This is a genomic window from Rhizobium grahamii (genome assembly GCF_009498215.1).
Classification (GTDB): domain Bacteria; phylum Pseudomonadota; class Alphaproteobacteria; order Rhizobiales; family Rhizobiaceae; genus Rhizobium; species Rhizobium grahamii_A.
This window is the reverse complement of record NZ_CP043498.1, coordinates 3,504,852-3,562,522: the sequence shown is the minus strand read 5'-3', so window position 1 is coordinate 3,562,522 and position 57,671 is coordinate 3,504,852. Positions and strand designations below refer to the sequence as shown.

The following is a 57,671-nucleotide window of genomic DNA, read 5'->3' as shown; positions in this document are numbered from 1 at the left end:
CGATCGACGCCACGCGACGCAACGCCGCCATCAAGGAATATCGCGAAACGACCACGACGATCGAGGATGTCGCTGCCTCCGGCTCGAGCACCTTTTGATCGGTAAGGATTGACGATGAGCACGGTCGAATACGAGATCAAGAATACCGCGGAGCTCCGGCACGCAGAGGACGCGCTGCGCATGGCGGAGCTCGAAGGCATGCGACCGCTGCCGCGCATCTCCATTCACGCCTTCTGCGAAAGCGAAGAGCTGCAGCGCACGATGGAACGCTGCGGTAACGATCGTCGCATGGCAAAGGTCAGCCTGCGGGTGACGAGCGGTGGTATCGCCGCCGCCGCAAACATGTTCGCCGGTGCGCCGACGCCGAACCTGATCATCCTCGAAACACGCGCAACGAGCGCCAGCCTGCTCAGCGAACTGGCGCCACTCGCTTCGGTCTGCGACCCTTCGACGAAAGTCATTATCGTCGGCTATCACAACGATATCTCGCTCTACCGCGAGCTCATCCGCAACGGCATCTCCGAATACATGGTGCAGCCGGTCGGTATGGCCGACCTGATGACGGCGCTGGCGGCGATCTTCATCGATCCCGATGCGGAGCCGCTTGGCAGAAGCATCGCCTTCATCGGCGCAAAGGGTGGGGTCGGCTCCTCGACTATCGCTCACAATTGCGCTTTCGGCATCTCGCGCCTGTTTTCGACCGAAACCATCCTTGCCGACCTCGACCTGCCCTACGGCACGGCGAACATCGACTTCGACCAGGATCCGACGCAGGGGATCGCCGAAGCGGTCTACGCGCCGGAGCGCCTCGACGAAGTCTTTCTCGACCGTCTGCTGACGAAATGCTCCGAGCATCTTTCGCTGCTCGCGGCACCGTCCATCCTCGACCGCTCTTATGACTTCGAGGGACAGGCTTTCCAGCCCGTTCTGGATGTCCTGCAGCGCAGCGCGCCCGTAACCGTTCTCGATGTGCCACACGCATGGTCGGAATGGACACGCTCGGTCCTCGGCAGCGTCGACGAAGTCGTCATCTGCGCATCCCCGGATCTCGCAAACCTGCGAAACACCAAGAACATGATGGATGCGCTGCGCAAGATGCGGCCGAACGACAAGCCGCCTCACCTCATCCTGAACCAGGTGGGCATGCCGAAGCGTCCGGAGATCACGCCATCCGACTTCTGCGAGCCGCTGGAGACGGATCCGATTGCGATCATACCCTTCGACATCAACCTATTCGGCACGGCTGCCAACAGCGGCCGGATGATATCGGAGATGGATGCAAAGTCGCCGACTGCGGAAACCTTCTCACAACTGGCGCACATCGTGACCGGCCGTATCGCTGTCAAGAAGGCAAAGAAGGGCGGTCTTCTTGGTCTGCTGAAGCGCAAATGAGATCAGCCGAGAGCGGATTGGAATAGTTCATGTTCGGAAAACGCGGAAACGAGGGTTTTGGCAAGGCAGGGGGCACAGTCGCGCCCCCCGCGCCTGTTGCGGCGCCGTCGTCCTCGGGGCCGGCAGTGCTTGCAGAGCCGCAGCGTGAGCCCACACGCCAGCAGGTCGCGCCTCCGCCGATGCAGACGCCGCAGCGCAAGCGCCCTGCCCGCACCGACGAATATTACGATACGAAGGCGCAGGTCTTCTCGGCGCTGATCGACACGATCGATCTTTCCCAGCTCGCCAAGCTCGACGGAGAAAGCGCGCGCGAGGAAATTCGCGACATCGTCAACGACATCATCACGATCAAGAACTTCGCGATGTCGATCTCCGAGCAGGAAGAGCTGCTCGAAGACATCTGCAACGACGTTCTCGGCTACGGCCCGCTGGAACCGCTTCTTGCGCGCGACGATATCGCCGACATCATGGTCAACGGCGCCGGCCAGACCTTCATCGAAGTCGGCGGCAAGACCATCGAGTCCGAGATCCGGTTCCGCGACAATTCGCAGCTGCTCTCGATCTGCCAGCGCATCGTCAGCCAGGTCGGCCGACGCGTCGATGAATCGAGCCCGATCTGCGACGCGCGTCTCCCGGATGGCTCGCGTGTCAACGTCATCGCGCCACCGCTCGCGATCGATGGCCCTGCTCTCACGATCCGTAAGTTCAAGAAGGACAAGCTGACGCTCGAGCAGCTGGTACGTTTCGGTGCGATCACCACGGAAGGCGCGACGCTGCTGCAGATCATCGGCCGCGTCCGCTGCAATGTCGTCATTTCAGGCGGTACAGGTTCCGGCAAGACGACGCTTCTCAACTGCCTGACCCGATATATCGATACCGACGAACGCGTCATCACCTGCGAAGACACGGCCGAACTGCAGCTGCAGCAGCCGCATGTCGTCCGCCTCGAAACCCGCCCGCCGAATATCGAAGGCGAAGGCGAGATCACGATGCGCGATCTCGTTAAGAACTGCCTGCGTATGCGCCCGGAACGGATCATCGTCGGCGAAGTGCGCGGACCCGAGGTCTTCGACCTGCTGCAGGCGATGAACACCGGTCACGACGGCTCGATGGGAACGATTCACTCGAACTCACCGCGCGAATGCCTCAGCCGTATCGAATCGATGATCGCGATGGGCGGTTTCACCCTGCCCGCCAAGACGGTGCGCGAAATCATCTCCGGATCGGTCGACGTGATCATTCAGGCCGCTCGTCTTCGCGACGGCTCCCGCCGTATCACGCAGATCACCGAGGTGATCGGCATGGAAGGCGACGTGATCATCACGCAGGATCTCATGCGCTACGAGATCGAAGGCGAAGATGCCGGCGGACGCCTGATCGGCCGGCACAAATCGACCGGTATCGGCAAGCCGCATTTCTGGGATCGTGCCCGCTATTTCAACGAGGAAAAGCGCCTTGCGGCGGCCCTCGACGAAATGGAAGAAAAGTCGAAGGATTAGTGAAATGTTCGGTCTCGATCCGACAGTGCTTGCAATCATCCTTCTTGCCGCCGTCGCGGCGGGAGGTGTCTGCTATGCCTTTCTGTTTTCGAGAATGGAGACCGAAAAGAAGGCAGCCAACCGCGTCAGCCGCGTAGCCTCTGCGGATGCCGATCGCGCCAACGTCAAGGCGGCTCGCGATCGCGTGCAGGAAATGTCGAAGCGGCGCAAGTCGGTTCAGGACAACCTCAAGGAGCTTGAGAAGCGCCAGCAGGAAAACGCCAAGAAGAAACTGACTCTGAAGTCCAGGCTGACCCAGGCCGGCCTCACGGTCACGCCCGGCCGTTTCTACATGTTCAGCGCGATCTTCGGCCTTGTGCTGATGTTCGTCGCCTTCCTCGCCGACGCGCCGGTCATGGTCGTGCTCGGCATCCCTGTTGTTGCCGGCCTCGGCCTGCCGCGCTGGATACTCGGCTTCCTCATCAAACGTCGCCAGAACAAGTTTCTCGACGAATTTCCAAACGCGCTCGACGTCATCGTGCGCTCCATCAAGTCCGGCCTTCCGCTCAACGATGCCATCCGGCTGGTCGCCAGCGAAGGCAAGGAACCGGTGCGCGGCGAATTTCGGCGGGTCGTCGAATCGCAGCAGGTCGGGCTCAGCGTACCGGATGCCTGCGGCCGCATGGCCAATCACATGCCGCTTCAGGAAGTCAGCTTCTTCGCCATCGTGATCGCCATCCAGTCGCAGGCGGGCGGCAATCTCTCCGAAGCAATCGGGAACCTTGCGAAGGTTCTGCGTGAACGCAAGAAGATGAAGGCGAAAGTCAAGGCACTGTCGATGGAAGCCAAGGCCTCTGCCGTGATCATCGGCGCATTGCCGTTCATCGTGGCGCTGCTCGTTTACATGACGTCGCCGGCATACATGATGATCCTTTTCACGGATCCACGTGGACACCTGATCATGGGCGTTTCGGGCGTGTGGATGTCGATCGGCATCTTCGTCATGCGCAACATGGTCAATTTCGATATCTAGCCGAGGAAGCGCGATGTCATCGGATCTCGCCAGCAGTTTGACCGACCCCTCCATGCTGATCGCCGTGCTCGTCGCGGTCGCAGTGTTCGTCAGCCTCTACACGCTTGCCATTCCCTTCTTCGAGCGCGGCGACCTTGCCAAGCGCATGAAGGAGGTCTCGACCGAGCGCGAGCAGATCCGCGCCCGCGAACGCGCCCGTATGAACGCCGAGCAAGGCAGCAAGGCATCGCTGCGTACACAGAACAACCGTTCCGTTCGCCAGATCGTCGAACGCTTCAACCTGCGTGAAGCGCTGGTCGATGAAAACACCATGAACAAGCTTCGCGCAGCCGGGTATCGCTCGGAGAATGCGCTGAACACCTTCCTGGTCGCGCGCTTCCTGCTGCCTTTCCTGTTTTTCGGGGTTGCGGTCTTTTGGATCTTCGGTCTCGATCACCTGGCCGACAAGCCGACCCCTCTGCGCTTCCTCGCGACGCTCTGCTTCGCCTATCTCGGCTTCTATGCGCCGAATATCTTCATCTCCAACAAGATGAAGAAGCGCCAGCACTCCATCAAGCGTGCATGGCCCGATGCGCTCGACCTCATGCTGATCTGCGTCGAATCCGGTATTTCGATCGAGGCCGCCATGCGGCGCGTCTCGGAAGAGCTCGGCGAGGCATCCCCGCCGCTCGCCGAGGAAATGGTGCTGACCACCGCTGAACTGTCATTCCTGCCGGACCGACGTCAAGCGCTGGAAAACCTTGCCACCCGCACGCAGATCCCGATCGTACAGTCGGTTGTTCAGGCGCTGATCCAGGCCGACCGCTACGGTACGCCCGTCTCGCAGGCCCTGCGGGTGCTGGCGCAGGAAGGTCGCGACGAACGGATGAACGAGGCGGAAAAGAAGGCCGCTGCCCTGCCGCCGAAGCTTACGGTGCCGATGATCCTGTTCTTCCTGCCCGTTCTCGTCGCGGTTATTCTCGGACCGGCCGGTATTCAGGTCTCGGACAAGTTCTAGTCGGGAGCTCACGGACGGGCATCGACAAGGGGCGTGAAGTGTGAGACGCACTGATGCTGTCTCTCGCACGGTCCCGGAGCTGCCGATGTCTTCCGCAAGCATTTTCATCAGCATCATTGCCGCCTTGTCGATCGGCGCCATGAGCCCTGGTCCGAGCTTTGTCATGGTGTCGCGGATCGCTGTATCACGCTCGCGCGCGGACGGCCTTGCCGCTGCCTTGGGGATGGGGATCGGTGGCGCTTTCTTCAGTATTCTTGCCCTGGCGGGCCTGACGGCGCTGCTCTCGCAGTTCGAATGGCTCTATATCGGGCTGAAGATCGCCGGCGGAACCTATCTTGCGTGGATCGCGATCAATATCTGGCGCGGTGCGAGCAAGCCGCTCGACATCGGCGAGACCGCGACCATGAAACCCGCACCCGGCCGGAGCTTCATAACGGCGCTGCTGACGCAGATCAGCAACCCGAAGACCATCGTGGTTTACGCCGGCATTTTCGCCGCGCTGCTTCCGAAGACCGTGCCTCTCGGGCTGATGCTTGCCCTTCCCGTCGGTGTATTTGCAGTCGAAGCCGGATGGTATTCTATCGTCGCGCTTGCCTTTTCCGCGCACCATCCACGGCAGATCTACCTCGCCGCGAAGGCGTGGATCGACCGTACGGCCGGCGCGGTCATGGCGGGCCTGGGATTGGAACTCGTCGTTTCAGGCGTCAGTGGCCGTTGAGGCTTCAGTTGGTGCCGGTGCTTTCGCTGGCATCTTTCGACGCAAGTTTCTGCCAGGAATTGCGCTGCGAAAGCATGCCCCTGAGGTAAGCGACATTGGCTTCGGCCTGCTGCTGCGTGAGTTCGCGCCGTGCTATCTGTTCGGCTTCCGGGAAGCGTCCCTGCAAACCGACGGCAAGCGCGAGGTTCTGGCGGACGCGGCTGTCTGCCGATGGCTGCGCCGCAGCCTGGCGAAGATAGGTTTCGGCCGTGCGCAGGTCACCCGTCAGGACGTAGGACATGCCAAGGTTGGAGAGAATGGATGGTTCGTTCGGCTGGATGTCGAGAGCATCGCGATAGCGCTGCCGCGCTTCGGTCGAGCGGCCGAGCTGGTCGAGGATCGCGCCTTCCGCTGATATCAGCTTCCAGTCTGGGCGATCAGGCGTCTGTGCCCGTCCGATCGTATCGAGCGCCTGCTGCAGCTGGCCGGCGGCCGCCTGTGCCTTGCCATAGGCCGCCAGAACATTACGGTCGGCGGGGTTGGAGATGGCAACCTGCTGCATGACCGCCAGCGCCTGGGCATCCCTGCCCTGCATGCGCAAGAGGTTGGCATAGTTGACGCCGTTTACCGGATCGCGCGGGTTTTTCTCGTAGGCCTGTCCGACCCGATCCGTTGCGGAGCGAACCTCCTGGTCGTTCATCGTCTCGACGGGTTTGCTCAGCTGCGGCACCGAACCGGTCGTCATGCGGTCCTTGGTGGTGTTGCAGCCGCTCAAGGCGAGTACGGCGAGCACCGCGGCGGTACCCTGGAAAATGCGGGATTTCAAATGGGTGTTGGCCAAGGCAGGCATCGCGTTTTCCTGAAATCGGATATCGGCGCCGGACCTCAAAGCGGAACAGGGAAAGGCTTTGACGCAATCTTCACTCCAGCAATAGTCTGTTAACCCTAACAGACCGTTAAAAAGCGATTCCCGGACGCCCCCGAAGGATAATCATGGCCCCCTATCAGTTCATCGAGAGACCCACCCCCTTCAACACCAAGGGTGGCTCGACCTTGCCGATCTTCGCGGTCACCCCTGCCCATATCGAGACCGGAACGATCGATCCAATCGCACTCGATTGGGCAAAGAAGGCCGGCTACAAGGCAGAAAGCGGCTCGCTGCTCTTGATCCCCACCGCCGAAGGTCACCTCGGCGGCGCCCTCTTCGGCCTTGGCACCAATCCGTCAGAGCAGCCTTACATCACCGGCAAGCTGGCGCGTGCGCTGCCTGCTGGAGACTGGCACATAGAAACCGCCCCCCTGACCGCCAATCGCCTGTCGCTCGGCTTCGGTCTCGGCAGCTATCGATTCGATCGCTACAAATCCGAGAAGTCTCCCGCCGCCACGCTGATGATCCCGCGCGACGCCGACGGCGCCGATATCAAGCGGCAGCTGGCCGGCGTGTTCCTCGCGCGCGACCTGATCAACATCCCGACCAACGACATGGGCCCGAACGAGCTCGAGGCCGCGTTCCGTGGTCTCGCCGCGCACTACAAGGCCGAGATCAACGTGGTTAGCGGCGACGACCTGCGACAGAATTTTCCGCTCGTCCACACCGTCGGCCGTGCCAGCGCCGATGCGCCGCGGCTGCTCGAACTGCGCTGGGGCAAGAAAGGGCATCGCAAGATTACCCTTGTCGGCAAGGGTGTCTGCTTCGATACCGGTGGCCTCGACATCAAGCCTGCCGCCTCCATGGCGCTGATGAAGAAGGATATGGGCGGCGCGGCAAACGTCATGGGCCTCGCACTGATGATCATGGACGCGAAGCTGAAAGTCGATCTGCGCGTGATCGTTCCTGTCGTCGAGAACTCGATCTCGTCGAACGCCTTCCGCCCCGGCGATATCTATCGTAGTCGCAAGGGTCTGACGGTCCAGATCGACAACACCGATGCAGAAGGCCGGCTGATCCTCGCCGACGCCCTGTCCTATGCCGACGAAGAATCGCCTGACCTCCTGATCGACATGGCAACCTTGACCGGCGCAGCGCGCGTGGCTCTCGGCCCGGACCTGCCGCCATTCTTCACCGACGATGCCGATCTCGCCCAGGACCTGATGGAAGCAAGCTTCGAAACCGATGATCCGCTGTGGCGGCTACCGCTCTATGCGGGTTATGAAAAGGATATCCGCAGCAAGTTCGCGGACATAACGAACGCACCGCCCGGCGGCATGGCCGGCGCGATCACCGCCGCGCTTTTCCTGAAGCGCTTTGTCAGCAACACCAAGAGCTGGGCGCACTTCGACATCTACGGATGGGCTCCTTCCGAGCGGCCGCACTCGCCCGGCGGCGGCGAGGCGCAGGCGATCCGGGCGCTCTACCACCACATTCGTCAGAGCGTCCGCTAAGTGCATCGTTAAAATTTTATTCACCTTGCGGAGCGGCGGCGACGCCGCTCCCATTGCACTTGCGCCCCCTCTCTCCGAAAATGAAACGCATGCGTAACGTTTTTCGGGGGGATCGTGCCGATCGAACTCACAGCTTCCCAGGCACTCGGACTTTGGTACGGCGTATCGCTTGATCAGGTGCGGATGGACGGGCGCGATTTGACATTGCGCCAGATGGCCATCCTGCTGCATATCTATCTGGTGCCGCCGCCGCATACGGTGCGTGGGCTGGCGGCAGAGCTCAACGTTACCAAGCCCGTCATCACCAGAGCGCTGGACACGATGGGGGAACTCGGGCTTGTGGATCGCATCCGCGACGAGCGGGACCGACGGAATGTCGTGATCAAACGAACCGTCGGCGGCGCGCTCTATCTGGAAAAGCTCGGCGACCGGGTGCGTGAACAGGGTCGGCGCCTTTCGCCGTAAGAGGAAAGACATGACTATTCTTGATCGCCGCCTGCATGCCTACCGCCCCGATCTCGCGGAGAGCGCTCTTCGCGGCCAGGTGGACGCCACCCGTTTCGTGGACGGCACGCCGGCACGCATCGCCGTTCCGGTAGTCGGACTGCGCCCGCGCCCCGACGATGCTATCGGCATCGATACGGAACTGCTGATGGGAGAGGATGTCACCGTCTTCGACCGTGCGGACGGCTGGTGCTGGATCAAGGCATCGTCGGATGGTTACGTCGGCTATCTGCCCGAAAGTGCGCTGTCCGAACAGAGCGATGCCCCGACGCACATCGTCACCGTGCAGCGGACGTTTCTCTATCGTGAACCAGAGCTGCGAAAGCCCTACGCGTCGATTCTATCGATGGGCAGCCGCGTCCGTATCGTCGGCGAGGCCGAAGCACGCGGCAATCACTATGTTGTGCTCGAGGACGGCAAGGCGATCTTTGCCAAGCATGTGACACCCATCGGCACCGGCCATGGCGAGGATTACGTCGATGTCGCTGCCCGTTTCCTCGAAACGCCCTACCTCTGGGGCGGACGCTCCGGCCTTGGTATCGATTGTTCCGGCCTTGTCCAGCTGTCGATGCTGATGACCGGGCGCGCGGCGCCGCGTGATACCGACATGCAGGCAGTGGAGTTGGGCGAACCAATCGACCGGGCCGAACTGCGACGCGGCGATCTCGTCTTCTGGAAGGGGCATGTCGGGGCCATGGAAGATCCCGAGACGATCATCCATGCCAATGGCCACACCATGACCGTTGCCCGCGAGAACTTCGAAGCGGCCATCAAACGGATCGGCTGGCTCTACGAACAGCCTACCGGATACCGTCGGCCGATCAGCTGATCGGCGGCTGCGGCCAGGAGGTAACGCCTCCCGTCCAAGTCTCGAATGCCTTCGAAAGGCCGAGAACGCTCAGGTCGTCAAAACGCGGCCCGACGATCTGCAGCCCGATCGGCATGCCGGATTTCGAAAAGCCGCAATTAATGGAAGCGGCCGGCTGCTCGGACATGTTCCAGGGGACCGTGAAGCAGATATGCTCGAAGGGCCTGGCCGGATCGTTTGTCGGCGAAGCCCAGTCCGCCGGATAGGACACGATCGGGTTGGTCGGCGAGAGAACCGCATCCACTTCCGAGAACAGTCGTCCGCATGACTTGCGCATCTCGATCGTCTGGTTGAATCCCCTTACCGCCTCGACGCCGCTGATCCCGGCTGCTCCGAGCGCCCAGCTGTAAATATAGGGAAGGATGCTCTTCCTGCGCTCCTCATCGAGCGTTTCGATGTCGCCCCAGAAGCGGGATCGCCAAAATGCATCCAAACCATCCAGCATCGACCGGCTGAGCACCGGCTGGACGGGAACGATCTTTGCGCCCGCCTGCTCGAAGCGAAACGCTGCCTGCTCGACGGCCGCAAGGATTTCATCCTCGACCGCAAGGCCGCAGCCGGCGTCCAGCATGAGGCCGATCGTCAAGCCCTCGACACCAACAGGCAGCGATGTCCAATCCAGATCGTTCGGCGGCAGGCTGGTGCCGTCGCGCCAGTCAGGGCGCGAGAGCGTGGCCATCGCCAGCGCCGCATCGTCAACCGTGCGCGTCATCGGCCCGGCACAGCGCCCAACATAGTAGGGATCCACAGGTATGCGCCCGTGGCTGGGCTTGAAGCCGAAAATTCCGGTCCAACCTGCGGGAAGACGAACGGAGCCGCCGATATCAGTCCCTATGTGCAGCGGACCATAACCGGCTGCGGCCGCGGCTGATGCGCCCGCGCTTGATCCGCCGGGGTTCTGTGTAACGTCCCACGGGTTGCGGGTCAGGTGATGAAAACTCGACAGCCCTGACGACAGCATGCCGTAGTCGGGGCATGTGGTCTTGGCGAAGATGACGGCACCGTCCTCGCGAAGGCGGGCTGCGACAGGGGCATCCTCCGTCGCCGGCTTCAATTCCGTCGCTCTCGTTCCGAGCGGGACAGGCTGCCCCTTTGTGGCAATAAGCTCCTTCAAGGTCACCGGTATGCCGTCGAGTAACCCCAGGGTCTCACCACGCCACCAGCGATCGGTCGAGGCCTTAGCCTGACGGCGGGCGGCATCGCGATCGAAGGCGTAAAGCGCACAGATCGTCGGCTCCCAGCGATCGATATGCTTTTCAAGCGCAAGCCAGTATTCGAGGGGAGACAGGCTCTTTTCGGCGAAACGGCGCCTCAATTCGCTGATCGTCAGATCCGTTTCGCTCATCACTCACCCTTCCTCTCGTCGCCCGGCGTCATCGGCTTGCTTCCCTCGGATCAAGCAGATCCCGCAACCCGTCACCGAGCAGGTTGAACCCCAGGACCGTCAGGGCGATCGCCAGGCCCGGCAGAATTGCAAGCCAAGGCGCCAGCGCGAGATAGGTCTGTGCATCCGCGAGCATGCGCCCCCACGTCGGTGCCGGAGGCGCAAGACCCAAACCGAGGAAACTGAGACCGGCTTCGGTCAGGACCGCAAGCCCGAGCTGGATTGTCGTCTGGACAATGATCTGGCCGGCAACGTTCGGCAATACATGGCGGACGGAGATCGCCAGACGCGTATTGCCGATGGCACGGGCAGCAAGCACGTAGTCCCGGCTCCAGGCCTGCAGCGCGCTAGCCAGCGTGACGCGGGCGAAGACGGGAATCAGGAACGTAGCGATGGCGGCGATGGCGGTGAAGCGTCCCGGCCCGAGAAAGGCGCCGAGAATCATTGCGGACAGGATCGGCGGCAGCGCGAAAATCACATCGCATATCCGCATCAGGATGCTCTCGAACGCACCGCGGAAAGCTGCTGCGGAAATGCCGGCAATCGAACCGATCGTGCCGCCAATGGCGACCGCCAGAACGGCAATCGACAGGGAGTTCCAGCAGCCGACCATCAGCATCGAAAGAACATCGCGGCCGAACTGATCGGTGCCGAGCAGGCCGAAGGAGAGCGGCGGCTGGAGCTTGTGGATGATCTGCATCTTGGCGGGGGGACCGGTGTCCACAGAAGCGAAACGATCGCGACCAGCACAAGAAAGGCCACGATCATGGCACCGGCCACGAGGTTGGTTCGCCGGCTCAATCTGCGTCGGCGACGGCTGACGGACACTTCGGTCAAGACGATCGGCGCCATCTCAGAGCTCCTTTCTGAGCCGCGGATCGATCGCCAGGTAGGAGAGATCGACAAGGAAATTCATGATGATGACCAGTGCCGCGAAGAACAGGATGACATCCTGCATGACGACAATGTCGCGCTGCGACAGGGCCTGATAGGCGAGACGACCGAGGCCGGGCAGGTTGAAGACATTTTCGACCAGCACCGCGCCGGCAACGAGAAAGGTGAACTGTAGCCCGAGGATCGTGAAGATTGGCACGAGGGCATTCGGCACGGAATGCCGCCACAGGACCTTTCGGGCCGACAGCCCCTTTGCGAGTGCCGTGCGCGTGAAATCCTCGTGGAGTGTTTCCAGCACGGCCGAACGTGTCACCCGCGTCAGCACGGCCGCCTGCGGCAAGGCCAGCGCCACCGCCGGCATCAACAGCGCACGCAATGCCGGCCAAAAACCGTTGCTCCACCCGGGAAAACCGCCGGCCGGCATGAGGCCAAGCGTGGTCGAAAACAGGACGATCAGCAACAGGGCCATCCAGAAGGCAGGTACAGCGATACCAATCTGGGAAAAGACCGAAGCAACCACGTCGGCAACACCACCGCGCCGGGATGCCGCGAGAACGCCGAGCGGAATGGCAATCAGCATCGACAGGGCGATTGCCAGCAGCGCCAGCGGCAGAGTGACGGCCAGCCGCTCGACGACCAATCCGGCGACCGGCACGCCGTAAGTGTACGACTGCCCGAGGTTGCCCATGAGGACCCCCGCCAGCCAGCGGCCGTATCGCAGGATCAACGGCTGATCCAAACCGAGGTCGTGCCGAAGCGCAGCCAGTGTCTCCGGGGATGCCGAGGTACCAAGCATGATCGAGGCGGGATCACCCGGAAGAAGATCCATGACCGCGAAAATCAGCAGCGAGACAATGAGGAGCGTCACGAGAAGCCCCGTCAGACGACGCGAAACCAGCGCTAACATGCAAGGCTCCCTGCCGCTTCTCGCCTCATCCTTCCTCCGCGATCACTCTTCCCAGGAAACGCCGCTCAGCACGTTGGACGGAATCGGCTCGTTTTCCCACAAGCCCTTCAGCTTCCGATCCCAGACGCCAAGCTTGGGCATCACGAAAAGATAGAGGGCCGGAACATCCTCAGCCAGAATGGTCTGGGCTTCGCCATAAATCTTCGCCTGCGCAGCCGGATCGGTTGTTTCCTGAACCTTCTTCATCAGGGCATTGAAAGCCGGATTCTTGTAGTTGAAGTAGTAGGGATCACGCGCATAGATGTCGATGTCCATCGGCTCGGCATGGGCGACGATCGTCATCTCGTAATTGCGGTCCTTCATCACGTCCTGGACCCACTTGGCGGGGAATTCAGTCGGCTCGATGTTCATCGTCACGCCGATCTCTGCGAGCATCGCCTGCATCACCTGAGCGCTGCGGGGTGCATAAGCCATCTGCGGAGACTTGATCGTAAAGGTAAAGCCATCTGGATAGCCGGCTTCGGCGAGCAACGCCTTCGCCTTCTCAGGGTCATAGGGCAGCTTGTCGGTGAGATCGATATAACCGGGGTCATTCGGCGTATAGTGGCTGCCGATCGGTGTTCCAAGGCCCGACCAGGCGCCATCAACGACCGTCTTGCGGTCGATCGCCATCATCAGCGCCTGCCGCACACGCTTGTCGCTGAACGGCTTCGCTGCATTGTTCATGCCCGCAACGACCTTCAACTCGGTGTTGCCGATCTTCGTGACCAACTTGGCGTCGTCGGTGAAGGAACTCATCAGCTCCGGCGCACCGAATTCAGGAATCGCATCGACATCGCCTGATTTCAGCGCGGCAGCCTGAGCCTGAGGATCGGCGATGAAGCGGAACGTCACCTTGTCGAGCTTCGGCGATACCGCCTTGTTCCAATAGGTAGCGTTCTTCTCGAATTCGACCTTGTCGCCCTTGGCCCAGTTCACGAACTTGAACGGCCCGGTGCCGACGGGTTTTGTCTTGTCGTCAGCCGCCGAATTCGGCGCAACCATCACCGATGCCGGCCAGCCGAGCCAATAGAGAAGGCTGCCCGTTGGCTCCGAGAGATGCAGGATCAGTGTTTCTGGATCGGGCGTGTCGATCGATGCGATGGACGCGAAGAAGCGTTTTTGCGGATTGACCGAGTCTGCCCCGCGTGCGCGGTCGAGGGCGAACTTCGCCGCGGCCGAATCAAAGGCTTCGCCGTCGTGAAACGATACGCCGGTCTGAAGCTTGAATGTGTAGGTCAGGCCATCGGGTGAGATCTGCCAGCTCTTGGCGAGCTGCGGCTGTACCTTGCCGCTTTCATCGATGCGGACCAAACCCTCGAAGACGTTCTGCCAGGTCACCTGACCGATCGCCACAGGCGCGGCGATCGTTGGATCAAGACCTGTCGGTTCCACCGTCATGCCAAGGCTCAGCGTCGTCTTTGCGGCTTCGGCGGGTGTGAGGCCGAGAAAGGCCGTTGCCAAGCCGAAGGCAGTCGCCAAAGAGATGTGCCGAACAAGACGCGCAGGGCGCGCGCATGAAACCTTGACCATCATGTTCCCCTGTCTCGGGCCGCTCGGCAGCCGGACGTTTGCAGTAAGAGTGACATCGACCCCGTGCACACACAATGTCGTTATTGTGTGCTCAGTGTTGCCGAAACAGCTACACCGGAATTTGGTTCATCGCGCAAGGCATAAGATCAGCTCCTGCGTTCGCCGGCTTGGCGTTCCCGCATGAAACGCTCGATGAAATCGAGAAGCTTGGTCGCCGCGAAGGAAAGCTGGCGGTCCGGTGCGACGCATAGATCGACATGCGTTCGAATGGCGCTTCTTGCCGCAAGCGGCACTGCCACCAGCTGCCCGGCCTCGATCTCGCGCCGTACGGTCAGCGCCGGCAGCAGGGTAACCGCCGCACCACTCAGGACGAGCTCCTTCAGCATCTCCAGAGAACTGGTCACGAAAACCGGCTCGGGCGAAAGGTCCGCCTTCTCCAAAAGCGCATCGAGCGCCTGACGGAATCCGAAAGACTGATCGGGCAGCGCCAATGCATAGTCGGCTATATCCTTGAGATGCGCTTCGCTGTTGGCTGCTGCGGCATGTCCAGGGGAGACGATCAGATCGTAGTGGATTTCCGAGCGCAGACGGACCTTCGTGCCCGAGAGCGGCGGTGCAAACAGGATCATCGCGATATCGGCCTCGGCCGCATTGACCGCCTCGACCGCCTGCCGAGCGCTTGCGATTGTCACCCCGAACCGAAGCTTCGGGTATTTCAGGCTGAACTCCGCCAAGGCCGGGGCCAGCAGGTTTGCGACGGTGGCGCCATTCGCATAAATGCTGACACGCCCGCGCTGCAGGCCCTTGAGATCCTCTATCAGCTGTCCGACATGATCGAGCTCACGCAACGTGCGGCCGGCGCGAGCGGCAAGCAACTCGCCGGCTGCGGTCAGCTTCACACCGCGCGCGCTGCGCTCCACCAGCGGAGCCCCGAAATGATATTCCAGATTCTCGATCTGCCGGCTGATTGCCGTCGGCGCCACATTCAGATTCTCCGCCGCCTGGCGCATGGAATTCGTGCGCACCAGCTCGTCGAAATACATCAAGGCCCGAATCTGCATCTCACCGTCTCCGCCAGCAGGCAATGCCGCCCTATTTAGGCGATCCCTTCAGATTGCGATAGCGGCTGCTCCAGGCTTCCTGTGCGCCCGTGACGGGCAGAGCCGTCGCCTCATAGACGCCGCGTGCAATGGCGCGGGCCATGACCAGAGTGGCGAGATGGCAGAGCTCGAGGAAATCGCCCAGCCCCCGATACGGTCTGGCGCCCGTCGAGGCTGCGAAGACCGTATCGCCGTCGAGCGGGAGATGCGCCGGCAACAGGGCGCGCGCAAGCCCGTCATGCGCCATGATCGCCAGGCGATGCGCCTCCGCCTTGCTGATGACAGCATCGGTCACGATCGCACCAATGGTCGTGGCGGTCGTGTTCATTCCCTTGAGACGCATCGCGACATCGCCCTGCTCGATAACGGGAGGATGGCTCAATCCGCCGAATTCGGCATTCTGTTCGAAGGGCGCGGCCCAGAAATGCGGGCCATCGCCAACAGTGGCGGAGCCAAGTGCATTGACGGCGACGATCGCGGCGATGCGAAGCCCCGCGCCCGTCTCGGCGCTCGCCGAACCGAGGCCGCCCTTGAACGATGCCGTCGTGGCGCCGGTGCCGGCACCCACGGTTCCGAGCGCGAAGGCTCCCGGAGCGGCGGCGCGAAACGCATCATAGCCCATCTCCCGATATGGCGAATGCGTGCCCCAGTCCTTGTCGCCGCCGTTCAGCAGGTCCATCAGAATCGCTTGCGGCACGATCGGCACACGCACGTTGCCGACCGGGAATCCCCTGCCCGCCTCCCGCAAGCCCGCCTGTACGCCACCGGCGGCATCGAGACCGAATGCTGAACCGCCTGACAGCACGAAGGCATCGACCTCGCCGACGGTCATGGCAGGATCAAGGAGCGCGGTATCGCGCCCGCCCGGAGCGCCGCCAAGCACAACGCCTGACGCCGCCGCGGGCTTGTCGAAGACGATGGCGGTTACGCCCGAACCGAGACGCAGATCGGTCGCGTGGCCGACGGAAACGCCATCGATGTCTGTGAGAAGATTGAGCACGCGCAGCATCCTTGATGTGGCCGGAAGCGCGCGATAGGAGCCCAACGGCCCCCAAAACACAAGACCGGCCCTGCATATGCGGGACCGGTCGCTAAATCTCGAAACTCTTAAGAGTGGCGCAGGCCTGTTTCTCAGGCATGCAGCGGTTTTGGATGGCGGCGCGTCATCAGATCATGGATCGCAAGCTTCACCTCGGCAGGCGAGCTGAAATGCTGTTCGTCCAGATCGTGCACGTGAAACTTCACGGCGATAAACTTGAGCCGGTTCTCATCCGGGATGACGATGCCGACGGGAACGCCCGCATACTCGATAACTTCTTTTTTCATGCATAGAACTCCTGCCGCGCTGAATGCGCCGGCGATGGCGAATTGACTGTCTTGAACCGTTGAGGGGGACTTAGGTCACATTCGACAGTTCGGGCGGGAGAGGGCGCCCGGACGGTCATTTCCAAGCACGCAACGCCCCGGAAGCGCGGCAAGAATATCGATTTCCATCATGTCTCGTTCCTTTCGTTTGGCGTTGTGCTTGCGGTTGGCCCCGGCGTACCGGGACCGGCGATGACTGTCTTTCTTAATCTACGTTATTAGTAGACAATACCGGACAGTCTGTCGGAAACATATTCCGAAACGTGTCAAAATGTCGGCGATTGGGAAAAAATCATTCCGCCACACCTGAACTGACTAGAAGACGTGTACCATGTCTTTATGCAATTCGTGTGACGACAGACGCTTCCATCGCTCGCAGCCAGACATAGGAACAGCGTCCGATTCCGGCAATGGGGTATTTGATTAAAAAACGGAAAGACTCAGAATGACCTAGATGGTTAACGCAGTGCGGAAACCATCAAAGCCCTTCCGACAGAACGGTTTCCAGCGTGTCCACGAAGAAATCGGCGCTTTCCATCGACAGGCAAAGTGGCGGCTTGATCTTCAACACATTCAGGTGATCGCCCGTCGGCTGCATGATGACACCGAGATCGAGCAGGCGGGCGCATATCGCTGCCGTCTCGTGGGTGGCCGGTTCAAGGGTTTCGCGGTCGCGAACGAATTCGACGCCGAGATAGAGTCCCATGCCGTGAACGGCGCCAATCAGGGAATGACGATCGATCAAGGCCGCCAGGCGGCTCTTCAGATGGTCGCCCACCTCCCGGGCGTTCCGCTGCAGCTCCTCGTCGGCCATGATGTCGAGAACCGTCATGCCAACCACGGAACTGACAGGACTGCCGCCCGTCGACGAGAAGAAATAGCCTTCCTTTTCGAGCGAATCGGCAATGGCCCGCGTCGTGATCACGGCACCCAGCGGATGGCCGCTTCCCATGCCTTTCGCGACAGTGATGATGTCGGGCACAACGCCTTGCTGCTCGAAGCCCCAGAAGTGATGGCCCAACCGGCCATAGCCAACCTGAACCTCGTCGGCGATGCACACCCCTCCCCTGGCCCTTACCTGCGCGTAGACGGCCGCGAGATAGCCATCCGGCAGCGCGATGCCACCGGCATTGCCGTAGACCGGCTCGGCGATGAAGCCGGCCAATCCCTCGCCCCTCGCCTCGATGTCTCCGAGGTTATCCAGGACGTCCAGAAGGTAGTCGCCGGCCGTATCCGGCCCACGAAACGCGCCACGATAGGTGTTTGGTGCCGCGACCGGGTGCACCCATGCGGGCCTCGTCGTCAGAGCCTGCGGATTGTCGGCGATCGAGGTCGAAACGGCGTCGCTCGCCACCGACCAGCCGTGATACGCCTCGAGCAGGCACAGCACATTCCTGGCGCCTGTATGGGCCCAGGCGAGCCGCAGGGCCAAATCGTTGGCCTCCGAACCGCTGTTGACGAGAAAGACGGTATCCAGTCCCTCCGGCGCGAGCGATGCAAGCCGCTCGGAAAAATCCGCGACGGCAGCATAGTGGAAGCGGGAATTGGTGTTCAGTTTCAGCCACTGCTCACCAGCCGCCTCCGCGAGGCGAGGATGACCGTGCCCGAGGATGCTGACATTGTTGACCATGTCGAGATAGGCGCGACCCTCGACATCGAACATGTGCTCACGCCAGCCGCGCTCCATTTCGGGCGGTGTCGAATAATAATGCTTCTGTGGCGCTGCGAAATGCGCCTGGCGCTTATCCAGGAGATCGCGGGTGGCAGGTTTGGGGGCGTCTACGCCCTTGCCCAGCAAGGCGGCCGGAGATGGGCAAAGCGCCGACCAGGCGAACGCCTCGGACGCCGTGCAGAACAGCGGCACGTCTGCTCCCTGGAGGGTCGAAAGCTGAACGCGAAGCCCTCCGAGGGAAGATGCCTCGCCGGAAACTGTGCCCATCACATCGCCAGCCTGCACCGTGCTTCCGGCCTCCACATCCAGTTCCAGACCATCGAGATGCAGGGAAACACCCTCGCCCACCAGGATCAGGTGGTGATTCTGCCAATCGATGCTGCCGGAAAACGGCGCTGCGACGACCATTCCGGCAGGCAAGCAGATATCCGAGTGCAGAGCGCAGGTGGCTGGTGTTTCCTTGGAAAGGAGGGTGGCGCGCGAAAGACGGTATTCACCGTAGCGCGTTGCGGCGGCACCAGCATTCGCAGCCCAACGGGCGAGAATGCGCCAATCCATATCCGCCTGCATCCAGTTGCCCGCTGCAAAATGGGGACTCTGGACGCCGAGGTCGACGTAATCGATCTGCCCAATGTCGAGGTCAGGCAAGAGCGGCCGCCAATCGGCGGTCGAGACCGCGGCAGGCTCGACACCAGCCGCCTTCAGAACGGCGGCTTGCATGAGATCGAACGGCCGCGAAGTCGCCGTATCCAGTATGCGCTGCTCCAATTCGAGGTTGGTGCGGACGTAATCATTACCAGGATCGATCGAAATCTGCTGCTCGCTGCTGGCGACCAGAATGACGGCGCGCGCGACCACCAGCGGCCAAAGGGCTCTTAGTTCTTCGACCTTGAGTGGATAGATCGCCTGATATGCGCTGACCGCAGGCAGCACATTCAGCGGATTTCCTCTCGCCTGATGGAGTAGCGACGCGCAGGTGACGGCAAGGTCGCCCACCAACCAGCCGCGAATGATGTCGCCGAAATCGATTACGCCATCCGGGATCGGCCGCCCCTGTTCGTCGCGATGGCAGACGACATTGTCGCCGGTTACGTCGTGATGCACGGCCTGGAGGCGAAGTGCTGGCGCAAAGGGCTGTATGCGGCGCACGGCCGACACCATGGTCTTGGCGATCCGGTCTCGTGCAGCACTGTCCGTTATCGCGGACAAAAGCTGGACTGCGACCGGACCTGCCCGGCGCAGATCCCATTGCAGATTGCGATCAAGGCCGGGATGGTTGAAGTCCGCGAGCGATCTTGCAAGCCGTGCGCAGACCGCGCCCAGCGCGGCAATCGATGTTTCCGGCAGATGGCGGTGACCGGTCAGGCCTTCGCCATCCAGATATTCAAGCAGCCGAACCTGGAACGTCTGCTCGCGCACGGTAACGGCGACGATATCCTGGCCATCGGCGGAGGGCACGACCTGCGGAACGCGCGGCGCGTCGGCCTGCTCTCCGATGTGCCTGATCGCTGCGTTCTGGGCCTCGAGCTCCAAAGTCTCATAGGCCATGTGGCATATCTTGAGGACATAACGGCGGTCATCGGTTTCGACCCGATAGTTCCGATCCTGCTGGCTTCCGAGTTCGGTGATGACGCCTGAAAGGCCGTATCGCGACAGGAGAATGTCCGACGCTTCCGCAGCCGTTACATCGGGACGCGGAAGCTCAAGACACCGAGCAAGCGTTTCATCAGTCATGCGATCCCCCGCGCGATTCGATTCGCAACGATAAGCAGATAATCAAATGCTTACCATCGGCAAGATCGAATGCCCGCGGGAGCCGTGCCCGCCTGGGTCACCCCATCCGCTCGGACGCATAGCTTCCCGGGCTTGCCGGGAAGACGACGGTGCGGTTGCCGTTCAGGAAGGAACGGCGGTGGATATGGGCATGGATGGCACGCGCCAGCACCTGGCTTTCGACATCGCGGCCGATCGAGACATAGTCGTCGGCGCTCTGCGCATGGGTGATGCGGGCCGTGTCCTGCTCGATGATCGGACCTTCGTCGAGGTCGGCGGTGACATAGTGCGCCGTCGCGCCGATCAGCTTCACGCCCCGCTCGTAGGCCTGCTTGTAGGGGTTGGCGCCCTTGAAGCTCGGCAGGAACGAGTGGTGGATGTTGATGATCCGCCCGGACATCTTGCGGCACATCGCATCCGACAGAACCTGCATGTAGCGGGCAAGAACCACCAGTTCGGTTCCCGTCTGCTCGACGAGATCGAGCAGCTGCGCTTCCGCCTGCGGCTTGTTCTCCTTCGTCACCTTGATGTGGTGGAAGGGGATGTCGTGATTGACGACCACCTTCTGGTAGTCGAAATGATTGGAGACGACGCCGACGATCTCGATCGGCAACGCGCCGATCTTCCAGCGATAGAGCAGGTCGTTGAGGCAATGGCCGAAGCGCGACACCATCAGCAGCACCTTCATGCGCTGATCGCCGTCATAGATCTCGGCATCCATGCCGAACTTCTCCGCCACGGGCACGAAGCCTTCCTTCAGCGCCGGCAGCGCAACGCCTTCTTCGGAGATGAAGCTGACGCGGGTGAAGAACCTGCCGGTGCTCAGATCGTCGAACTGCGAGGAATCGGTGATGTTGCAGCCCTGGTCGGCCAGATAGTTCGAAATCGCCGCAACAATCCCGCGCGTCGATGGGCAGGTTACCGTCAATACATAGTTCGTCATGCTTTCCATTCCTCTTCCGGCCAGCGCCGATGACGCCTGCTTAAATCAAAGCAAAGCAGCCTATCAAGCGGGGACGTTCGCGCATCTATAGCAATTCAGCCGAGCACCGGTTGCTCCACCGCGCTGCCCACCATCAACTTACGACAGATCGGGAGAAAGTCCGTCCCGCTTGCGTCGCGGAAACGCGAATCCCCGCCGTCGAACCTTCATTGAACTTGAGGAAACCGACAAGAAGCCAGACGAGGCCCGCAGTCTTCATCGAGAAGATGGCCGTCGAGCCGATCATCAGGTTGAGAAACATGAAGAGCGACAAGGCATGGCAGAGGCGTTTCTGGTTCGGCGTCCTGCCCGCAGGATAGAAGGAAACGAACAGCCAGAAAAGGATCAGGCCGAAAATGGTGGCGCCGTAGGTGATGTAGACATAGCCGCTATCGACAAAGGTCGTTGCCTTGTCGAGTTCCAACCCGAGGGTGGCTGCGAGATCCATGTCGAGGATGTTTCTGACGGTACCGCTGATACGGCCGACAAAATCATCCTCGTGCGCATCCGGCTTGAACGAATGGATGGCAAAGCCGACCACGACGATCATCGGCATCATCAGAAAATCGCAGATCTTCGGGATCCAAGGGTAGACGACGTAGCCAACGGCGCTGACGACGGTGAATATCAGCATGGTTCGCGTGTCGTTGGTGATGAGAATAAGGAAGATCGTCGATGCGAAGATGAGGCGATCGAACAGGCTGAGGCGATTGGCGAAACTGACGAGATAGATAACGATGACGCCGCAGAAATTCGCGAGCGAGACCTGCTCGAGGAAGATCGACGACGAGCGATGATCGATGAGCCCGAAGGAGAAGCGCCCTTCGAAGCCAAGCGCGCCGCGAAACAGACCGCTGTCGCTATAGGTCGCCGGCGGCACGCCGCGGGTGTTTTGAAAATAGTCGGCGGGATGGAAAAGAGCCACATAGGCCGGCGTCGACAGGATCTCGCAGATCAGCACCAGCAGCACGGAGAGGCAACAGATCTTGAAGGCGAGCTTCAGGGTTCGCTCGTTGACCCAGCGCCCCATGACGACGAAGGCAAAGATGATCAGGACGTTGCGCAGATGATCTATATAGCCGGCTTTGTTGATGACCATCACATAGACGGTCAGCACGATCGTCAGCACGAGATAGCCGAGCGGCACGAGATCCGCTTCGAAGATTCCTTTTCTCAAGATGAACGCGAAGCTGAATGCGAGAATGAGAATTTCGCTCAGCACCACGACACCAGGCGTCATCGGCATGATGTTGTGATTGATGAAGGCCAGGATGGCATTGTAGGTGACGCCGAGAACGCTGACGGCGAGGATGCCATAGTCTATCGGTTCGCGTTCGAGGCTTTTTCCCACGACAATCAATCCGTCAGTGTGGTGCAAGCGCCCGCAGCAGGCTTCGCTGCCTTGAAGGCCGCTTTCAGTGCCTTCATCTGCGCCCGGTCCTTGCCGTCATGGGGTTGCACGTTCAACGTTTCGGTTTCCGGCCACCAGTCTCCGGCAACCCAATAGGTCCAGCCGAGCCAGACTGCTCCATCCGCCTGCATCGCATGCAGGACGCCGGTCAGCTCTGCCACGCAGGCCTTGTCTTGGGAGACACCGAATTCACCGAGGAACAGCTTCTTGCCGTTGTCCTTCGCCCATTTCGTCATGCCACCGATCGCATCCAGCGCTTTTTGCCCGCCGGTGCACTCGGCGTGGGTGCCGGACGAATCATCATCGAAATACTGATGCACCTCGTAGGCGTAGTTGTTGCGAGGATCGGTCACGCCGAGCATGACGGTTCCGTTCGCGCCGCCCGGGCCATCGGTCATCCAGGAGTGGGCGCCCGTCCATTTCGTGCCGGGAACGAGGATCAGGTTGTTGGAGCCGGTTGCCCGGATCGTGCGGATTGCCGCATTGGCCGCCTTCAGCCAGACATCCGTGTCGATGTCGTTCGGCTCGTTCATGAGGCCAAAGACGACATCGTCCTGATTGGAGAATTCGACCGCAAGCCGGGCCCAGAATTCCGCAAATGCCGCGTTGGTGACGGCGTCGCTACCGATCTTCACCTTGTTGTAGGAGGCATAGTTATGCGGATCGAGAACGATCCTCTGATGGTGCTTGCGCAGCAAATCGACAGTATCCTTCAGGCGCGTCAGCTCCGCTTCGTCGAGCGGCTTGCCGAGTTCGGGCTGCAGCCGTTCCCAGAGAAAAGGCAGTCGCACCGTGTTGGTGCCGGCCTTTTCAAAGTATGCGATCGTCTCTTCCGAAGGGTAGGCATATGCCTTGAAATATTCGCCGCCGGGCTCTCCGAACTCGGCGCCGGACAGATTGACGCCGCGCATGCAGGGACCAGCCTCAGCCGCCATGGATGCCGGCGCGACAAGAATTAACATGCTCGCGGCCAGAAGACGCCGCCAGACCGATAGAGATATGATGGCCATGCTCCCTGCTTGACGAATTGTCTTCGCGCTTTCTGGCATCCGCGATCTTAACGCTCCGTTAGCTAAGAATTTCTAAAGTCTCTGTAACTCCGCCAGACCCTCCCCAAGAGCGGACAACGAGCGCGCGTATGACTCAGTTTGACAGGAACAGGGCGAGCCGGCTGCCGCATTGGCGCAGCTATGAAACAGCCCCGCCGCTGCCGGAGCGAGCCGCGCCGCGTAGCCCTGCGTTGCGCCCGTCCGACTTCCTGCCGAAGAAACCAGCACCCGCTTCGATCATTCCCGACAGCCCTGCTGCCGAACCGACGCCAGAACCGCAGGCCGAGTTCATCGCGCCCGTGGAGGAAACGCCAGCGAAGATTGAAGTGCCGGAACCGGCGCCCGCGTATATTCCGGGAGAACCCCTGCTCGATCTTCGCAGCGCCGTCGATGCCATATGGCGCCGGCGCCTGGTCGTGCTTGCCGCCGCGGTCGCAGGCGCGCTGCTTGGCGCGGTCGTGCTGCCCATGAGCCCGGAAAAGTTCACCGCCAATACCAAGCTGTTCTTCGATCCCCGCCCGGCCGGCCTTGGCGATCCGAGCGCACAATCCTCCGTCCCCTCTCCAGAGATGGTTTCGGGGATCATCGACAGCCAGATGCAGATCCTGCTCTCCGGCAACGTGCTTCGTCGCGTCGCCGACGCGATGAATCTCGATGCGGATCCGGAATTCAATGCGGGCCGAGCCGATGGTGCCGCGGTGATCGGCACGCTGGCGAAAGCGCTCGTCATCGACCGCCCCGCCGGCAGCTATGTCGTTTCGCTGACTGCGACGACCAAGGGAGCCGAGAAATCGGCCAAGCTTGCCAACCAAGTCGTTGCCTCGTTCCTGCAGGAAGAGACCAACGCAAACAACGGTGCCTACGAAAACACATCCGCAACGCTCGATGCCCGCCTGAACGACTTGCGAAAGCAGGTGCAGGATGCCGAGCAGGCCGTCGAGACCTACCGCGCCGACAACGACATGGCCGCGACCCAGAACGGCCTGATCTCCGATCAACGTCTGGCGTCGCTCAATAACCTTCTGGTGACCGCGCAGGACAAGACGATCCAGGCAAAGGCGAAAGCCGATGCCGCAGCCAACCTCCGCTTCGAGGATGTCGTCAGCGACAACCAGCAGGCAAATGCCGCCTCGACGGCGCTTGCGAGCCTTCGCCAGCAGTATTCGACGCAAGCCGCGATCGTCGGCAGCCTCCAGAGCCAGATGGGCAGCCGCCATCCGCGATTGCAGGCAGCCCGCTCATCGCTGCAGAGCATCGCGGACGAAATCCGTGGCGAGCTGCAGCGGCTGGCAAGCAGCGCCCGAGCGGAATACGAACAGGCGAAGAAGGCCGAGGACGCGATCTCCAAGGAGCTTACCGTTCAAAAGGCGCTGCAGGTCAACACCTCGGACAAGCAGGTGGAGCTGAACGAACTGCAGCGCAAGGCGGCCGCAGCGCGCGATATCTATGAAATCGTCCAGAAACGATCGAGCCAGACCAGCGAAGAGCGAAATCTCTCGCAGACCAATCTGCGTGTCATTTCCCCGGCCGAAATTCCGCTGAAGGCCAACGGCCCCGGCAAGAAGATCCTGCTGATCGCGGGCGTCATCGGCGGATTGCTGGCAGGCTTCCTCGCCGGCGCCGGCTTTGCGATCGTCGCCTCCCTGGTTTCACACCCGGTCATCCGCAGCTATCTGCGTCCGCGCCAGCGCACTCGACCGGGCGCCAACGCTTGATGCTTCCCCTCCGGATGCCTACATCCGATGGGTAGATGTGACTGTCCGAGGCAGAGATGAGAATTGGTCGGAAAACTATCGCTTGCGTGGCGGTCGGCGTGGCCATTCTGTCGGCGACAACAGGCGAAGCCACGGACTGGAAGCGCGCCGGTGAACCTGGTATCCAATCACTCTACCCCTACAAGGACCTGCCCGGCGTCAAATCGCAGCCCGACAAGACCGAGGAAGAGCAATTCAGCTGCCGTACCGAGACAAGGCTCATTCGCCGCCGTTATGACGATATCTTCCGCTCAGGCGGAATGCCGACGCTGGTGTATGTCTGCGACCGTGACGGCCTGTCTACGACGGGAACGCAGGTTCCCCGCCGGGGGCACTATCAGCCTGTTCGGTGACATGAAATCGCGCGGCAGAGCACCAAGAAATCTGTGGGATCTACGATGCTGCGGGCTGCCTTTGGCATCCGCCAAAGATACCGCCAAGTCCCGACTTTCGCAGGTCTAGCGTATTTCAAGACTTGTCCCATAACCGTCCTCCGGTGGACCGGAGAGCGTACTGACAGGATCATCTACATCTTGAAATAATTGAGAAATCTACGTTTCTCAAAATGGAATGGTGCCCAGAAGAGGACTCGAACCTCCACACCCTTTCGGGTACCAGCACCTGAAGCTGGCGCGTCTACCAATTCCGCCATCTGGGCGACGGAGAGCCATGTACGGGGGTGGCCTCTCGGTGTCAACAGGCTTTTTGAAGTTTTCGCGACAGCTCGCAAAAAATCGACCGGAGAGCGAAGAATGGTCGCCGTGGATCTGCGGGAATATGGCCGTTTTCGGCGCCGTCCTATATGATGATAAAAAAGAGGAGCGATGCGATGACCGCTTTGCATGTGTCCTGGCTGATGATCGTCCTGACGGTGATATCCGCCGGGCAGCTTTCCGCGATGCCGCGCGAGCGATTCGCGCCTGCCACGCCCGACGCGCGAATCATGAAGGTGGATTCGACGATGTGCGATCCGCGCGGCTGCTTTACCTTCGGGCAGCGCCAGTCCTTCCGGCCGTCGTACGTCCAGCCGAACTACCGGCCACCAACGGCGGCGGGGCAACAGCCCTACTATTACCGACCGGGCGCGCAAGGGCGCGCACCGCTCTACTACGCGCCGCCGCCGGCGGCGAAGGTTTTGCCTCCGCCGAAGGAGACCCAGAGCTTCCATGTGGAATGGTGTCGGAATCAATACCGCAGCTACAACCCGAGAACCGATCGCTTCGTGACCTACGAAGGCATCTACAAGACGTGCAATTCGCCTTACGATTGATGATCAGCTTTCCAGCGACGCGCGATCGACATGGCCGAGATCACGATCGGGCTCGATGATGTCGCGCACCCGCTGCTTCAGTTCCTTCGGACCGGGGAAGCCGCCGTCCCGCTTTCGCTCCCAGATGAGATCGCCATCGACGCGGATCTCGAAATTGCCGCCGGTGCCGGGTATCAGCGCCACTTCGCCGAGGCTGTCCGAGAAGGTCTGCAGCAGTTCCTGCGCCATCCAGCCGGCGCGCAGCAACCAGTTGCACTGGGTGCAATAGAGAATTGTAACTCGGGGCTTCGTTTCGCTCATGGCTACCCTCGGTTCTCCTGTTCCGGTTGCGAACTGCGATAATCCCGCGCGCCGCATATTGCAATCGACCGACGCATGGTGTTCGTGTCGCAATCAACGAACAGGAGAGCCGGATGCGCGTCGCCGTCATTGAGAACATGAAGAGCACCCCGCTTGGCCCCCTCGGGATCGCCCTTGCCGAAGCGAACGCAGAGGTGGAGCGCTTCCGGCCGTGGATCGACGGCCAGCTGCCTTCAGGCACCGGCAGCCACGACGCGCTCATCGTGCTCGGCGGCGAGCAGAATGCGCTCGACGACGAGAACCACCCCTATCTGCCGGCGCTGGCCCTGCTGATGCGCGATTTTGCCGAGGCCGACAAAGCCGTGCTCGGCATTTGCCTCGGCGCGCAAATCCTGGCGCGCGCCTATGAAGCTGAAAACCGCCTCGATGCGGGTCTGGAATTCGGGTGGCAGGACGTGAGCAAATCGGAAAGCGGCAAGAGCGATCCCTTTCTTGCCGGGCTCGGCGAGAGCTTCACCACCTTCCAGTGGCACAGCGACACCTTCACCCTGCCGGCATCCGCCACTCATCTTGCCGCGAGCGGGATAACGCAGAATCAGGCGTTTCGAATCGGGCGCGCGGCCTATGGAACTCAGTTTCACTTCGAAGCGAGCTCCGACATCGTCGACGGCTGGAAGTCCGAGTTTCGGACGACGATCGAGCGAATGGATGCAAGCTGGCTCGGCCGATACGACGCACTCGTGAAGGCCCATGCGGCCGATGCCGACGCCACCGGTGCCGCAATTGCGCGCAACTGGGTGGGGATGATCGTAGTGGATACGGAAAGGCTGGCGGCGGTTGGATAACACCGCCAGACTTTCGCGACGAACCTTCGCGAGAGGGGTGACCGCGAAGGTGTCGGCTCAGGCGATTAGCCCTTGATGGTTTCCTTGCCCTCTTCCAGCAAACGAGCCGCAGCCTCCGCGGGCGTCGTCCGCTCGAAAGCGAGCTCATCGGCAATCGGACGGAAGACGCGCTGATCGAACTGCGTCGAGCCGAGCGGGGCCGGGGCCGGATACTCGCCGACCTGATCCTTGAGCAGGTTGATGTACTTCACGGTGTCCTGCTCGGTCGGATTGAGCTGCGGGAGGATCGCTTCGCGCACGGCAGGCGACATCGGCACGCCGCGCTCTACGCCGAGGATCTTGCCGGCTTCGACGTCGTTGACGAAGAAGTCGATGAACTTCGCCGCGGCCTCGCCGTTCTTGGTGCTACCACCGACGCTCCAGATCAATGCCGGGCGGTAGTAGTGGCCGGATGGACCGCCCTTCTTTTCGCGCGGCAGCAGCGTGATCGCGAGCTTGTTCTTGGAGATCAGCTGGTAACCGACGAGCTGGTTGGAATAGGCCATGCCCATTGCCGCTTTTCCGAGCGCCAGCGCGTTGGTGTCGATGGTGTTCTGGTCGAGTGTCTGGACGTCGGCTGCGACCGTGCCGCCCTTCTTGCGCAGGTCTTCCCAGAAGGTGTACCAGGCCGTCGCGTCATCGACGCTGAAGCCGAGCTTGCCGTCGCTGTAGAGGCTCTTGCCGCGTTGCCGCAGCCAGGCATCGAAGACGTAGGTGTAGCGGGCACCGTAGGGACCGCCCCAGTAATTGTCCTTGCCGCCGGCCTTCGTCAATTCGACCGCGAGCTTGGCGTATTCCTCCCAGGTGAGATCTGCCGTCGGAACCGGGATGCCGGCTTTCTCGAAGGCGGTCTGGTCGAAGAACAGCGCGAAGGAGTTAAGGCCGAGACCGATGCCGAAGAGCTTGTTGTCGACCGTCGTCAGCTTCAGCATGTCCTTGCCAAAGGAATCGACCTTCAATGTCGAGGGTACGAATTCGTCCAGCGCGAGGCAGGCGCCGCGCTTGGAATAGTCCGATATCGTGCCGGGCTCGAGCTGGAACACATCCGCGATAGCGCGACCGGCCATCTGAGTGGAGAGCTTGGTCCAGTAGCCATCACCGCTCAGCGACTCGCCGACGATCGAAACGCCGGCATTCTTGCTTTCATAGAGCTTGGCGACATCAAGGGTGCGCTTGGCGCGATCGTTCGAGCCCCACCACATGGCGCGGAGTTTAGCGTCCTCAGCAAAGGCCGGAATTGCGCTCCCGGCGCCGAAAGCCAGCCCAGTAGCGATACCGGCCGAGCCCATGAGAAATGAACGGCGATTGACCTGCATTTTTCATCCTCCTTTTCTTTGCCCGACCGTCCTCCAACAGCGTGGTGGGCTTGTGCAGGGCAGACTACGCAAAAAAATCACCAATGCAACAAATTATCTTCTTCTTGCAAATTTGCATTATTTGCATAATCTGCACTCATGAACGAGATCAAAACCAAGAAACTGAGACAGGCCGATATCGCGACGATGGCAGGCGTATCCGTCTCCACGGTGTCGCGCGTGCTCGCCAACGAGCCGGGCATCAGCGAAAGCGTGCGCCAGCACATTCTCAAGGTGGCGGCCGAGAATGGTTATTCATCCCGCACGACCGGTGGCGCGCAACGCGGCACCCTCGCGCTAATTGCAAGCGACGGCGTGACGGGCGGGCTTAGTGTCTTCTACGAAGGGATCGTTGAAGGCCTGCGCGCCGGCGCGCTCGATGCCGGCATGCCCTTTGAGGTACGGCTGATCCGCGAGAACCGGGCAACCGCCGATGTGGTACATGATTACATGCAGACAGCAGGTGCGGATGGACTGTTCCTCGTCGGGATCGATCCGAGCGCCGAGCTTCGTGCGTGGATCGAGGATGCGGCAATCCCGACGGTACTGGTCAATGGCACCGATCCGCAGCTGAAGATCGACGGCACGGCGCCCTCGAACTTCTTCGGTGCCTACGAAGCGACGACCCGGCTACTGAATGCCGGCCATCGGCGGATCCTTCATCTGACGGGATCTCATCGAAACACGATTCGCGAGCGCATCCGGGGTTTCAAGGCGGCGATTTGGGAGGTGGACGGCGCCGAAGGGCGCTTGGTAGCGATGAGCTTTCAGGGCAGCGCGACCCAGGAAGCGCATGAGCTGACGACTGAGGTGCTCGCCGAGAAAGCCGGATTCACTGCCGCCTTCTGCATGAACGATTTCATTGCTGTCGGCGTTCTCGAAGCAGTGACTGAAGCCGGACTGCGGGTACCTGAGGATTTCGCCATCCTCGGCTTCGACGACCTTCCCTGTGCGCTGATGACCAACCCGCCGTTGTCGACCATGCGTGTCGATCGCGTGGCGTTGGGCCGGGAGGCGGCCAATCTCATGGTTGCGCGCTTCAGGGATCGGACCGCCCCTGCCCGCCAGATCTGCCATGCCGTCGTCCCGATTGCCGGCGGCACCGTTTAGAACCCCTGACACGAGCCCCGACATGAGCAATGCCGATGACCTATGATCCTGCCAGTGCAAATCCGCTTGCCAACAATCCGCTGAAGACGCGCGAGGACATGTCGCGGGCGCTTCGAGATCTCTTCGATCCGCTGCTCCCCTATTTTTCGACAGGCAATGCCCGCGTCCGGCTCGACGGCGCGGCTGCGCATTTCGACCGCGCGGCAGCGGATCTCGAAGGCTTTGCACGGCCGCTCTGGGGATTGGCGCCGCTTGGCGCCGGAGGAGGCGACTTTAAGGAATGGCATCGGTTTGCAGAGGGCATCGCCAACGGCACCGATCCGAAACACCCGGAATATTGGGGCACGGTCAACGGCCGTGACCAGCGGATGGTGGAGCTTGCCGCGCTCGGTTTTGCTCTGGCGCTGGTGCCGGAGAAGGTGTGGGAGCCGCTTGGTGGACGGGCCCGAGATAACGTCGTCGCCTATCTCAGGCATGCCCGGCAGTTCGACTATGCCGACAACAACTGGAAATTCTTCCGCATCTTCGTCGACATCGCGCTCGATCGCGTCGGCGCCAGTTTCGACCGCAGCCTGACCAAGCAGTATCTCGAGGAGCTCGAGGGCTTCTACATCGGTGACGGCTGGTATCGCGACGGCAATGTGCGCCGGATCGACCACTACATTCCCTTCGCCATGCATTTCTACGGGCTGATCTATTCCAAGCTCGTCGATGACGACTACGCGAAGCGTTACCGCGAACGCGCGCTCCTTTTCGCTGATGACTTCAAGCAGTGGTTCGGCTCGGATGGCGCGACCGTTCCCTTCGGCCGCAGCCTGACTTACCGCTTTGCCTGTGCCGGTTTCTGGTCGGCCCTTGCCTTCGCCGACCTCGAGGCTTTGCCCTGGGGCGAGGTCAAGAGCCTCTGCCTGCAGCACCTGCGCTGGTGGAAGGAAAAGCCGATGACCAACCGCGACGGCATTCTGTCGATCGGCTTCGGCTATCCCAACCTGCTGATGTCTGAAAATTACAATTCGGCCGGTTCGCCCTATTGGGCCTTCAAGGCGTTTCTGCCGCTGGCGCTGGCCGAGGACCATCCTTTCTGGACGGCAGGGGAAACGCCGCCGGTCGAAACGGCGAGCGTCCTGCCGCAGCGTCATCCCGGTATGGTGCTGATGCGTGATCGCGGCGATGTCGTCGCCCTTTCCTCCGGCCAGGAAAACCTGCAGATGCGGTTCGGTACGGAGAAATACGCGAAGTTCGCCTATTCCAGCCGCTACGGCTTCAGCGTCGAATCCGACGAGCGCGGCTTCGCCGGCGCAGCCTTCGATTCCGCTCTCGCCTTCAGCGATGACGGCCTGCATTACCGGGTTCGCGAGACCAACAAGGAGGCCAAGCTTGCAGGCGAGGTTCTCTATTCCAGGTGGTCGCCATTTCAGGATGTGGACGTCGAGACCTGGCTGGTACCGGCAGCGCCATGGCACATCCGCGTCCACCGCATCAACACACCCCGGCCGCTGCAGACGGCAGAGGGGGGCTTTGCGATCGCACGCCGGGATTTCGAGCTCGATACGCTGGTCGCTGACGGTCCGAGTGCCTACGTCATCGGCGAGGCCGACTTCAGCGGCATCGTCGATATCGGCTCGCAGGTTCCGCGCGTGGGCCTGATGCAAAAGGCACCGCCAAACACCAACATGATCGTCGCGAAAACTCTGGTGCCGCAGTTGCGCGGCGAAATTCCAGCGGGCCAGACGATCCTGATGACGGCGGTGCTTGCCGCCAACGACACGGCCACAGCAACCGGCGCCTGGACCAGGCCGCCTCGTGCCCCTGACCTTCAGGAACTCGAAGCACTGGTGGCGAACTCGGGCATCCGCGTCAGCGCCATCGAAGCGCCGGGACAAATGCCATGACGCGCCCCTCCATTGCGCTTGCGATGCAGCCGTCCCGGACCGAACACGTCCTGAATGCCGAGGCATTGGACCGGCTCGCTGGCATCGGCGATGTTCTCGATCCTCAACCGCTGCAGAATTTCAGCGACGATCGCGCGCTGCGCATTCTCGCCAAGACCGATATTCTTATTACCGGCTGGGGCGCTCCGCCTGTCGGGCCTGCGGTGCTTGCGGCGGCCCCACAGCTGCGGCTGATCGCCCATGCGGCTGGCACCGTGAAGGGCATCATCGGTGAACCGATCTTCGAGGCCGGGATTGTCGTGACGCATGCCGCCGAGGCCAATTCGGTGCCGGTAGCGGAATTCACGCTTGCGGCGATCATCTTCGCCGGCAAGCAGGTGTTTCGCTTCCGCGACCACTACGTCTCCGATCGAGATCGCGACCGGACGCATGCGATGCAACGGCTCGCGATCGGCAATTATCGCCGGACGGTCGGCATCGTCGGCGCCTCACGCATCGGTCGACGGGTCATCGAGCTGCTGCGGCCGTTCCAATATCAAGTGCTCCTCTTCGATCCGACCGTCGATACCGTTGAGGCACACAGCCTCGGAACCGAGAAGGTCGATCTGGCGATGCTGATGAAACGATCGGACATCGTCTCCCTGCACGCCCCCTCGCTTCCGTCGACGCATCATATGATTGGCGCTGCCGAGCTGTCGCTGATGAAGGTCGGCGCCACGCTGATCAACACGGCTCGCGGCGCGCTGATCGATGAAGCGGCGCTGCTTGAGACGCTTGCGACCGGAAGGATCGACGCGATCATCGACGTCACGGATCCTGAAATACCCGAGAAGGGGTCGGCCTTCTACGATCTGCCGAATGTCTTCCTGACGCCGCACATCGCCGGCGCCGTGGGGCTGGAGCGCGGAAGGCTTGGGGATATGGCAATCGACGAAATAGAGCGGTTCACCAAGGGCGAACCGCTCCTCTATCAGATCCAGCGCCGCGACCTGGCGCTGATTGCTTAGCCGGCCTTCAAATTCGCCGGTGCACCGCCAGCCACGATCTCCGGCATCAGGTCGGAGATCTTCACGACCTTGCCCGTGCGCGAGCTGGTCAGCGCCGCAATACCGCAGAGCACCGACATGGCGCCGGCGCGCGTACCGGCACGCTGGCCGAGCGTGTCTTCCATGCCTTGCTTGAAGATCATGTTGCGCATGCGGTTGTCGCCGCCGTAATGGCCGCCCGCCGAATGCGGCACGACGATGCGTTGGAGGGCAGGCTTGTCTTTCGGGAAATTGCGGACGAGCAGGATGGTGTCTTCGTCGGGCGTCTCCCACGGCTGCTTCTCGTACTGCCTGAGTTCGATCCGCCCATGCGTGCCGTTGAAGGCGATGTGGTGGCCCTCGATCGGCTGAAAGGTGTTCAGCGAATAGGAAACGTGGACATTGTTCTTGTAGCGGAGGCTGACGACCATCGTGTCGGGGATATCGATATCCTCGCGATAGACGCAGCCGTCGCGGAAGTAGCCGTCGATCTTCGACGGATCCTCGTAGAGTGAATCAAGGAATGGATCGGCTTCGAGATCGAGGTAGTAGTCGCACTCGCCGGAGTGCGGACAGAGCTTGCAGCGTGGGCCGCGGAACGGCCCCTTGCGGCCGTAGTTCTGCAGATCGGCAAAGGAGCTGACGGCATCCGGATCGCTATCGAGATACCAGTTCAAGAGATCGAAGTGGTGGGTTGCCTTGTGCACGAAAAGGCTGCCGGAATTTTCCGCATAGGCATGCCAGCGGCGGAAATAGTCGGCGCCGTGTTTGGTATCGAGATACCAGTGGAAGTCTACCGAGGTGACGCGGCCGATCTCGCCGGCGTTCAGCAGTTCCTTGATCTTGGCGGCCGTCGGCGCGTAGCGGTAGTTGAACGAAACGTCGACACGCTTGCCGGTTCGCTTCTCCGCATCGAGGATACGGCGGATCTTGTCGACCGCCGTCGTCATCGGCTTTTCGGTGATGACGTCGATGCCGGCTTCCAGTGCGCGAACGACGATGTCGTCATGCGTATAATCAGGCGTACAGACGATGACGAGGTCGACCTGCTGCTCGGCGAGCATGGCGTCGATATTCTCATAAATCGGCGCGTTACTGCCGATCATCGTGCGGGCCCGTTCGGCACGCAGCGAATTGGTGTCGACGATCGCGACCAGATCCACGTGCTCGCGCCAGCCGGCTAGCAGTTCCTTGCCCCACATGGTGGTGCCGCGGTTTCCCGTTCCGATCAGGGCGAAGCGACGTTTCTCCATCGAATGATCCTCCTCATGCGTATGAAACGAACAGATTTCCTAGGCCTGGCAACAACTTTGGTAGCGCTCGACGCAGGTTGCGATCACTTCCTCCGGTGGCCGCTTCCACCAGTTCTCGGCGGAAAAAATCTCGACTTCCTGCGCGCCGAGAAAGCCTGCGCTTTCGATCATCCTTCGTATGCCTTTGAGATCGATCACGCCATCGCCCATCATGCCGCGGTCCGTCAGCATGTCCCTGGTCGGGACGAGCCAGTCGCAGATATGGTGCGCAAGAATCCGGTTCATGCGGCCGGCGCGCGCAACCTGATTGGCAAGATCGGGATCCCACCAGACATGATAGACGTCGATCGCCACGCCAACGCCATCGCCTAGCTGTTCGCATATGTCGAGCGCCTGGCCGAGCGTGTTCACGCAGGAGCGATCGCCGGCATACATCGGATGCAAGGGCTCGATGGCAAGCGGGACACCGGCAGCGCGCGCATGCGGCAGCGTTGCGGCGATGCCGTCAGCCACCATCTGCCGCGCGGTGTCGATATCCCTGGAGGCCCCCGGCAATCCGCCGACGACGAGCACCAGGCAGTCGGCCCCGAGCGTTGCGGCTTCGTCGACCGCGCGCTTGTTATCGTCGATCGCCTGCTGGCGGCCCGCGGCGTCGGCGGCCGGGAAAAAACCGCCACGGCAGAGACCAGTGAGCTTCAGGCCATTGGCCTTGACGATACGTTCTGCCTCCTTCAAGCCGATTGCGGCTATCTGGTCTCGCCAGGGAGCGATCGCGGTGATCCCGTGTGTCAGGCAGATGTCGACCGCGCGCGCAAAGCCGCACTGTTCCCGGATCGTCGCGAGATTGATGGAGAGACCCTCGACATGCATGCTGCTCTCCTCCCCTTAACCGGCAACGCCGTGAACCGCGAGCACGTCGCGCATGCGGCGAACAGCCTGATCCGGATCAGCAAGCACGCGCGCCCTGTCGGCGAGCCGGAACAGTTCCGCCAGATGCGAGAGAGAACGCGCAGATTGCTGGCCGCCGACCATGGTGAAGTGATCCTGAAGTCCATTCAGGTAGGCGAGGAACACGACGCCGGTCTTGTAGAAGCGCGTCGGTGCTTTGAAGATGTGTCGCGACAACGGAACGGTCGGCTCCAGAAGCTCGAAGAACTCGCCGTTGCGGTCACGCCCGAGTGCCTCGAGCGCTGCCGAGGCAGCGGGCGCGATAGCATCGAATATACCGAGCAGTGCATCCGAATGACCAAGTTCATCGCCGGCTATCAATTCGGCATAGTTGAAGTCGTCGCCCGTATACATGCGCACGCCCTTCGGCAATTGCCGGCGCATGGCGATTTCCTTTTCCTTGGAAAGGAGGGAAATCTTGATGCCGTCGACCTTGGATGCATTGGCGCCGATCACCTGCAGGCAGACGGACATCGCCTTCAGATGGTCCACATCGCCCCAATAGCCTTCGAGCGCCGGGTCGAACATTTCGCCCAGCCAGTGGATGATGACCGGCTGCTTCACCTGACGCAGGATGCGATCGTAAACCCTGGCGTAATCGTCCGGGCTTCGGGCCGTAGCAGCAAGCGCGCGGCTGGCCATCAGGATGATGCTTCCGCCGGCTGCCTCGATCGTCTCGATCTGTTCTTCGTAGGCCCGTATGATCGTATCGATGGTCACATCCGGACCGGGCACAAGGTGATCGGTGCCGGCACCGCAGGCAATAAGCGCATCACCGCGGCTTGCGCTTTCGGAAAGCGCCCGCCGGATCAATTCGCGGGCCTCGGGCCAGCCAAGGCCCATTCCGCGCTGCGCCGTGTCCATCGCTTCGGCAACCCCAAGCCCGAGGTCCCAAAGCCGATGGCGAAATGCCAGCGTGCGATCCCAATCGATCGCCGGAGCAAGCCACGGATCGTTGTCCGCGAGAGGATCGGCAACGACGTGAGCCGCCGCAAAGGCGATACGCGGAAACTCTTCGGCTCTACGCTTCCTGAGTTCGATCGGCGAGCCGGTCAGCGTATAAGGGACGATCTTGCCGTCCAGCGGGAGATTGATGACGGCCACGATCTCAGAACTCCAGCTTCGGCACGTCGAGCCACCGGCGCTCGGCCCAGGATTTCAGGCCCAGCTCCGCCAGCTGGACACCCTTGGCTCCCGCCTCCAGTCCATATGGCCACGGGCTATCCTCAGCGACGTGCCGCAGGAACATTTCCCATTGCGCCTTGAAGCCATTGTCGAACGCTTGCGTGTCCGGCACTTCGTCCCAGGTCTTGTAGAAATCGATCGTCTGCGGCTGGTCCGGGTTCCACACGGGCTTCGGCGTGTTGACGCGATGCTGCGTCCAGCATTTGGTCAAGCCAGCTACCGCCGAACCATGCGTGCCGTCCACCTGGAACGTCACAAGGTCGTCGCGACGGACGCGCACAGCCCAGGATGAATTGATGTGCGCGATGGCACCGCCTTCCAGCTCGAACGTCGCATAGGCGGCATCGTCGGTGTCGCAGTGATACGGTTTGCCGGCCTCATCAACGCGGGTGCCGATATGGGTTGCGCCGAGGCACGACACGGCTTTGACTTCGCCAAAGAGATTGTCGAGCACATAGCGCCAGTGGCAGAGCATATCGAGAATGATGCCGCCGCCATCGGCCTTGCGGTAGTTCCAGGACGGACGCTGGGCGGGCACGCCCCAATCGCCTTCGAACACCCAGTAGCCGAACTCTCCACGCACCGAGAGGATCTTTCCGAAGAAGCCGGAATCCTTCAGCAGCGCCAACTTGCGAAGGCCGGGAAGGAACAGCTTGTCCTGCACGACGCCATGCTTGAGGCCCGATGCCCGCGCCTTCTTCGCGAGATCGATCGCCACCTGCAAATCGTCCGAGATCGGCTTTTCGCAATAGACGTGCTTGCCGGCATCCAAGGCACGCGAGAGCAGTTCGGCACGCATGAGGGTCGTGCCGGCGTCGAAGAATATCTGATCATCAGGATTGGCAAGCGCGCCATCGATGTCCGACGACCAGCGCTTGATACCGTGCTTCCTGGCAAGCTCTTCCATCTTGGCCGGGTTCCGGCCGACGATGATCGGGTCGATCTCCAGCTTTTCTCCGGATTTCAGCGTCAGGCCACCCTGATCGCGGATTGCCAAAATCGAGCGGACGAGGTGCTGGTTGTAACCCATACGGCCGGTAACGCCGTGCAAAATGATCCCTAGACGAGCCACGTTTCTCTCCCTGCAAAAAATCTTGCGAGGCCGGCTGCACGCAACGGTGCAGCTCCTCCCGGCCAGTAACTAAACAGTTACTTTGATGACAGACGTAAAGCGTCGGTGTCAATAGACAAAACTAAATTTCGGGATTCAGGCCTTGATCGAGGCCAGCGTCACGTGAACGATCTGGCGTTCCCAGGCATCGATATTTTCAGGCTGCGCCAGCTCGCGTCCGAAGATCGTGGAGAGGGTGTATTGGTTCGAAAGATAGAAATATCCGAGCGATGCAATCGTCAGATAGACGTTCAAGGGATCGGCGCTGTCGATGAAGACGCCCGCCTTCTTTCCTCGTTCCAGCACCTGTTCGAGCTCGCCCAGCAGGTGTGAATGAAGCTCCTTCAGACGCACGGACTGACGCAGCCAGCGCGCCCGGTGCAGGTTTTCCGTGCCGAGCAGGCTCAGGAATTCCGGATGCTTGAGGAAATAGCGCCAGGTGAAGAGCGCGAGATCGCTGATCCCCTCCTCCGGGCTCCGGTCGCCGATGTGCAGGGCGCGCTCGGCGGTTCGGATGCCGACATAGGCTTCTTCCAGCACATGCAGGTAGAGCTGCTCCTTGTCGCCGAAGTAATGGTAGAGCATGCGCTTGTTGGTGCCGGCGCGCTCGGCGATGGCATCGACGCGGGCGCCGCCCATGCCGTTCTCGGCAAATTCCTGGGTTGCGGCTTCGAGAATGGCGGCACGCGTGCGCTCCGGATCGCGTTGCAGAACGCGCTCGCGCGGACGTCGCTTTGCGGTGGTTTTTCCCCCTCTTCCGGCGCCTTCCATCAGCTTCCCCTTTTCAATGACTTCCCAGCGCTCATAGTGCCTTATGAGCAAATTGTAAAAAGCAAATAGAGCCGAGCTGTTCTTCATGGCGCTTGACAGACCCGGCGCTTCTCCATAGCTTGTAACCAATTAGTTATTTGTTGCAAGAGAAACCAGCAAGGAGCGTGTGGAGGCGCTCCCCAAGGGAGGAGGAAAAACAGATGACGTTCAGCATCAACAGACGTGGTTTCATGGCGGGTGGGGTCTCGCTTCTCACGCTTTCCGCAATGGGCGCACCGGCATTTGCAGCCGATAGCCGCCTTCGCCTGATCTGGTGGGGCTCTCAGCCCCGCGCGGACAGAACCAACAAGGTTTCGGAACTTTACAAAGCCAAAAATTCCGGCGTTGCGATCACCGGCGAATTTCTCGGCTGGGGCGATTACTGGCCACGCCTGGCAACGCAGGTTGCCGGCAAGAATGCGCCTGACGTGATCCAGATGGATTATCGCTACATCGTCGAATATGCCGGGCGCGGTGCGCTTGCGCCGCTCGAATCCTACATGCCTTCGAAGCTGAACCTCAGCGATTTCGACCAGGCCCAGGTCGAAGGCGGCAGTGTCAACGGCCACCTTTACGGCGTCAGCCTCGGTGCGAATTCGGCCGCGACGGTCCTCAATACGACCGCCTTCCAGGAAGCCGGCATCGACCTGCCGACGCAGGCAACGACTTGGGAAGAATTCGGCAAGATGGCTGCCGAACTGACCAAGGCGGGCAAGCGCAAGGGCATGTTCGGCATGGCCGACGGCAGCGGCAACGAGCCGCTCTTCGAAAACTACCTGCGCCAGCGTGGCAAGGCGCTCTACACCGCCGATGGCAAGATCGCTTTCGGTGTCGAGGAAGCCTCGGAATGGTTCGACATGTGGAACAAGTTCCGCGATGCCGGTGCCTGTGTTCCCGCCGACGTCCAGGCTCTGGACAAGAACGATGTCGACACCAATACGGTGACGCTCGGCAAGTCCGCTTCCGGCTACGCACACTCGAACCAGTTCGTCGCCTACCAGCAGATGAACAAGGACAAGCTTGCGCTCAGCAACTACATGCGTATCACCAAGGATTCGAAGGGCGGTCACTATCGCAAGCCGTCGATGTTCTTCTCGGTGTCGGCACAATCGAAAGCCATCGAACAGGCTGTCGATTACGTCAATTTCTTCGTGACGAACCCGGAGGCAGCGGCATTGCTCGACGTCGAGCGTGGCATTCCGGAATCGAAGGCAATGCGCGATGTCGTGGCAACGAAGCTCGACGCTGTCGGCAAGATTCCGCTCGAGTATGTCGGTGGGCTCGGCGATCTCGCCGGGAAGCTGCCGCCGCCGCCGCCATCCGGCGCCGGCGAAGGGACGGACGTGCTGCGCAACATTTCCGAACAGATCGGCTTTGCGCAGTTGACGCCCGCCGACGGCGGCAAACAGCTTGTTGACGAGATCACGCGTATTCTCGCGCGGGGTTGAAGCACATGAACAATGCGATGCGTGCGACGGCTGACCCGGCCGTGACGGTGGAACATAACCCGAGAGCGGTCGCCGACAGTCGGTGGCGGCGAATCTGGAACGCCAACGCCCCCGGCTATTTCTTCCTTCTGCCGTGGCTGATCGGCTTCTTCGGGCTGACGCTCGGACCGGCCGTGATTTCGCTCTACCTCTCGTTCACCGACTTCGACATGATCCGGTCGGCTGAGTGGGTGGGTGCTGCGAACTACGTGCGCATCGCAACCGCCGACCCGAAATTTGCCGCAGCGATGAAGGTCACACTGACCTATGTGGTGCTGTCGGTCCCTTTCAAGCTCGCCTTCGCGCTGCTGGTGGCGATGGCGCTGAACAAAGGTGTGCGCGGCCTGCCCGTCTACCGCGCCATCTTCTACCTGCCCTCTCTGCTTGGCGGCAGCGTGGCAATCGCCGTGCTCTGGCGGCAGCTCTTTGCCGGCGACGGCCTGGTCAATGCCGCGCTTGCCCATTTCGGGATCGCCGGACCAAGCTGGATCTCGCATCCGAGCTACTCGATCTACACACTTGTGGCGTTGAGCGTCTGGCAGTTCGGCTCGCCGATGATCATCTTCCTTGCCGGCCTGCGCCAGATTCCGACCGACATGTACGAGGCCGCGAGCCTCGACGGCGCCTCCAAGTTCCGGCAGTTCTACAAGATTACGCTGCCGCTGCTGACGCCCGTCATCTTCTTCAATGCCGTCGTTCAGACGATCGATGCGTTCAAGGCTTTCACGCCGGCCTTCATCATCTCCGGCGGCACCGGAGGGCCGATCAATTCGACGCTGTTCTACACGCTCTATCTCTATCAGGAGGCTTTCGGAAACTTCCGCATGGGCTACGCCTCGGCGCTCGCCTGGATCCTCGTGCTGATCATCGCGATCTTTACGGCCTTCTCCTTCCTGACCTCGCGTTATTGGGTGCACTACGATGACTAACGGGATCACCACAGCCGTTGCGGCGCCGCCATCCGACATCACCAAGCGCAGCCGACCGGCTTCGGTCGTCATCCACACGCTGCTGATCCTGGGCTCGCTGCTGATGCTCTATCCGCTGCTGTGGATGGTGTCGGCCTCCGTGCGCCCCGAAAACGAGATCTTCTCCTCGACCTCGCTCATTCCGTCGTCGATCGACTTCGGCTCCTATGTCCGGGGCTGGACCGGGCTCGACATCAGTTTCGGGCGGTTCTTCTGGAACTCTCTGGTCATCTCGGTTCTCACCGTGATCGGCAATGTCGTTGCCTGTTCTCTAGCGGCCTATGCTTTCGCGCGGTTGCGTTTTGCCGGCCGGAACTTTTGGTTCGCGATCATGCTCGGTACGCTGATGATCCCCTACCACGTGACGCTCATTCCGCAGTACGTGCTGTTCCTCAACCTCGGCTGGGTCAACACGATCCTGCCGCTTGTTGTACCGAAGTTCCTGGCAAGCGACGCCTTCTTCATCTTCCTGATGGTGCAGTTCTTCCGCGGCATCCCGCGCGAACTTGATGAAGCGGCGATGATGGACGGTTGCAGCGCCTGGCGCATCTACTGGAAGATCATGCTGCCGCTGTCGCTGCCGGTGCTGGCGACCGCCGCGATCTTCTCCTTCATCTGGACCTGGGACGATTTCTTCGGGCCGCTGATCTACCTCAACGACATGAACACCTACACGATCCAGCTCGGCCTGCGCACCTTCGTCGACTCGACCAGCGCATCGGACTGGGGTGGCCTGTTCGCCATGTCGACGCTGACGCTGGTGCCCGTGTTCTTCTTCTTCCTGTTCTTCCAGCGGCTGCTGATCGAGGGCATTGCCACGACAGGCATGAAGCGCTGATGCAGTTACGGATATAGATCAATGAGTATCAAGAATGTTGCGATCGTTGGCTGCGGCATCGGCCGTTCCCACATCGTCGAAGGCTACCTGCCGCATCCGGACAAGTTCAAGGTCGTGGCGATCTGCGACCTGAACGAAGAACGGCTGCGCGAGATCGGCGACGAGTTCGACATCGCCAAGCGCACGACCTCGTTTGCCGACGTGCTGGCCGATGAGAGCGTCGATATCGTCGACATCTGCACGCCGCCCGGCATCCACCTGGAGCAGGTGGTGGCGGCGCTGGCAGCGGGCAAGCACGTCATCTGCGAGAAGCCGTTGACCGGCTCGCTTTGCGGCGTCGACACGATCATGGAAGCGGAGAAAGCGGCCAAGGGCACGCTGATGCCGATCTTCCAGTACCGCTACGGCGACGGCATCGAAAAGGCGAAGCGGATCATCGAGGCCGGCATCGCGGGCAAGCCCTACATGGGCTCGGTCGAGACCTTCTGGCTGCGGACGCCCGAATATTACGCCGTGCCGTGGCGCGGCAAATGGGAGACCGAGCTTGGCGGTGTACTGGTGACGCACGCGCTGCACCTGCACGACATGCTGCTGCATCTGATGGGGCCTGTCTCCAAGGTCTTCGGCCGTGTCGCGACCCGGGTCAACGATATCGAGGTCGAGGACTGCGCCTCTGCGAGCCTGCTGATGCAGAACGGCGCCTTCGTGTCGCTCTCCTGCACGCTCGGCTCGCAGGAGCAGATCAGTCGCCTGCGACTGCATTTCGAAAACGTCACCTTCGAGAGCAACCACGAGCCCTATTCGCCGGGCAAGGATCCGTGGAAGATCATCGCCGCCAATGACGGGATCCAGACGCGTATCGACGCCATCATCGGTAACTGGCAACCGGTCGCACCTCGCTTCACCACGCAGATGGAGCATTTCCACGCCTATCTCTGCGGCAACGGGCCGCTACCAGTGACGACAAGGGACGCGCGCCGCGCGCTGGAACTCGTCACCGCCATCTATCAATCGTCCGATACCGGCAGCGAAGTCATCCTGCCGATCGGGTCGGACAGCCCGAAGTACGCCGACTGGCGTGCTCGCACAAAGTAACGGACCAGGGAGGATCCTGAGATCATGGCAACAAGCGTCGTTCTCCAGAAGGTCGAAAAGCGCTACGGCGCGCTTGATGTTATCCACGGCATCGACCTGAAGATCGATCCCGGCGAGTTCGCGGTCTTCGTCGGCCCGTCAGGCTGCGGCAAGTCCACCCTGCTGCGCATGATCGCGGGTCTGGAAGAGATCACCGGTGGCGCGCTGCTGCTCGACAATGAGCGGATGAACGAGGTGGCTCCGGCCAAGCGCGGTATCGCGATGGTGTTCCAGTCCTATGCGCTATACCCGCATATGTCTGTCTATAAGAACCTTGCCTTCGGGCTTGAGACTGCCGGCTACAAGAAGACCGAGATCCAGCCGAAGGTGAAGCGCGCCGCCGAAATTCTGCAGATCGAGAAGCTGCTGGAGCGCAAGCCGAAGGCTCTCTCTGGTGGCCAGCGCCAGCGCGTGGCGATCGGCCGCGCGATCGTGCGTGAGCCGCGCATCTTCCTGTTCGACGAGCCGCTCTCCAACCTCGACGCGGAACTGCGCGTGCAGATGCGCGTCGAGATTTCCCGGCTGCATCGCAGCCTTGGCAACACGATGATCTACGTCACCCACGACCAGGTGGAAGCCATGACTATGGCCGACAAGATCGTGGTGCTGAACTCAGGCCGTATCGAGCAGGTCGGTGCGCCGCTCGATCTCTATAACAACCCGGCCAACCGTTTCGTGGCGGGCTTCATCGGCAGCCCGAAAATGAACTTCCTGCAGGCCCGCATCGAGCAGGTGGGCGCAGCCGACACGACCATCAACGTCTGCGGCAACTCTGTTCGCCTCCCGCGCCGACTCAATACCGAGGCCGGGCAAGCCGTTACCTTCGGCATCAGGCCGGAACATCTTTCGGTGCTCGAAACCGGCGGGATCACGCTTACAACTGTCAATGTCGATCTCGTTGAAAACCTCGGCGGCGCAACCATGCTCTACGCGAAGACGCCGGATGGGCAGCAGCTGACGATAGCGCTTGACGGGCAGCAGAAGGTCGAACGCGGAACGAACGTGAAAGCGTTCTTCGATCCTGCGCGGTGTCATGTCTTCGATGCATCAGGCGCCACCATCTAGCCGCGCTTGACAGCTGATCCCTCTCTGGCCATGATTTCAATAGGATAGGCCGCGAGGGGGAAAAGCGTGACGCCTGAAGATCGGATTCATGCGCTTGGCATCTGGCAGGGTCCGATCGAAATTGTGCCGATCCCCGGTGGCATCACAAACCGGAATTATCTGGTGCGCGATCGCACGGTTCGCCGCGTCGTCCGATTGGGTGAAGACATTCCGGTTCACCATATCAGCCGGCAGAACGAGCTTGCCGCCAGCCAGGCCGCACATGCGGCGGGATTGTCGCCCGAAGTCATTTATCATGCGCCGGGCGTGCTCGTCCTCAACTACATCGACTCGAAGGCGCTCACGCCGGAGGATCTTCGGCGCCCCGAGACTTTGGAGCGTGTGATCCCGCTGGTGCGGGCGTGCCACCATGACATCGCCCGTGAATTTCGCGGTGCGGCGGCAATCTTCTGGGTCTTCCATGTCATTCGCGACTACATCGCCAATCTGGAAGCAGCCGACAGCCCCTATCGCCGACTCTTCCCGGATCTGCTGGCAAAAGCCGAAACGTTGGAGGTGGCGGGTGGCCCGTTCGAGATCGCCTTCGGCCACAACGACATGCTGGCCGCCAACTTTCTCGATGACGGCAAGCGCCTGTGGCTGATCGACTGGGACTATGCGGGATTCAACACGCCGCTCTTCGATCTCGGCGGCCTTGCCTCCAACAGCGAGTTTTCCGAGGCGACCGAGCGATCGATGCTAGAGGCCTACTATCGGATGCCGGTGAGTACCGATCTCTGGCGACGCTATCAGGCGATGAAGTGCGCTTCGCTGCTGCGTGAGACGCTGTGGAGCATGGTGTCGGAAATCCACTCCACCATCGACTTCGACTACGCAGGCTACACGGCCGAGAATCTTGCGCGCTTTGAGCGCGCCTACGACGCTTTCGAACAGGATCGATAATATGACGAAGGAATTGCCAAAGACGGCCAAGGCCGTTGTTATCGGCGGCGGGATCATCGGCTGCTCGACGGCCTACCATCTCGGTAAGCTCGGCTGGACGGATACGGTGCTGCTCGAGCGCAAGAAGCTGACCTCAGGCACGACCTTTCATGCCGCCGGGCTCGTTGGCCAGTTGCGCACCAGTGCCAACATCACACAGTTGCTCGGCTATTCCGTCGATCTCTACAAGAAGCTTGAGGCCGAAACGGGCCTTGGCACCGGCTGGAAGATGAATGGCGGTTTGCGCCTTGCCTGCAACGAGGAGCGCTGGACCGAGGTCAAGCGCCAGGCAACGACCGCGCAATCCTTCGGGCTTGAGATGCAACTGCTGACGCCACAGGAGGCCTTCGATCTCTGGCCGCTGATGACAATAGACGATCTCGTCGGCGCCGCCTATCTTCCGACCGACGGCCAGGCCAACCCATCTGACATCACGCAGGCGCTTGCCAAGGGCGCCCGCATGTCCGGTGTCTCGATTTTCGAGGATACGGAGGTTCTCGACCTCGAGATCGACAAGGGCAGGATTCGCGCCGTCATCACCGAGCATGGCCGCATTGAGTGCGAACGCGTCGTGGTCTGCGCCGGCCAGTGGACGCGCGCCTTTGCGGCCCGCTTCGGCGTCAATGTGCCGCTCGTATCCGTCGAGCACCAGTACATCATCACCGAATCCTTCGGCGTGCCCTCGAACCTGCCGACGCTGCGCGACCCCGACCGGCTGACCTACTACAAGGAAGAGGTCGGCGGCATCGTCATGGGCGGCTACGAGCCGAACCCGATCGCATGGGCGAAGGATGGCATTCCCGAGGGGTTCCACTACACGCTGCTCGACAGCAATTTCGATCATTTCGAGCAGATCATGGAGCAGGCGCTCGGCCGTGTCCCGGCGCTCGAAACCGTCGGCGTCAAGCAGCTGCTGAACGGGCCAGAGAGCTTTACGCCTGATGGCAATTTCATTCTCGGCGAGGCGCCGGAGCTGAAGAACTTCTTCGTCGGCGCCGGCTTCAACGCCTTCGGTATCGCGTCCGGCGGCGGCGCCGGCATGGCGTTGGCCGAATGGGTTGCCAAAGGCGAGCCGCCCTACGACCTCTGGCCGGTCGATATCCGCCGCTTCGGCCGCCCGCATTTCGACACGGACTGGGTGCGCACGCGCACGCTGGAGGCCTATGGCAAGCACTACACGCTGGCCTTTCCCTTCGAGGAGTATTCGAGCGGCCGGCCATGCCGCAAATCGCCGCTCTACGACCGGCTGAAAGCGCAGGGGGCCTGCTTCGGCGAAAAGCTTGGATGGGAGCGGCCGAACTGGTTTGCCGATCTCTTCGCCGACGAGGAACCGAAGGACACCTACACGTACGGTCGTCAGAACTGGTTCGAGGCCGTCGGGCGTGAACATAGGGCCGTGCGCGAGGCCGCCGTGATCTTCGATCAGACGTCTTTCGCCAAGTTCGTGTTGAAGGGGCGCGATGCCGAGGCGGCACTGTCGTGGATCGCCGCCAACGACGTGGCAAAGCCGGTTGGCTCGCTTGTCTACACGCAGATGCTGAATGACAAGGGCGGCATCGAATGCGATCTGACCTGCGCCCGCGTGGCCGATGACGAATATTACATCGTGACCGGCACCGGTTTCGCGACGCATGACTTCGACTGGATCGCACACAATATTCCGGACGGGATGCACGCGGAGCTCGTCGACGTCACGTCCGCCTATTCCGTGCTTTCGCTGATGGGACCGAATGCGCGCGCCGTGCTCGAGAAGGTGACAAACAGCGATGTTTCCAATGCCGCGTTTCCCTTCGGACGCGTCAAGACAATCGGCATTGCCGGCTGCCCGGTTCGGGCTCTGCGCATCACCTACGTCGGCGAACTCGGTTACGAGCTGCATGTGCCGGTCGAATACTCAACGACCGTTTATGACGCGCTGATGGAAGCGGGCGCTCCGCTGCAGCTGACCAATGCCGGTTATCGCGCCATCGAAAGCTGCCGCCTTGAAAAGGGTTATCGCGCCTGGGGTTCGGATATCGGCCCGGACCACACGCCCATCGAAGCCGGGCTTGGCTGGGCCGTGAAGACGAGGAAGAACACGCCTTTCCGGGGCCGCGAGGCAATCGAACGGCAGCTCGCGTCAGGCGTCAAGAAAATGCTCGCCTGCTTCGTGCCTGAGGATCCCGATATCGTACTGCTTGGCCGCGAGACGATCTACCGCGACGGCAAACGGGTCGGCTGGCTCTCCAGCGGCGGCTTCGGCTACACCGTCGGGAAGCCGATCGGCTACGGCTATGTCCGCAATCCCGAAGGCGTGAGCGAAGACTTCGTTCTGTCAGGCAGCTACGAACTCGACGTGGCCCGTGAGCGCGTACCCTGCCAAGTTTCGCTGAAACCCTTGTACGATCCGGATATGGTGAGAGTGAAGGGATAGGCTCTGAGCTGAGAGGCGGTCATTCCTGCATTTGTCACGGGAAATCAGGCGCCGAGCCTCGGCGCGGTGAATGACCATTAGCCGTGCCTCCTACACCCCAAGGATGGGGCACACCGAATCCCTATAACAGCACAGGGATGACGGGCTGGGCGCAGGTAAGCCGCCAAGAACAGCCGCCAAGGGTTACAAGTGCGGCGATCACCTGTCTGGGAAAATCCCCTGCGACGATGAAATCTGTCGCAGGCTCGTCCTCAAAACAGCGGGAGCCTGTTGTCTTGGATCAGGATCTCCAGCTTGTTCGCCACATCCTCGGTCCAACCGATATTGCCCGTCAGCGCCGCCGGAAAGAGGCCCGGCAAACCGAACAAGGCTTTCGACACGGCACCGCCATTGCGCGGCACTTCGGCCAGCAAAACGGCAATTTCCGTAGCGCGAGGATCACGCAATTCGTAGCGTTCGCCGTTCCTGTCGACGCCAAGAGCGTAGCGCATCCAGGCAGCTACTGCGATCGCATAGGTTTCCGCCTTGCTGCCATTTTCCAACGCCTCGGTCGCGGGCTCCAGCAGACGCTGCGGCAGTTTCTGCGTCCCGTCCATGGCGATCTGATAGGTGCGGTGGGCGATCGCTTTGTTTGCAAAGCGTGCGATCAACTCATCCGCATAGGCCTCTAGGTCGATACCGGGTACAGGATCGAGCGTGGCGGCGGCTGCGTTCATGTGACGGCGTGCCAGGGCCGCCAGGCCGGCGTCATCCATGACGTCGCGGATGAATTCATAGCCACCTATATATCCGAGATAGGCGAGCTGCGAATGCGCCCCGTTGAGCATCCGCAGCTTCATCTTTTCGTAAGCCGAGACTTCCTCGACCATCAACGCGCCGGCCTTCTCCCATTCCGGGCGGCCATTGGCGAAGTGATCCTCGATCACCCATTGCGTGAAGGGTTCTGTTTCGATCGCCGCCAGATCCTGCCTGCCGGTCAGCCTTTCGGCATCGCGATAGGTGGCGTCCGTGCTTGCCGGCGTGATGCGATCGACCATGGTCGATGGGAAGGGTACGTTTGTTTCGATCCACTGGCGAAGCTCCGAATCGATGCGACCGGCAAACTCGAGCACGAGCCGCTTTAGGACGGCGCCGTTACTCGGCAGGTTGTCGCAGCTGAGCGGCGTGAATGGCGCTATGCCCTTGGCGCGACGGCGCGCAAGACCTTCGACGAGATAGCCGATGACGCCGCGCGGCGCATGGCGGTTGGCAAGGTCGGCGGCAATGTCGGGGTGTTTCAGGTCGAGCCCGCCCGTGGCGGAATCGAAGCCGTAAGCCTTCTCCGTTACCGTCAGGCTGACGATGCGGATGGCCGGGTCTTCCAGCCTTGCAAGCAGATCGCCGGGATTGCGAGTGGCGACATGGGCGCGCAGGATCGGGCCGATGACATGCGCCGTCGTGCCAGACGTATCGCGCACGAGCATCGTGTAGAGCCCGTTCTGCTCGTTCAGGTGATCGGCGACGTCGGCCGTGCGTAGGCTTGCGACCTCGATGCCCCAGTCGCCGCCAGCGACGGCAATCGCGGCGTCGGTGAACGGCGCGAAGTGGGCACGAAAGAACGCGCCGGGACCGAGATGCAGAATACCCGGCTTCAATGCCTTGCGATCATAGCCCGGAAGCTTTGCGGTCGGCGCGAGGCCGGAAAGGCTTGTCAGACGTTCGGTCACAGCTTGTATGCCTTTTTCGCGTTTCCGTAGGAGAGTTCGCCGGCGACGATCTCGGCTTCCGTGCGGGACATCCGGTGTTCGGTCACGAACTGTGCCAGGAAACGGCAGACCTCGCGGCGCCAGACATCGTGGCGGGCCGGGATCGACAGAAGTGCCCGCGTATCGTCGTTGAAGCCCGCCAGATTGGCGAAGCCTGCCGTCTCCACCACCTGGTCTAGATAGCGGCGAATGCCGTTCGGGCTGTCGTGGAACCACCAGGGCGGGCCGATCATCAGGCATGGCCAATGGCCGGCCATCGGCGCCAGCTCGCGGGCATAGGTCGTCTCGTCGAGCGTAAACAGCAGCACGCGAAGACCCGGCGCATGGCCGTACTTTGCCAGCATGGCAGAGAGGCCGCCGACCCAGTCGGTCGGTGTCGGGATGTCCGCGCCCATATTCGGACCGCGAGTCTGGAACAGTTCGCGATCGGTATTGCGGCGCGAGCCGGCATGGATCTGCATCGTCATGCCGTCTTCGGCCGAAAGCCCCGCCATTTCGGTGAGCATCTGGCCGCGGAAAAGCTCCGCTTCCTCGGCACTCAGCGTGCCCTTGTACGCCTTGTCGAGAAGGCGCTGCTTGTCGGCGAGCGGCAGGTCCGCCGTGAAAGCGGTCGGAACACCATGGTCGGTGGCGGTTGCGCCAAATTGGCGGAAATAGGCGCGGCGCTTGCGATGGGCATCGATCAACTCATCCCACTTCGTCACGTCGCAACCGGTCAGTTCGCCAAGCCGGACGAGGTTTTCGCGGAAGCCGACGGCATCCGGGTCGGTGACGCTATCCGGCCGGTAGGTGGTGCGGACGCGGCCGATCCAGCCGTCTTCCGCCATTTTCTGGTGATGCACCAGCGGATCGAGAGCGCCTTCGGTCGTGGCGATCGTCTCGATGCCGAAACGCTTGTGCAGGGCGCGCGGGCGGAATTCCGGCAGCGCCAGCTGCGCATTGATATGATCGTAGAGCGCATCGGCATTCCCTCGCGTCAACGGCTCCTCGCAGCCGAGGATGGCCGACACCGCGTGATCGACCCAGAGGCTGGAGGGCGTGCCGCGGAAGAGATGATACTGCGCGGCAAAGGCGCGCCAGATGTCGCGACCCTTGGCGACCGGCTTGCCGTCCAGGCGCGGAACGCCGAGATCGTCGAGCTTGACGCCGACGCTGTGGAGCATGCGGAAGAGATAATGATCGGGGATGACGAGGAGCGAAGACGCATCCTCGAACGGCTTGTCGTCGGCAAACCACGACGGCTCCGTATGCCCGTGCGGGCTTACGATGGGCAGTGCGCGAACCGTCTCGTATAGATCGCGCGCGACCGTTCGGGTTGCCGGATCGGCCGGAAAGAGCCGGTCCGGATGAAGAAAGCCGTTTCCAACATCCATAAGAATTCCTCCCTGAGGGCTACCGGCCTATCCCACAAGTCGGAACGCGGCAAGGGCTTTTAGTAACCAAACGGTTCAGTTTTACAAATCCCCCTGTCAGCCCCTCGAAATGATTGACCGCACGAACTATTTCCGCTTTTCAGATGCGGACGAAATTGGCCGCTTGCGGCAAGGAGGTTCCATGTCCGACGAGACAAGCCGCGTAACGAAACTCGAGGAAATCGTTGCCCACCAGGCAAAGACGATCGAAGAGCTGTCAGACCAGCTGGCAGAGCAATGGAAGGTCATGGAGCAGACGCGCGCCAAGCTCGACAGGCTGACGGAGCGGTTCCTGTCGCTCGAGGAACAGGCGCTGGAAGCCCCGGCCATCACACGGCCGCCGCACTACTGAGCTGCCGCAACCCTTGTTTTCGGCAGCCGAAATACCTATTAAAAGGTCGTGAGGACGACCTCCCCCTCTATGGGCATCAACTCGGGACGACCCGAACATTCCCAATGGGGGTAATCATGCGGAAAACCGCAGACCGTATCCGTCACGCCATCAGCTTCGAACTTATCGGACTAGCACTCGTCACCCCGCTCGGTGCGCTGGCCTTTGGTATGCCCATGGCCGACATCGGCGTGATCGGCGTTGCCGGCGCAACGCTGGCGACGCTCTGGAACTACATCTACAATCTCGGCTTCGACCACCTGATGCAGCGCCTGACCGGCGGCACGCGGAAGAGCGTCGCGATCCGCGTGTTGCATGCCGTCATGTTCGAGGTCGGACTGCTTCTGGCGTTGCTGCCAATGATCGCCTGGTATCTTGGCATCAGTGTCGTTCAAGCGCTGATGATGGATGTGTCCTTCGCGCTCTTTTACATGGTCTACGCTTTCGTCTTCAACTGGGCTTACGACCGTGTCTTCCCGCTGCCGGATTGGCAGCAGGTCGGCCAGGAAGCGTAACGGCGGCTCTACCGATCAAAATGAAACGGGATCGCCGCTGCCGGCGATCCCGTTGATTTTCGGGACATGCGCGATCCAGCGATCAGATATTGCCCATGCAGAGATATTTCATCTCGAGATAGTCATCGGCGCCGTGACGAGAGCCTTCGCGGCCAAGACCGGATTGCTTGATGCCACCGAAAGGCGCCGTTTCCGTCGACATCAGGCCGGTATTGATACCAACCATGCCGTATTCCAGCGCTTCGGCGACACGCCAAACCTTCTTCAGATCGCCCGCGAAGAAATAGGCAGCGAGGCCGAATTCGGTGTCATTGGCCTGCGCGATGACGTCCTCGACGGTATCAAAGCGGAAAAGCGGGGCCACTGGGCCGAAAGTCTCTTCACGCGCGACCTTCATTTCGCGGGTGACGCCTGTCAGCACCGTCGGCGTGAAGAAGGTGCCGGCACCCTCGACGCGCTTGCCGCCCGTAACGATCCTCGCGCCCTTCGACACCGCATCCGCAACGTGGCTTTCGACCTTCGCCAGCCCCTGCTCATCGATCAACGGGCCGATAGTCACGCCCGGCTTGAAGCCGTCGCCGACAGACATTTCCTCCACCTTTGCAGCGAGCTTGGCGGCGAAGGCATCATAGACGCCCGACTGCACGTAGAGACGATTGGCGCAGACGCAGGTCTGGCCGGCATTGCGGTATTTCGAGGCCAGAGCACCTTCGACGGCGGCATCGAGATCCGCGTCGTCAAAGACGATGAAGGGTGCGTTGCCGCCGAGCTCGAGGCTGACCTTCTTGATCTGGTCGGAGCATTGGCGCATCAGGATACGTCCAACCTCGGTCGAGCCGGTGAAGCTGATCTTGCGCACCTTGGCGTTGCCGCAGAGTTCCTTGCCGATCGCAGGACCATCTTCACCGACAATGACGTTGAAGACGCCGGCCGGAATACCGGCCTGCTCGGCGAGAACGGCGAGCGCCAGCGCCGATAGCGGCGTCTGTTCGGCTGGCTTGGAAACGACGGTGCAGCCGACGGCGAGCGCCGGAGCGATCTTGCGGGTGATCATCGCGGCCGGGAAATTCCAGGGCGTGATGGTGCCGACGACGCCGACAGGCTGCTTGATGACGATCATCCGCTTGTCGTTCGACGGCGCAGGAATGGTTTCGCCGTAGATGCGCTTGGCTTCTTCGGCGTACCATTCGACATAGGACGCGGCGTAAAGGATCTCGCCGCGAGCCTCTGCGAAGGGCTTGCCCATCTCAGCGGTCAGGATCGCCGCCAGTTCATCGGCATGGGCAACCATCAGGTCGAACCACTTGCGCAGGATCGCGGCGCGATCCTTGGCCGGACGCGCGGCCCAGGCCGGCTGCGCAGCATAGGCGGCATCGATCGCGTCGCGCGTTTCGGCAGCGCCCATATCCGGCAGCGAAGCAAGAACCTCGCCCGTTGCCGGATTGAGGACGTCGAAGGTCTTCGTCGCATTGCCCGCCGTCCAGACGCCGTTGATGTAACCTGCATCGCGCAGGAAAGGCGAGGAGAAGGAGACGTGTTTTGTCAGTGCAGTCGTGAACGACATGTCATGTAACTCCAGGCAAAAAGGCTGCCGCCTTACTTGCCGCTTGGTTCGAGGATCGATGCTTCCAGAATGTCGAGCGCTTCGCCGAAGACATTGTCCTGAATGGTGATCGGCGCGAGGAAGCGAATGACGTTTCCGTGCACGCCGCAGGTCAAAAGGATCAGTCCCTTTTCCAGTGCGATCAGGCGAACCTTGTTGGCAAATTCGGCGCTCGGCAGCTTCGTCGTCTTGTCGTTGAACTCGACGGCGTTCATGAAGCCCGGGCCGCGGATGTCGACGATCTCGGGCGCCTTCTCGCGGAGCGATTCGAGGCGCTGTTTGAGCCGGCTGCCAAGCTGGTTTGCGCGGTCGCAGAGACCTTCGTCCTTGATGACATCAAGAACGGCGTGAGCGGCCGCGATGCCGAGCGGATTGCCGCCATAGGTGCCGCCAAGACCGCCCGGTCCCGGCGCATCCATAATCTCTGCACGACCCGTGACGGCGGCGAGCGGGAAGCCGCCGGCAAGGCTCTTTGCCATGGTCATCAGGTCGGGGGCGACCTCATGGTGATCCATTGCGAACAGCTTGCCTGTACGAGCAAAGCCGGTCTGGACTTCATCGGCGATGAGCAGGATGCCATGCTGGTCGCAGAGCTCGCGCAAGGCCTTCATGAAGGAAACCGGCACCGAGTAGAAACCGCCCTCGCCCTGAACCGGCTCGATGATGATGGCGGCGACGCGCTGCGGATCGACATCGGCGGCAAACAGCTTCTTCAGCGCGGCCAGCGACTGATCCGGCGTCACGCCATGAAGCTCGACCGGGAACGGCACATGGAACACATCGCCCGGCATCGCACCGAAGCCAACCTTGTAAGGCACGACCTTGCCTGTCAGCGCCATGCCCATGAAGGTACGGCCATGGAAGCCGCCGCCGAAAGCGATGACGGCGGAGCGGCCGGTGGCGGCGCGAGCGATCTTTACCGCGTTCTCAACGGCTTCGGCACCCGTCGTGACGAAGATCGTCTTCTTCTCGAAATTGCCTGGTGTCAGCGCATTCAAGCGCTCGGCGAGGTGCACGTAGTTTTCGTAGGGAACGACCTGGTGGCAGGTGTGAGTGAAGTGATCGAGCTGCTCCTTGACGGCAGCGATCACGCGCGGGTGGCGATGCCCAGTGTTGAGAACGGCGATACCGGCCGCGAAATCGATGTAACGGCGACCTTCCTTGTCCCAGATCTCGGCATTCTCCGCGCGGTCGGCATAAATCTGCGTGGTCATGCCGACGCCACGGGAGATGGCGGCATTCTTCCGGTCTGTGAGGGTGGTCGCGGTCATCGGTGCGTTCCTGCGCTCTGGATTGATTGAAACTATCTTGCATAACTTCTGCAAGATATTTACAAAACTCCTACATTTTTCCTGCAAGAAAGCAAGCGGCATTTTCCGCTTCAATCGGCCGACGTTTTCAGCGATGGTCGGCTTGAGTAAGAAGGTCGAAATCGACCCATGATGACGAACGAACCGGGAATTTTTGGCTTATGAACAATGGGACGCCCGTGCGCTACAAGGTAGCGGAGGCGGCAAAATCGGCGGGCGTTTCCGCATCCACCCTGCGCCTGTGGGAAAGCCAGGGGCTTGTCGTGCCCGATCGGTCGGAAACCGGGCACCGGCAATACAGCGCAGACGATGTTGCGCGGATAAAGAAGATAGCCTGGTATCGAACCGAGCGCGGACTCAATCCAGCGGCCATTCGCGAGGCATTGGAGAGCGAAGAGCCCTCCGAGACCTCCGACCCGGCGGATACGTCGGATCTTGGCCGGCGCCTGCGTAGCCTACGCCATGGGGCTGGAAAGACGCTCGATCAGGTTGCCGGTGATGTTGGCATTGCTGCCTCCACTCTCTCGACGCTCGAGCGGACTTCGCAAGGCGTGAGTTTCAAGACGCTGCACGACCTCGCCGAGTATTACGACACGACCGTTTCCCGTCTCTCGGGCGAGGAGCGTGACGATGTGGCCGAGGTCATCCGCGCCGGCGCCTGGCGGACATGGCCGGAAACGACGCCCGGCGTCACTGTCCAGCTTCTGGCCGAGGGCCGCACGATGATGGATTGCCACCGTTTCGTGCTTGCGCCCGGCGCCGCAAGCGAAGGCGCCTATCGACATGAAGGCGAGGAGTTCATGCATGTTCTCTCCGGCCGGCTTGAACTGGTGCTCGATTCCGACCAGTTCTTCGACCTCGGACCGGGCGACTCGCTCTACTTCGAAAGCCGCCGCTACCATTCCTGGCGCAACCGCCACGACGGCGAAACTATCCTCATCTGGATCAATACACCGCCGACATTCTGAGCCTTGTCGGTATCGTCTGCGCCGGCTTTGCGCTATAGCGCCAGAAGCAGCAGTTTGAGTGAGAGACAAGATCGATGGCAGCCACCATACGTTACCATGAAGGTGATATCTCCGCGGCGGATGCCGCGCGCTACACCGGAGCCATCGCCATCGACACCGAGACGCTCGGCCTGGTGCCGCGTCGCGACAGGCTTTGCGTCGTGCAGCTTTCCTGCGGCGACGGTTCTGCCGATGTGATCCGCATTGCCGCCGGTCAGAAGGATGCGCCGAATCTCGTCGCCATGTTGGCCGATCCCGCCCGGCAGAAGATCTTTCACTATGGCCGCTTCGACATTGCCGTTCTGTTTCACACGTTCGGCGTCACGGCACAGCCGGTCTTCTGCACCAAGATCGCCTCGCGCCTTTGCCGCACCTACACCGACCGCCATGGACTGAAGGACAATCTCAAGGAAATGCTCGAGGTCGACATTTCCAAGGCGCAGCAGTCGTCCGACTGGGCGGCGGCAACGCTGTCGCAGGCGCAGCTGGAATATGCCGCCTCCGACGTACTTTACCTGCATGCGCTGCGGGCGAAACTGACCGAGCGCCTGCTGCGCGACGGTCGCATGGACCATGCGACAGCCTGCTTCGAGTTTCTTCCGACACGAGCCAAGCTCGACCTGCTCGGCTGGGAAGAGACCGACATCTTCGCACACAGCTAAGAAACGGCATTGCCGCTTCAGCCAAGCCGGCCACGGTCACCCATGCGCCGGCCATTAGTTTTTTCTTAACGTCGTTTCGCTAGGATACTTATTAATTTTTATGCATTCGTCGGCGCGATGAAGGCGTCAAGCAGGCAGGAGGAGCTGCCAGTGAATGCAGAGAGCCGGATGAGCGCGGCTGTCCTGTAACCTGCTTTCATCGCACTTTACGAAAGAGGAGCATGCCATGTTGACTCCGGTTCGTGCAGCGTCAAATGCAAGCTTTTCATCCCAGAGCCCGTCGGTTGCCATTGCCGCCAATGGCACGATCCGCGTCGTGGATGCCGTTCCCCCTGTCCATCAGGTACAGAGCTCCGACCTGAATTCGACGATCGCGGGCAAGCTCAACATATTGCTGCTGGCCGTGCGCGCCCGGATGGTGGAAGCCCTTCTCGACGTCCTGAAGGCCGCAGGCGACGCACTCTCGCAGCCCCGCGGTGACGATGAAACAGATCTCGCCTTCGCCTCACGTCTTGCCTCAGCAATTCAGAAGTTGCCCCCTGCGAAGATCGAGCAGCTGGAGCGCCAGCTGGCAGCGCAGGGCCATGCCGTGCCGCTTCGACTGCTGGCGGAAGCGCTCAAAAATCCGGCCGGGCCGGAAGCTGCGCGCATAACCGCCTATCTGGAGAGCATGCGATACAAGGATCGCGATCTCGCGACCGGCGCTGTCGTCCGTTCGTATCGACAGAATGATGCTTCGCCCTTGCGGCAGGAGCAGAAGCCCGAAATCAACCTTCAGCGGGAGACCCTCTCCAACGCCTCGCCTGACGATATGGAGCCATCGGCCCCGGCGGCTGCATCCGTGACCGGCCGACCGGCATCCGAAGCAGAGCAGCCTCACCAGGCCACACCCGTTCCGCAACAATCGGCCGTGATCCTGGAGGCGGCAGACGCTCCCGTGGTTCAGCCGGAAGCGATTGTCGATCTGCCTGACGACGAACAGATCCCGACAGCAGCCCGCACCGAAACGGAAATGAGCACGCCCGGCAGTGTCGGTGAGGACGTTGCTATCGCGGCACCAGATGTCGCCGCCAGCCGCACAGGCACCAAGGCGGACCCTGTCATTCCAAAAATATGGCCCGGCATTCCCGCATCGATCACCGAGGAAACCACCGACCTGATCGTCGCGATCATACGCGATCAGGAAACCGACACGCTGCTTGATGCCGCGGATGGCTCACCGGTTGAGATCGATGTGCTCGCAGGGGATGCGCTTGCCACCGATCTACCCGACGATCCGGTGGAGCTGCCGGTTCAAACACTTGCACAGAGTGCTGCTCGCCAGTCGACGCTGGTCAATCCGCAGCCGGCTGCGGCCTTGACGGACGCCGCTGTTCGCCAGGCACAGGAGCAAGTCGAGCAGCATGACGTTCCGGATGCCGTCGAGGCAGCCTATGCGCCCATTCTGATGAGGATTGTCGAGGGCGTTCCGTATGCGCCTCGCTCTTACGATTTTGCCAAGGACGAGATCGAAGACGGCGGCTCCCACTCCATGAACCGGGAAGATCACGACGGCGGCATGCCTTCCGAGGATGAAGAGGAAGCGCCTGATGAGGAGGGCCAACCCGAGCCGGAAGCCGTAGTGATGGCGGAAAATTCGGAAGCGGCGAGCGCGGACGAAAAGCTTGGCTCCAGCAGCGTCCCGCCCCTTGCAGCGCCCGGGCTCGCCATGCCTCAGCAGACCGAGGAAGCCTACGCGCTTTATCGGCGCATGGCCGGCTGGGAATAGATGTTCTGCATTACT

Annotated in this window: 50 protein-coding genes, 1 tRNA gene and 1 pseudogene (1 of these 52 only partly in view); 28 read left to right on the top strand and 24 right to left on the bottom strand. The window is 61.4% G+C overall.

Features of this window, described 5'->3' with window-relative positions; genetic code table 11:
- The 6 genes from FZ934_RS17120 to FZ934_RS17095 form a co-directional block, all read left to right on the top strand.
- On the top strand, positions 1 to 98 hold the 3' end of the coding sequence (locus FZ934_RS17120) for a CpaD family pilus assembly protein (protein ID WP_153272047.1). The gene continues 649 nt to the left of window position 1, outside the view; 98 of the gene's 747 nt are visible here — the last part of the coding sequence; its start codon lies beyond the left edge, outside the window; its stop codon occupies positions 96 to 98.
- A 16-nt stretch (positions 99 to 114) separates the two neighbouring features.
- Positions 115 to 1,392 carry an AAA family ATPase gene (locus FZ934_RS17115; RefSeq protein ID WP_153272046.1) on the top strand — a complete coding sequence of 426 codons (1,278 nt, stop codon included), beginning with the start codon at positions 115 to 117 and terminating at the stop codon, positions 1,390 to 1,392.
- A 29-nt stretch (positions 1,393 to 1,421) separates the two neighbouring features.
- Positions 1,422 to 2,891 (top strand): CpaF family protein, encoded by a 1,470-nt coding sequence (locus tag FZ934_RS17110; protein ID WP_153272045.1) that lies wholly within the window; start codon positions 1,422 to 1,424, stop codon positions 2,889 to 2,891.
- A gap of 4 nt (positions 2,892 to 2,895) precedes the next feature.
- Positions 2,896 to 3,903, top strand: a complete 1,008-nt coding sequence (locus tag FZ934_RS17105; protein WP_153272044.1) for a type II secretion system F family protein — start codon at positions 2,896 to 2,898, stop codon at positions 3,901 to 3,903.
- A 13-nt stretch (positions 3,904 to 3,916) separates the two neighbouring features.
- A complete protein-coding gene (locus FZ934_RS17100) occupies positions 3,917 to 4,900 on the top strand; it encodes a type II secretion system F family protein (RefSeq protein ID WP_153272043.1) in 984 nt (327 codons plus the stop codon).
- Between the two features lie 85 nt (positions 4,901 to 4,985).
- Positions 4,986 to 5,618 carry a LysE family translocator gene (locus FZ934_RS17095; protein ID WP_153272042.1) on the top strand — a complete coding sequence of 211 codons (633 nt, stop codon included), beginning with the start codon at positions 4,986 to 4,988 and terminating at the stop codon, positions 5,616 to 5,618.
- A gap of 4 nt (positions 5,619 to 5,622) precedes the next feature.
- On the opposite strand, the gene FZ934_RS17090 is transcribed toward FZ934_RS17095, so the two are convergent.
- Positions 5,623 to 6,447 (bottom strand): tetratricopeptide repeat protein, encoded by an 825-nt coding sequence (locus tag FZ934_RS17090; protein WP_153272041.1) that lies wholly within the window; start codon positions 6,445 to 6,447, stop codon positions 5,623 to 5,625.
- Positions 6,448 to 6,590: 143 nt separating this feature from the next.
- On the opposite strand from FZ934_RS17090, the gene FZ934_RS17085 reads away from it, so the two are divergent.
- The 3 genes from FZ934_RS17085 (at position 6,591) to FZ934_RS17075 (ending at position 9,312) form a co-directional block, all read left to right on the top strand.
- Entirely contained in the window at positions 6,591 to 7,979 is a 1,389-nt protein-coding gene (locus FZ934_RS17085; RefSeq protein WP_153272040.1) for a leucyl aminopeptidase family protein, read from the top strand.
- Positions 7,980 to 8,093: 114 nt separating this feature from the next.
- Entirely contained in the window at positions 8,094 to 8,444 is a 351-nt protein-coding gene (locus FZ934_RS17080; protein ID WP_113360854.1) for a MarR family transcriptional regulator, read from the top strand.
- A gap of 10 nt (positions 8,445 to 8,454) precedes the next feature.
- Positions 8,455 to 9,312: an NlpC/P60 family protein gene (locus FZ934_RS17075; RefSeq protein ID WP_153272039.1), complete on the top strand. Its 858-nt coding sequence runs from the start codon at positions 8,455 to 8,457 to the stop codon at positions 9,310 to 9,312.
- Here FZ934_RS17075 and FZ934_RS17070 read toward each other — a convergent pair.
- The 11 genes and pseudogenes from FZ934_RS17070 to FZ934_RS17020 form a co-directional block, all read right to left on the bottom strand.
- Positions 9,305 to 10,696, bottom strand: coding sequence for an amidase (locus tag FZ934_RS17070; RefSeq protein WP_153272038.1), 1,392 nt, complete (start codon positions 10,694 to 10,696; stop codon positions 9,305 to 9,307). The genes FZ934_RS17075 and FZ934_RS17070 overlap by 8 nt on opposite strands.
- A 28-nt stretch (positions 10,697 to 10,724) precedes the next feature.
- Positions 10,725 to 11,587 (bottom strand): annotated as a pseudogene (locus FZ934_RS17065) (ABC transporter permease).
- Between the two features lies 1 nt (position 11,588).
- Entirely contained in the window at positions 11,589 to 12,536 is a 948-nt protein-coding gene (locus FZ934_RS17060) for an ABC transporter permease (protein WP_153272037.1), read from the bottom strand.
- Between the two features lie 42 nt (positions 12,537 to 12,578).
- The gene (locus FZ934_RS17055) at positions 12,579 to 14,108 is read right to left on the bottom strand and encodes an ABC transporter substrate-binding protein (RefSeq protein ID WP_194273810.1); all 1,530 of its coding nucleotides are present in this window, start codon (positions 14,106 to 14,108) and stop codon (positions 12,579 to 12,581) included.
- Positions 14,109 to 14,254: 146 nt separating this feature from the next.
- The gene (locus FZ934_RS17050; RefSeq protein WP_153272035.1) at positions 14,255 to 15,169 is read right to left on the bottom strand and encodes a LysR family transcriptional regulator; all 915 of its coding nucleotides are present in this window, start codon (positions 15,167 to 15,169) and stop codon (positions 14,255 to 14,257) included.
- A 31-nt stretch (positions 15,170 to 15,200) separates the two neighbouring features.
- Positions 15,201 to 16,217 carry a P1 family peptidase gene (locus FZ934_RS17045; protein ID WP_153272480.1) on the bottom strand — a complete coding sequence of 339 codons (1,017 nt, stop codon included), beginning with the start codon at positions 16,215 to 16,217 and terminating at the stop codon, positions 15,201 to 15,203.
- A 122-nt stretch (positions 16,218 to 16,339) separates the two neighbouring features.
- Positions 16,340 to 16,534 (bottom strand): hypothetical protein, encoded by a 195-nt coding sequence (locus FZ934_RS17040; protein ID WP_037130987.1) that lies wholly within the window; start codon positions 16,532 to 16,534, stop codon positions 16,340 to 16,342.
- A gap of 517 nt (positions 16,535 to 17,051) precedes the next feature.
- Entirely contained in the window at positions 17,052 to 19,979 is a 2,928-nt protein-coding gene (locus tag FZ934_RS17035; protein WP_153272034.1) for an aminotransferase, read from the bottom strand.
- A 97-nt stretch (positions 19,980 to 20,076) separates the two neighbouring features.
- On the bottom strand, positions 20,077 to 20,961 hold the full coding sequence (purU, locus tag FZ934_RS17030) for a formyltetrahydrofolate deformylase (protein ID WP_153272033.1): 885 nt from the start codon (positions 20,959 to 20,961) through the stop codon (positions 20,077 to 20,079).
- A gap of 133 nt (positions 20,962 to 21,094) precedes the next feature.
- Positions 21,095 to 22,351, bottom strand: coding sequence for a hypothetical protein (locus FZ934_RS17025; RefSeq protein WP_153272032.1), 1,257 nt, complete (start codon positions 22,349 to 22,351; stop codon positions 21,095 to 21,097).
- A gap of 5 nt (positions 22,352 to 22,356) precedes the next feature.
- Entirely contained in the window at positions 22,357 to 23,421 is a 1,065-nt protein-coding gene (locus FZ934_RS17020; RefSeq protein ID WP_153272031.1) for a glycoside hydrolase family 5 protein, read from the bottom strand.
- Between the two features lie 128 nt (positions 23,422 to 23,549).
- On the opposite strand from FZ934_RS17020, the gene FZ934_RS17015 reads away from it, so the two are divergent.
- Together FZ934_RS17015 and FZ934_RS17010 are read left to right on the top strand one after the other, a co-directional pair.
- A complete protein-coding gene (locus FZ934_RS17015; protein WP_153272030.1) occupies positions 23,550 to 25,175 on the top strand; it encodes a GumC family protein in 1,626 nt (541 codons plus the stop codon).
- 56 nt (positions 25,176 to 25,231) lie between these two features.
- Complete coding sequence (locus FZ934_RS17010) at positions 25,232 to 25,567, top strand: hypothetical protein (RefSeq protein ID WP_153272029.1); 336 nt, start codon at positions 25,232 to 25,234, stop codon at positions 25,565 to 25,567.
- Positions 25,568 to 25,785: 218 nt separating this feature from the next.
- Here the strand turns inward: FZ934_RS17010 and FZ934_RS17005 are convergent.
- A tRNA-Leu gene (locus FZ934_RS17005) sits at positions 25,786 to 25,872 on the bottom strand.
- A 171-nt stretch (positions 25,873 to 26,043) separates the two neighbouring features.
- Here FZ934_RS17005 and FZ934_RS17000 point away from each other — a divergent pair.
- Positions 26,044 to 26,484 carry a BA14K family protein gene (locus FZ934_RS17000; protein ID WP_432443593.1) on the top strand — a complete coding sequence of 147 codons (441 nt, stop codon included), beginning with the start codon at positions 26,044 to 26,046 and terminating at the stop codon, positions 26,482 to 26,484.
- A gap of 3 nt (positions 26,485 to 26,487) precedes the next feature.
- Here FZ934_RS17000 and FZ934_RS16995 read toward each other — a convergent pair whose 3' ends face one another.
- The gene (locus FZ934_RS16995) at positions 26,488 to 26,784 is read right to left on the bottom strand and encodes a SelT/SelW/SelH family protein (RefSeq protein ID WP_113365357.1); all 297 of its coding nucleotides are present in this window, start codon (positions 26,782 to 26,784) and stop codon (positions 26,488 to 26,490) included.
- A gap of 113 nt (positions 26,785 to 26,897) precedes the next feature.
- Here FZ934_RS16995 and FZ934_RS16990 point away from each other — a divergent pair, with 113 nt between their 5' ends.
- Positions 26,898 to 27,629, top strand: a complete 732-nt coding sequence (locus tag FZ934_RS16990; RefSeq protein ID WP_153272028.1) for a type 1 glutamine amidotransferase — start codon at positions 26,898 to 26,900, stop codon at positions 27,627 to 27,629.
- Positions 27,630 to 27,694: 65 nt separating this feature from the next.
- Here the strand turns inward: FZ934_RS16990 and FZ934_RS16985 are convergent, their stop codons facing one another.
- The gene (locus FZ934_RS16985) at positions 27,695 to 28,984 is read right to left on the bottom strand and encodes an ABC transporter substrate-binding protein (protein ID WP_153272027.1); all 1,290 of its coding nucleotides are present in this window, start codon (positions 28,982 to 28,984) and stop codon (positions 27,695 to 27,697) included.
- Between the two features lie 138 nt (positions 28,985 to 29,122).
- On the opposite strand from FZ934_RS16985, the gene FZ934_RS16980 reads away from it, so the two are divergent.
- From FZ934_RS16980 to FZ934_RS16970, 3 genes are read left to right on the top strand one after another with little or no spacing between them, the layout of a single operon-like run.
- Positions 29,123 to 30,133 carry a LacI family DNA-binding transcriptional regulator gene (locus FZ934_RS16980; RefSeq protein ID WP_153272026.1) on the top strand — a complete coding sequence of 337 codons (1,011 nt, stop codon included), beginning with the start codon at positions 29,123 to 29,125 and terminating at the stop codon, positions 30,131 to 30,133.
- A gap of 35 nt (positions 30,134 to 30,168) precedes the next feature.
- On the top strand, positions 30,169 to 32,025 hold the full coding sequence (locus tag FZ934_RS16975; protein WP_153272025.1) for a DUF2264 domain-containing protein: 1,857 nt from the start codon (positions 30,169 to 30,171) through the stop codon (positions 32,023 to 32,025).
- Entirely contained in the window at positions 32,022 to 33,032 is a 1,011-nt protein-coding gene (locus FZ934_RS16970) for a hydroxyacid dehydrogenase (RefSeq protein ID WP_153272024.1), read from the top strand. The genes FZ934_RS16975 and FZ934_RS16970 overlap by 4 nt, the downstream gene beginning before the upstream one ends.
- Here FZ934_RS16970 and FZ934_RS16965 read toward each other — a convergent pair.
- The 5 genes from FZ934_RS16965 to FZ934_RS16945 all read right to left on the bottom strand — a co-directional run bounded on the left by FZ934_RS16965 (position 33,029) and on the right by FZ934_RS16945 (position 38,318).
- A complete protein-coding gene (locus FZ934_RS16965; RefSeq protein ID WP_153272023.1) occupies positions 33,029 to 34,303 on the bottom strand; it encodes a Gfo/Idh/MocA family protein in 1,275 nt (424 codons plus the stop codon). The genes FZ934_RS16970 and FZ934_RS16965 overlap by 4 nt on opposite strands.
- A gap of 39 nt (positions 34,304 to 34,342) precedes the next feature.
- A complete protein-coding gene (locus tag FZ934_RS16960; RefSeq protein WP_153272022.1) occupies positions 34,343 to 35,173 on the bottom strand; it encodes a sugar phosphate isomerase/epimerase family protein in 831 nt (276 codons plus the stop codon).
- 15 nt (positions 35,174 to 35,188) lie between these two features.
- Positions 35,189 to 36,355: a dihydrodipicolinate synthase family protein gene (locus tag FZ934_RS16955; RefSeq protein WP_153272021.1), complete on the bottom strand. Its 1,167-nt coding sequence runs from the start codon at positions 36,353 to 36,355 to the stop codon at positions 35,189 to 35,191.
- 4 nt (positions 36,356 to 36,359) lie between these two features.
- Positions 36,360 to 37,508, bottom strand: a complete 1,149-nt coding sequence (locus tag FZ934_RS16950; protein ID WP_153272020.1) for a Gfo/Idh/MocA family protein — start codon at positions 37,506 to 37,508, stop codon at positions 36,360 to 36,362.
- Between the two features lie 135 nt (positions 37,509 to 37,643).
- Positions 37,644 to 38,318 carry a TetR/AcrR family transcriptional regulator gene (locus FZ934_RS16945; protein ID WP_113365390.1) on the bottom strand — a complete coding sequence of 225 codons (675 nt, stop codon included), beginning with the start codon at positions 38,316 to 38,318 and terminating at the stop codon, positions 37,644 to 37,646.
- A 200-nt stretch (positions 38,319 to 38,518) separates the two neighbouring features.
- Between FZ934_RS16945 and FZ934_RS16940 the strand changes: the two genes are divergently transcribed.
- The 7 genes from FZ934_RS16940 (at position 38,519) to FZ934_RS16910 (ending at position 47,243) form a co-directional block, all read left to right on the top strand.
- Complete coding sequence (locus FZ934_RS16940; RefSeq protein ID WP_153272019.1) at positions 38,519 to 39,805, top strand: ABC transporter substrate-binding protein; 1,287 nt, start codon at positions 38,519 to 38,521, stop codon at positions 39,803 to 39,805.
- Positions 39,806 to 39,810: 5 nt separating this feature from the next.
- Entirely contained in the window at positions 39,811 to 40,773 is a 963-nt protein-coding gene (locus tag FZ934_RS16935; protein WP_194273727.1) for a carbohydrate ABC transporter permease, read from the top strand.
- Entirely contained in the window at positions 40,766 to 41,650 is an 885-nt protein-coding gene (locus tag FZ934_RS16930) for a carbohydrate ABC transporter permease (RefSeq protein WP_153272018.1), read from the top strand. The genes FZ934_RS16935 and FZ934_RS16930 overlap by 8 nt, the downstream gene beginning before the upstream one ends.
- 21 nt (positions 41,651 to 41,671) lie before the next feature.
- Entirely contained in the window at positions 41,672 to 42,745 is a 1,074-nt protein-coding gene (locus FZ934_RS16925; RefSeq protein ID WP_153272017.1) for a Gfo/Idh/MocA family protein, read from the top strand.
- Positions 42,746 to 42,769: 24 nt separating this feature from the next.
- Positions 42,770 to 43,849, top strand: coding sequence for an ABC transporter ATP-binding protein (locus FZ934_RS16920; protein ID WP_153272016.1), 1,080 nt, complete (start codon positions 42,770 to 42,772; stop codon positions 43,847 to 43,849).
- A 66-nt stretch (positions 43,850 to 43,915) separates the two neighbouring features.
- Entirely contained in the window at positions 43,916 to 44,791 is an 876-nt protein-coding gene (locus tag FZ934_RS16915; RefSeq protein ID WP_153272015.1) for a phosphotransferase, read from the top strand.
- Position 44,792: 1 nt separating this feature from the next.
- The gene (locus FZ934_RS16910; RefSeq protein WP_153272014.1) at positions 44,793 to 47,243 is read left to right on the top strand and encodes a GcvT family protein; all 2,451 of its coding nucleotides are present in this window, start codon (positions 44,793 to 44,795) and stop codon (positions 47,241 to 47,243) included.
- A 251-nt stretch (positions 47,244 to 47,494) separates the two neighbouring features.
- Here the strand turns inward: FZ934_RS16910 and FZ934_RS16905 are convergent, their stop codons facing one another.
- Entirely contained in the window at positions 47,495 to 48,949 is a 1,455-nt protein-coding gene (locus FZ934_RS16905; RefSeq protein WP_153272013.1) for a mannitol dehydrogenase family protein, read from the bottom strand.
- Positions 48,946 to 50,361, bottom strand: a complete 1,416-nt coding sequence (gene uxaC / locus FZ934_RS16900) for a glucuronate isomerase (protein WP_153272012.1) — start codon at positions 50,359 to 50,361, stop codon at positions 48,946 to 48,948. Before uxaC ends, FZ934_RS16905 begins: the two co-directional genes overlap by 4 nt.
- 181 nt (positions 50,362 to 50,542) lie before the next feature.
- Here uxaC and FZ934_RS16895 point away from each other — a divergent pair, with 181 nt between their 5' ends.
- A complete protein-coding gene (locus FZ934_RS16895; protein ID WP_153272011.1) occupies positions 50,543 to 50,752 on the top strand; it encodes a SlyX family protein in 210 nt (69 codons plus the stop codon).
- Between the two features lie 116 nt (positions 50,753 to 50,868).
- Positions 50,869 to 51,306: a PACE efflux transporter gene (locus tag FZ934_RS16890; protein WP_153272010.1), complete on the top strand. Its 438-nt coding sequence runs from the start codon at positions 50,869 to 50,871 to the stop codon at positions 51,304 to 51,306.
- An 82-nt stretch (positions 51,307 to 51,388) separates the two neighbouring features.
- On the opposite strand, the gene FZ934_RS16885 is transcribed toward FZ934_RS16890, so the two are convergent.
- Together FZ934_RS16885 and FZ934_RS16880 are read right to left on the bottom strand one after the other, a co-directional pair.
- Positions 51,389 to 52,870: an NAD-dependent succinate-semialdehyde dehydrogenase gene (locus FZ934_RS16885; RefSeq protein ID WP_153272009.1), complete on the bottom strand. Its 1,482-nt coding sequence runs from the start codon at positions 52,868 to 52,870 to the stop codon at positions 51,389 to 51,391.
- A gap of 32 nt (positions 52,871 to 52,902) precedes the next feature.
- The gene (locus FZ934_RS16880) at positions 52,903 to 54,180 is read right to left on the bottom strand and encodes a 4-aminobutyrate--2-oxoglutarate transaminase (protein ID WP_153272008.1); all 1,278 of its coding nucleotides are present in this window, start codon (positions 54,178 to 54,180) and stop codon (positions 52,903 to 52,905) included.
- Between the two features lie 200 nt (positions 54,181 to 54,380).
- On the opposite strand from FZ934_RS16880, the gene FZ934_RS16875 reads away from it, so the two are divergent.
- The 3 genes from FZ934_RS16875 (at position 54,381) to FZ934_RS16865 (ending at position 57,656) form a co-directional block, all read left to right on the top strand.
- On the top strand, positions 54,381 to 55,187 hold the full coding sequence (locus FZ934_RS16875; RefSeq protein WP_153272007.1) for a MerR family transcriptional regulator: 807 nt from the start codon (positions 54,381 to 54,383) through the stop codon (positions 55,185 to 55,187).
- A gap of 74 nt (positions 55,188 to 55,261) precedes the next feature.
- Entirely contained in the window at positions 55,262 to 55,888 is a 627-nt protein-coding gene (locus FZ934_RS16870; protein ID WP_153272006.1) for a ribonuclease D, read from the top strand.
- Between the two features lie 226 nt (positions 55,889 to 56,114).
- Entirely contained in the window at positions 56,115 to 57,656 is a 1,542-nt protein-coding gene (locus FZ934_RS16865) for a hypothetical protein (RefSeq protein WP_153272005.1), read from the top strand.
- The last annotated feature ends 15 nt before the right edge of the window (positions 57,657 to 57,671 follow it).

Coding starts and splice junctions, on each gene's coding strand:
- FZ934_RS17115 (WP_153272046.1), top strand. CDS start 115: ATGAGCACGGTCGAATACGAGATCAAGAATACCGCGGAGCTCCGGCAC.
- FZ934_RS17110 (WP_153272045.1), top strand. CDS start 1,422: ATGTTCGGAAAACGCGGAAACGAGGGTTTTGGCAAGGCAGGGGGCACA.
- FZ934_RS17105 (WP_153272044.1), top strand. CDS start 2,896: ATGTTCGGTCTCGATCCGACAGTGCTTGCAATCATCCTTCTTGCCGCC.
- FZ934_RS17100 (WP_153272043.1), top strand. CDS start 3,917: ATGTCATCGGATCTCGCCAGCAGTTTGACCGACCCCTCCATGCTGATC.
- FZ934_RS17095 (WP_153272042.1), top strand. CDS start 4,986: ATGTCTTCCGCAAGCATTTTCATCAGCATCATTGCCGCCTTGTCGATC.
- FZ934_RS17090 (WP_153272041.1), bottom strand. CDS start 6,447: ATGCCTGCCTTGGCCAACACCCATTTGAAATCCCGCATTTTCCAGGGT.
- FZ934_RS17085 (WP_153272040.1), top strand. CDS start 6,591: ATGGCCCCCTATCAGTTCATCGAGAGACCCACCCCCTTCAACACCAAG.
- FZ934_RS17075 (WP_153272039.1), top strand. CDS start 8,455: ATGACTATTCTTGATCGCCGCCTGCATGCCTACCGCCCCGATCTCGCG.
- FZ934_RS17070 (WP_153272038.1), bottom strand. CDS start 10,696: ATGAGCGAAACGGATCTGACGATCAGCGAATTGAGGCGCCGTTTCGCC.
- FZ934_RS17060 (WP_153272037.1), bottom strand. CDS start 12,536: ATGTTAGCGCTGGTTTCGCGTCGTCTGACGGGGCTTCTCGTGACGCTC.
- FZ934_RS17055 (WP_194273810.1), bottom strand. CDS start 14,108: ATGGTCAAGGTTTCATGCGCGCGCCCTGCGCGTCTTGTTCGGCACATC.
- FZ934_RS17050 (WP_153272035.1), bottom strand. CDS start 15,169: ATGCAGATTCGGGCCTTGATGTATTTCGACGAGCTGGTGCGCACGAAT.
- FZ934_RS17045 (WP_153272480.1), bottom strand. CDS start 16,217: ATGCTGCGCGTGCTCAATCTTCTCACAGACATCGATGGCGTTTCCGTC.
- FZ934_RS17040 (WP_037130987.1), bottom strand. CDS start 16,534: ATGAAAAAAGAAGTTATCGAGTATGCGGGCGTTCCCGTCGGCATCGTC.
- FZ934_RS17035 (WP_153272034.1), bottom strand. CDS start 19,979: ATGACTGATGAAACGCTTGCTCGGTGTCTTGAGCTTCCGCGTCCCGAT.
- purU (WP_153272033.1), bottom strand. CDS start 20,961: ATGACGAACTATGTATTGACGGTAACCTGCCCATCGACGCGCGGGATT.
- FZ934_RS17020 (WP_153272031.1), bottom strand. CDS start 23,421: ATGGCCATCATATCTCTATCGGTCTGGCGGCGTCTTCTGGCCGCGAGC.
- FZ934_RS17015 (WP_153272030.1), top strand. CDS start 23,550: ATGACTCAGTTTGACAGGAACAGGGCGAGCCGGCTGCCGCATTGGCGC.
- FZ934_RS17010 (WP_153272029.1), top strand. CDS start 25,232: ATGAGAATTGGTCGGAAAACTATCGCTTGCGTGGCGGTCGGCGTGGCC.
- FZ934_RS17000 (WP_432443593.1), top strand. CDS start 26,044: ATGACCGCTTTGCATGTGTCCTGGCTGATGATCGTCCTGACGGTGATA.
- FZ934_RS16995 (WP_113365357.1), bottom strand. CDS start 26,784: ATGAGCGAAACGAAGCCCCGAGTTACAATTCTCTATTGCACCCAGTGC.
- FZ934_RS16990 (WP_153272028.1), top strand. CDS start 26,898: ATGCGCGTCGCCGTCATTGAGAACATGAAGAGCACCCCGCTTGGCCCC.
- FZ934_RS16985 (WP_153272027.1), bottom strand. CDS start 28,984: ATGCAGGTCAATCGCCGTTCATTTCTCATGGGCTCGGCCGGTATCGCT.
- FZ934_RS16980 (WP_153272026.1), top strand. CDS start 29,123: ATGAACGAGATCAAAACCAAGAAACTGAGACAGGCCGATATCGCGACG.
- FZ934_RS16975 (WP_153272025.1), top strand. CDS start 30,169: ATGACCTATGATCCTGCCAGTGCAAATCCGCTTGCCAACAATCCGCTG.
- FZ934_RS16970 (WP_153272024.1), top strand. CDS start 32,022: ATGACGCGCCCCTCCATTGCGCTTGCGATGCAGCCGTCCCGGACCGAA.
- FZ934_RS16965 (WP_153272023.1), bottom strand. CDS start 34,303: ATGGAGAAACGTCGCTTCGCCCTGATCGGAACGGGAAACCGCGGCACC.
- FZ934_RS16960 (WP_153272022.1), bottom strand. CDS start 35,173: ATGCATGTCGAGGGTCTCTCCATCAATCTCGCGACGATCCGGGAACAG.
- FZ934_RS16945 (WP_113365390.1), bottom strand. CDS start 38,318: ATGGAAGGCGCCGGAAGAGGGGGAAAAACCACCGCAAAGCGACGTCCG.
- FZ934_RS16940 (WP_153272019.1), top strand. CDS start 38,519: ATGACGTTCAGCATCAACAGACGTGGTTTCATGGCGGGTGGGGTCTCG.
- FZ934_RS16935 (WP_194273727.1), top strand. CDS start 39,811: ATGAACAATGCGATGCGTGCGACGGCTGACCCGGCCGTGACGGTGGAA.
- FZ934_RS16930 (WP_153272018.1), top strand. CDS start 40,766: ATGACTAACGGGATCACCACAGCCGTTGCGGCGCCGCCATCCGACATC.
- FZ934_RS16925 (WP_153272017.1), top strand. CDS start 41,672: ATGAGTATCAAGAATGTTGCGATCGTTGGCTGCGGCATCGGCCGTTCC.
- FZ934_RS16920 (WP_153272016.1), top strand. CDS start 42,770: ATGGCAACAAGCGTCGTTCTCCAGAAGGTCGAAAAGCGCTACGGCGCG.
- FZ934_RS16910 (WP_153272014.1), top strand. CDS start 44,793: ATGACGAAGGAATTGCCAAAGACGGCCAAGGCCGTTGTTATCGGCGGC.
- uxaC (WP_153272012.1), bottom strand. CDS start 50,361: ATGGATGTTGGAAACGGCTTTCTTCATCCGGACCGGCTCTTTCCGGCC.
- FZ934_RS16895 (WP_153272011.1), top strand. CDS start 50,543: ATGTCCGACGAGACAAGCCGCGTAACGAAACTCGAGGAAATCGTTGCC.
- FZ934_RS16890 (WP_153272010.1), top strand. CDS start 50,869: ATGCGGAAAACCGCAGACCGTATCCGTCACGCCATCAGCTTCGAACTT.
- FZ934_RS16885 (WP_153272009.1), bottom strand. CDS start 52,870: ATGTCGTTCACGACTGCACTGACAAAACACGTCTCCTTCTCCTCGCCT.
- FZ934_RS16880 (WP_153272008.1), bottom strand. CDS start 54,180: ATGACCGCGACCACCCTCACAGACCGGAAGAATGCCGCCATCTCCCGT.
- FZ934_RS16875 (WP_153272007.1), top strand. CDS start 54,381: ATGAACAATGGGACGCCCGTGCGCTACAAGGTAGCGGAGGCGGCAAAA.
- FZ934_RS16870 (WP_153272006.1), top strand. CDS start 55,262: ATGGCAGCCACCATACGTTACCATGAAGGTGATATCTCCGCGGCGGAT.
- FZ934_RS16865 (WP_153272005.1), top strand. CDS start 56,115: ATGTTGACTCCGGTTCGTGCAGCGTCAAATGCAAGCTTTTCATCCCAG.